General features: G+C 66.4%; 55 protein-coding genes, 1 tRNA gene and 1 pseudogene (1 of these 57 cut by a window edge). 13 read left to right on the top strand and 44 right to left on the bottom strand.

Annotation, left to right across the window (positions count from 1 at the left end):
- The 7 genes from K2L43_RS11930 to K2L43_RS11900 all read right to left on the bottom strand — a co-directional run.
- Nucleotides 1-227, bottom strand: partial view of a citrate synthase gene (locus K2L43_RS11930; RefSeq protein WP_220637624.1) — the 5' end (the start) only. The gene continues 1084 nt to the left of window position 1, outside the view; only the first 227 of its 1311 coding nucleotides appear in the window; it begins with the start codon at nucleotides 225-227; its stop codon lies beyond the left edge, outside the window.
- Between the two features lie 42 nt (nucleotides 228-269).
- The gene (locus K2L43_RS11925; protein ID WP_047350435.1) at nucleotides 270-542 is read right to left on the bottom strand and encodes a succinate dehydrogenase assembly factor 2; all 273 of its coding nucleotides are present in this window, start codon (nucleotides 540-542) and stop codon (nucleotides 270-272) included.
- A 5-nt stretch (nucleotides 543-547) separates the two neighbouring features.
- On the bottom strand, nucleotides 548-1252 hold the full coding sequence (locus K2L43_RS11920; protein WP_011805952.1) for a succinate dehydrogenase iron-sulfur subunit: 705 nt from the start codon (nucleotides 1250-1252) through the stop codon (nucleotides 548-550).
- A 30-nt stretch (nucleotides 1253-1282) separates the two neighbouring features.
- The gene (gene sdhA / locus K2L43_RS11915) at nucleotides 1283-3088 is read right to left on the bottom strand and encodes a succinate dehydrogenase flavoprotein subunit (protein WP_011805951.1); all 1806 of its coding nucleotides are present in this window, start codon (nucleotides 3086-3088) and stop codon (nucleotides 1283-1285) included.
- Between the two features lie 22 nt (nucleotides 3089-3110).
- Nucleotides 3111-3476 (bottom strand): succinate dehydrogenase, hydrophobic membrane anchor protein, encoded by a 366-nt coding sequence (gene sdhD, locus K2L43_RS11910; protein ID WP_015913703.1) that lies wholly within the window; start codon nucleotides 3474-3476, stop codon nucleotides 3111-3113.
- Between the two features lie 47 nt (nucleotides 3477-3523).
- Nucleotides 3524-3958 (bottom strand): succinate dehydrogenase, cytochrome b556 subunit, encoded by a 435-nt coding sequence (sdhC, locus tag K2L43_RS11905; RefSeq protein WP_220637623.1) that lies wholly within the window; start codon nucleotides 3956-3958, stop codon nucleotides 3524-3526.
- A 137-nt stretch (nucleotides 3959-4095) separates the two neighbouring features.
- The gene (locus K2L43_RS11900) at nucleotides 4096-4884 is read right to left on the bottom strand and encodes a GntR family transcriptional regulator (protein ID WP_220637622.1); all 789 of its coding nucleotides are present in this window, start codon (nucleotides 4882-4884) and stop codon (nucleotides 4096-4098) included.
- A gap of 200 nt (nucleotides 4885-5084) precedes the next feature.
- Between K2L43_RS11900 and K2L43_RS11895 the strand changes: the two genes are divergently transcribed.
- From K2L43_RS11895 to acnB, 5 genes are all read left to right on the top strand, one after another.
- Nucleotides 5085-6071, top strand: coding sequence for a malate dehydrogenase (locus K2L43_RS11895; RefSeq protein ID WP_220637621.1), 987 nt, complete (start codon nucleotides 5085-5087; stop codon nucleotides 6069-6071).
- Between the two features lie 12 nt (nucleotides 6072-6083).
- Nucleotides 6084-6860, top strand: a complete 777-nt coding sequence (gene tam, locus K2L43_RS11890; protein WP_220637620.1) for a trans-aconitate 2-methyltransferase — start codon at nucleotides 6084-6086, stop codon at nucleotides 6858-6860.
- Nucleotides 6857-7867 (top strand): CoA ester lyase, encoded by a 1011-nt coding sequence (locus K2L43_RS11885; protein ID WP_196995368.1) that lies wholly within the window; start codon nucleotides 6857-6859, stop codon nucleotides 7865-7867. The genes tam and K2L43_RS11885 overlap by 4 nt, the downstream gene beginning before the upstream one ends.
- A 59-nt stretch (nucleotides 7868-7926) precedes the next feature.
- The gene (locus K2L43_RS11880) at nucleotides 7927-8547 is read left to right on the top strand and encodes a hypothetical protein (RefSeq protein ID WP_135149776.1); all 621 of its coding nucleotides are present in this window, start codon (nucleotides 7927-7929) and stop codon (nucleotides 8545-8547) included.
- Nucleotides 8548-8661: 114 nt separating this feature from the next.
- Nucleotides 8662-11253: a bifunctional aconitate hydratase 2/2-methylisocitrate dehydratase gene (gene acnB / locus K2L43_RS11875; RefSeq protein WP_220637619.1), complete on the top strand. Its 2592-nt coding sequence runs from the start codon at nucleotides 8662-8664 to the stop codon at nucleotides 11251-11253.
- Nucleotides 11254-11473: 220 nt separating this feature from the next.
- Here the strand turns inward: acnB and K2L43_RS11870 are convergent, their stop codons facing one another.
- A complete protein-coding gene (locus K2L43_RS11870) occupies nucleotides 11474-12289 on the bottom strand; it encodes a helix-turn-helix domain-containing protein (RefSeq protein WP_220637618.1) in 816 nt (271 codons plus the stop codon).
- A 105-nt stretch (nucleotides 12290-12394) separates the two neighbouring features.
- On the opposite strand from K2L43_RS11870, the gene K2L43_RS11865 reads away from it, so the two are divergent.
- Together K2L43_RS11865 and K2L43_RS11860 are read left to right on the top strand one after the other, a co-directional pair.
- Nucleotides 12395-12826, top strand: a complete 432-nt coding sequence (locus tag K2L43_RS11865) for a hypothetical protein (protein ID WP_011805941.1) — start codon at nucleotides 12395-12397, stop codon at nucleotides 12824-12826.
- Nucleotides 12827-13037: 211 nt separating this feature from the next.
- Nucleotides 13038-14000 carry an IS110 family transposase gene (locus K2L43_RS11860; RefSeq protein WP_370632952.1) on the top strand — a complete coding sequence of 321 codons (963 nt, stop codon included), beginning with the start codon at nucleotides 13038-13040 and terminating at the stop codon, nucleotides 13998-14000.
- A 16-nt stretch (nucleotides 14001-14016) separates the two neighbouring features.
- Here the strand turns inward: K2L43_RS11860 and K2L43_RS11855 are convergent, their stop codons facing one another.
- The 12 genes and pseudogenes from K2L43_RS11855 to cyoA form a co-directional block, all read right to left on the bottom strand.
- On the bottom strand, nucleotides 14017-14901 hold the full coding sequence (locus K2L43_RS11855; RefSeq protein WP_220637617.1) for a plasmid replication/partition related protein: 885 nt from the start codon (nucleotides 14899-14901) through the stop codon (nucleotides 14017-14019).
- Nucleotides 14902-15049: 148 nt separating this feature from the next.
- Nucleotides 15050-16426 (bottom strand): tRNA 5-hydroxyuridine modification protein YegQ, encoded by a 1377-nt coding sequence (gene yegQ, locus K2L43_RS11850; protein WP_011805939.1) that lies wholly within the window; start codon nucleotides 16424-16426, stop codon nucleotides 15050-15052.
- A gap of 326 nt (nucleotides 16427-16752) precedes the next feature.
- Nucleotides 16753-16911, bottom strand: coding sequence for a hypothetical protein (locus tag K2L43_RS19090; protein WP_370632951.1), 159 nt, complete (start codon nucleotides 16909-16911; stop codon nucleotides 16753-16755).
- A 3-nt stretch (nucleotides 16912-16914) separates the two neighbouring features.
- A pseudogene (locus K2L43_RS19230) lies at nucleotides 16915-16971 on the bottom strand (hypothetical protein); the annotation flags it as partial.
- Nucleotides 16968-17396 (bottom strand): glutathione S-transferase family protein, encoded by a 429-nt coding sequence (locus K2L43_RS11845; RefSeq protein ID WP_253940022.1) that lies wholly within the window; start codon nucleotides 17394-17396, stop codon nucleotides 16968-16970. The pseudogene K2L43_RS19230 and the gene K2L43_RS11845, both read right to left, overlap by 4 nt.
- Nucleotides 17397-17507: 111 nt before the next feature.
- Entirely contained in the window at nucleotides 17508-18041 is a 534-nt protein-coding gene (locus K2L43_RS11840) for a response regulator transcription factor (RefSeq protein WP_011805937.1), read from the bottom strand.
- Nucleotides 18031-19371 (bottom strand): ATP-binding protein, encoded by a 1341-nt coding sequence (locus tag K2L43_RS11835; protein WP_220637616.1) that lies wholly within the window; start codon nucleotides 19369-19371, stop codon nucleotides 18031-18033. Before K2L43_RS11835 ends, K2L43_RS11840 begins: the two co-directional genes overlap by 11 nt.
- A complete protein-coding gene (locus tag K2L43_RS11830) occupies nucleotides 19368-20177 on the bottom strand; it encodes an SURF1 family protein (RefSeq protein ID WP_011805935.1) in 810 nt (269 codons plus the stop codon). Before K2L43_RS11830 ends, K2L43_RS11835 begins: the two co-directional genes overlap by 4 nt.
- An 11-nt stretch (nucleotides 20178-20188) precedes the next feature.
- On the bottom strand, nucleotides 20189-20608 hold the full coding sequence (gene cyoD / locus K2L43_RS11825; protein WP_103738440.1) for a cytochrome o ubiquinol oxidase subunit IV: 420 nt from the start codon (nucleotides 20606-20608) through the stop codon (nucleotides 20189-20191).
- Nucleotides 20609-21244, bottom strand: coding sequence for a cytochrome o ubiquinol oxidase subunit III (cyoC, locus tag K2L43_RS11820; protein ID WP_220637615.1), 636 nt, complete (start codon nucleotides 21242-21244; stop codon nucleotides 20609-20611). It abuts the gene before it with no gap.
- A complete protein-coding gene (gene cyoB / locus K2L43_RS11815) occupies nucleotides 21237-23243 on the bottom strand; it encodes a cytochrome o ubiquinol oxidase subunit I (protein WP_220637614.1) in 2007 nt (668 codons plus the stop codon). The genes cyoC and cyoB overlap by 8 nt, the downstream gene beginning before the upstream one ends.
- Before the next feature lie 61 nt (nucleotides 23244-23304).
- A complete protein-coding gene (cyoA, locus tag K2L43_RS11810) occupies nucleotides 23305-24354 on the bottom strand; it encodes a ubiquinol oxidase subunit II (protein ID WP_103738438.1) in 1050 nt (349 codons plus the stop codon).
- A gap of 311 nt (nucleotides 24355-24665) precedes the next feature.
- Between cyoA and K2L43_RS11805 the strand changes: the two genes are divergently transcribed.
- Complete coding sequence (locus K2L43_RS11805; RefSeq protein WP_220637613.1) at nucleotides 24666-25997, top strand: MFS transporter; 1332 nt, start codon at nucleotides 24666-24668, stop codon at nucleotides 25995-25997.
- Nucleotides 25998-26119: 122 nt separating this feature from the next.
- On the opposite strand, the gene tolA is transcribed toward K2L43_RS11805, so the two are convergent.
- The 11 genes from tolA to K2L43_RS11750 all read right to left on the bottom strand — a co-directional run bounded on the left by tolA (nucleotide 26120) and on the right by K2L43_RS11750 (nucleotide 34316).
- Nucleotides 26120-27091, bottom strand: a complete 972-nt coding sequence (gene tolA, locus K2L43_RS11800; RefSeq protein ID WP_220637612.1) for a cell envelope integrity protein TolA — start codon at nucleotides 27089-27091, stop codon at nucleotides 26120-26122.
- Between the two features lie 21 nt (nucleotides 27092-27112).
- The gene (locus K2L43_RS11795) at nucleotides 27113-27538 is read right to left on the bottom strand and encodes a biopolymer transporter ExbD (protein ID WP_220637611.1); all 426 of its coding nucleotides are present in this window, start codon (nucleotides 27536-27538) and stop codon (nucleotides 27113-27115) included.
- A gap of 179 nt (nucleotides 27539-27717) precedes the next feature.
- Entirely contained in the window at nucleotides 27718-28419 is a 702-nt protein-coding gene (gene tolQ, locus K2L43_RS11790) for a protein TolQ (RefSeq protein WP_011805927.1), read from the bottom strand.
- Nucleotides 28416-28841: a YbgC/FadM family acyl-CoA thioesterase gene (locus K2L43_RS11785; RefSeq protein WP_011805926.1), complete on the bottom strand. Its 426-nt coding sequence runs from the start codon at nucleotides 28839-28841 to the stop codon at nucleotides 28416-28418. The genes tolQ and K2L43_RS11785 overlap by 4 nt, the downstream gene beginning before the upstream one ends.
- 19 nt (nucleotides 28842-28860) lie before the next feature.
- Nucleotides 28861-30045 (bottom strand): pyridoxal phosphate-dependent aminotransferase, encoded by a 1185-nt coding sequence (locus K2L43_RS11780; protein ID WP_220637610.1) that lies wholly within the window; start codon nucleotides 30043-30045, stop codon nucleotides 28861-28863.
- 93 nt (nucleotides 30046-30138) lie between these two features.
- Nucleotides 30139-30672: a transcription antitermination factor NusB gene (gene nusB, locus K2L43_RS11775; protein ID WP_011805924.1), complete on the bottom strand. Its 534-nt coding sequence runs from the start codon at nucleotides 30670-30672 to the stop codon at nucleotides 30139-30141.
- Nucleotides 30669-31133, bottom strand: coding sequence for a 6,7-dimethyl-8-ribityllumazine synthase (ribH, locus tag K2L43_RS11770; RefSeq protein WP_011805923.1), 465 nt, complete (start codon nucleotides 31131-31133; stop codon nucleotides 30669-30671). The genes nusB and ribH overlap by 4 nt, the downstream gene beginning before the upstream one ends.
- Before the next feature lie 3 nt (nucleotides 31134-31136).
- Nucleotides 31137-32258 carry a bifunctional 3,4-dihydroxy-2-butanone-4-phosphate synthase/GTP cyclohydrolase II gene (gene ribBA, locus K2L43_RS11765; RefSeq protein WP_172207265.1) on the bottom strand — a complete coding sequence of 374 codons (1122 nt, stop codon included), beginning with the start codon at nucleotides 32256-32258 and terminating at the stop codon, nucleotides 31137-31139.
- 258 nt (nucleotides 32259-32516) lie between these two features.
- Nucleotides 32517-32810, bottom strand: a complete 294-nt coding sequence (locus tag K2L43_RS11760; protein WP_135148413.1) for a 2Fe-2S iron-sulfur cluster binding domain-containing protein — start codon at nucleotides 32808-32810, stop codon at nucleotides 32517-32519.
- Nucleotides 32811-32891: 81 nt separating this feature from the next.
- The gene (locus tag K2L43_RS11755) at nucleotides 32892-33806 is read right to left on the bottom strand and encodes an SPFH domain-containing protein (RefSeq protein ID WP_011805920.1); all 915 of its coding nucleotides are present in this window, start codon (nucleotides 33804-33806) and stop codon (nucleotides 32892-32894) included.
- Between the two features lie 78 nt (nucleotides 33807-33884).
- The gene (locus K2L43_RS11750) at nucleotides 33885-34316 is read right to left on the bottom strand and encodes an NfeD family protein (protein WP_103738433.1); all 432 of its coding nucleotides are present in this window, start codon (nucleotides 34314-34316) and stop codon (nucleotides 33885-33887) included.
- 170 nt (nucleotides 34317-34486) lie between these two features.
- On the opposite strand from K2L43_RS11750, the gene K2L43_RS11745 reads away from it, so the two are divergent.
- Entirely contained in the window at nucleotides 34487-36856 is a 2370-nt protein-coding gene (locus K2L43_RS11745) for an arginine/lysine/ornithine decarboxylase (protein WP_220637609.1), read from the top strand.
- Nucleotides 36857-36966: 110 nt separating this feature from the next.
- Here the strand turns inward: K2L43_RS11745 and K2L43_RS11740 are convergent, their stop codons facing one another.
- The 7 genes from K2L43_RS11740 to K2L43_RS11710 form a co-directional block, all read right to left on the bottom strand.
- Nucleotides 36967-37947 carry a DNA ligase gene (locus K2L43_RS11740; RefSeq protein WP_220637608.1) on the bottom strand — a complete coding sequence of 327 codons (981 nt, stop codon included), beginning with the start codon at nucleotides 37945-37947 and terminating at the stop codon, nucleotides 36967-36969.
- A 233-nt stretch (nucleotides 37948-38180) separates the two neighbouring features.
- Nucleotides 38181-38256 (bottom strand) — tRNA-Thr (locus K2L43_RS11735).
- Nucleotides 38257-38267: 11 nt separating this feature from the next.
- On the bottom strand, nucleotides 38268-39287 hold the full coding sequence (locus K2L43_RS11730; protein ID WP_015913677.1) for a class 1 fructose-bisphosphatase: 1020 nt from the start codon (nucleotides 39285-39287) through the stop codon (nucleotides 38268-38270).
- Nucleotides 39288-39298: 11 nt separating this feature from the next.
- A complete protein-coding gene (pepN, locus tag K2L43_RS11725) occupies nucleotides 39299-41998 on the bottom strand; it encodes an aminopeptidase N (protein ID WP_220638997.1) in 2700 nt (899 codons plus the stop codon).
- A gap of 48 nt (nucleotides 41999-42046) precedes the next feature.
- A protein-coding gene (gene prfB / locus K2L43_RS11720; RefSeq protein WP_103738429.1) for a peptide chain release factor 2 occupies nucleotides 42047-43151 on the bottom strand; the annotation gives its coding sequence in 2 pieces (ribosomal slippage) (nucleotides 42047-43069 and nucleotides 43071-43151; 1104 coding nt in all).
- A 187-nt stretch (nucleotides 43152-43338) separates the two neighbouring features.
- Nucleotides 43339-44346 (bottom strand): diaminopimelate dehydrogenase, encoded by a 1008-nt coding sequence (locus K2L43_RS11715; protein ID WP_220637607.1) that lies wholly within the window; start codon nucleotides 44344-44346, stop codon nucleotides 43339-43341.
- A gap of 208 nt (nucleotides 44347-44554) precedes the next feature.
- Complete coding sequence (locus tag K2L43_RS11710; RefSeq protein WP_220637606.1) at nucleotides 44555-45490, bottom strand: alpha/beta fold hydrolase; 936 nt, start codon at nucleotides 45488-45490, stop codon at nucleotides 44555-44557.
- A gap of 127 nt (nucleotides 45491-45617) precedes the next feature.
- Between K2L43_RS11710 and K2L43_RS11705 the strand changes: the two genes are divergently transcribed.
- The 3 genes from K2L43_RS11705 (at nucleotide 45618) to plsY (ending at nucleotide 47926) form a co-directional block, all read left to right on the top strand.
- Complete coding sequence (locus tag K2L43_RS11705) at nucleotides 45618-46679, top strand: aldo/keto reductase (protein ID WP_220637605.1); 1062 nt, start codon at nucleotides 45618-45620, stop codon at nucleotides 46677-46679.
- Between the two features lie 65 nt (nucleotides 46680-46744).
- The gene (gene ybaK / locus K2L43_RS11700) at nucleotides 46745-47245 is read left to right on the top strand and encodes a Cys-tRNA(Pro) deacylase (protein WP_047350456.1); all 501 of its coding nucleotides are present in this window, start codon (nucleotides 46745-46747) and stop codon (nucleotides 47243-47245) included.
- 45 nt (nucleotides 47246-47290) lie between these two features.
- Nucleotides 47291-47926 (top strand): glycerol-3-phosphate 1-O-acyltransferase PlsY, encoded by a 636-nt coding sequence (gene plsY / locus K2L43_RS11695; protein ID WP_047350457.1) that lies wholly within the window; start codon nucleotides 47291-47293, stop codon nucleotides 47924-47926.
- A 78-nt stretch (nucleotides 47927-48004) separates the two neighbouring features.
- Here plsY and K2L43_RS11690 read toward each other — a convergent pair whose 3' ends face one another.
- The 3 genes from K2L43_RS11690 to K2L43_RS11680 are packed head-to-tail and all read right to left on the bottom strand — an operon-like array spanning nucleotide 48005 to nucleotide 50175.
- Entirely contained in the window at nucleotides 48005-49006 is a 1002-nt protein-coding gene (locus K2L43_RS11690; RefSeq protein ID WP_011805908.1) for an HD-GYP domain-containing protein, read from the bottom strand.
- A gap of 22 nt (nucleotides 49007-49028) precedes the next feature.
- Nucleotides 49029-49673 carry a TIGR02281 family clan AA aspartic protease gene (locus K2L43_RS11685; RefSeq protein WP_123675611.1) on the bottom strand — a complete coding sequence of 215 codons (645 nt, stop codon included), beginning with the start codon at nucleotides 49671-49673 and terminating at the stop codon, nucleotides 49029-49031.
- A gap of 16 nt (nucleotides 49674-49689) precedes the next feature.
- Entirely contained in the window at nucleotides 49690-50175 is a 486-nt protein-coding gene (locus K2L43_RS11680; protein WP_047350459.1) for a YajQ family cyclic di-GMP-binding protein, read from the bottom strand.
- A gap of 67 nt (nucleotides 50176-50242) precedes the next feature.
- On the opposite strand from K2L43_RS11680, the gene murB reads away from it, so the two are divergent.
- Nucleotides 50243-51319, top strand: a complete 1077-nt coding sequence (murB, locus tag K2L43_RS11675; protein ID WP_015913668.1) for a UDP-N-acetylmuramate dehydrogenase — start codon at nucleotides 50243-50245, stop codon at nucleotides 51317-51319.
- Nucleotides 51320-51424: 105 nt separating this feature from the next.
- On the opposite strand, the gene K2L43_RS11670 is transcribed toward murB, so the two are convergent.
- The 3 genes from K2L43_RS11670 to sigJ form a co-directional block, all read right to left on the bottom strand.
- Nucleotides 51425-52951 carry a DASS family sodium-coupled anion symporter gene (locus tag K2L43_RS11670; protein WP_370633113.1) on the bottom strand — a complete coding sequence of 509 codons (1527 nt, stop codon included), beginning with the start codon at nucleotides 52949-52951 and terminating at the stop codon, nucleotides 51425-51427.
- A 199-nt stretch (nucleotides 52952-53150) separates the two neighbouring features.
- Nucleotides 53151-53606, bottom strand: coding sequence for a carboxymuconolactone decarboxylase family protein (locus K2L43_RS11665; RefSeq protein WP_011805903.1), 456 nt, complete (start codon nucleotides 53604-53606; stop codon nucleotides 53151-53153).
- A gap of 82 nt (nucleotides 53607-53688) precedes the next feature.
- The gene (gene sigJ, locus K2L43_RS11660) at nucleotides 53689-54552 is read right to left on the bottom strand and encodes an RNA polymerase sigma factor SigJ (RefSeq protein WP_041836039.1); all 864 of its coding nucleotides are present in this window, start codon (nucleotides 54550-54552) and stop codon (nucleotides 53689-53691) included.
- Nucleotides 54553-54628: the final 76 nt, after the last annotated feature.

Here is a 54628-nt window from a genome sequence, read left to right as displayed (position 1 = left end):
TAGCCGCGGTACAGCAGCTCGCCCTTGTCGCCGTCGATGTAGGTGATGGACGACTGGCAGGAGGCCGTGGAAAGGAAACCGGGGTCATAGGTGAACATGCCCGTTTGCGCGTACAGCTTGCGGATGTCGACCACGTCCGGGCCGATGCTGCCTTGGTACACGGGGAGTTCCACGCTCGGGCTGCCGTTGCTGAACGATAGCGTCGCTTTGTTGTCTGCCAGTTTCATTTCCAGTTTCCTTCTGTTGTTTGCCTTGCACGGGGCTGGGGCTTAAGCGCGGTTGCGCAACTGCTCCAGCACTTCCTTGACTTCGTCCTTAGCGACTTCGCCCGTGGGCTCCTTGCGGCGCAGCAGCAGGTCCAGCAGGTCGTTGTCCGACAAGTCCATCAGTAGCGTGAGTCCTCGCGCCTGACGGATCGTCAGGCAGGAGCCGTGGGTTGCGAAGAACCGCTCGAGAAACAGGTCGTTCTCCACCAGCCCGCGGCGGCAGCGCCACCGCAGGATGGCCACTTCGCGTTCGTCCAGCAGCGCTTCGTCAGCCATGGTTCTCAGATGGCACGGCGTGCCATCAATTCCTTGATCTTGCCAATCGCGCGCGTGGGGTTCAGGTGCTTGGGGCACACGTCCACGCAGTTCATGATGGTATGGCAGCGGAACAGGCGGTAGGGGTCTTCCAGGTTGTCCAGGCGCTCGCCCGTGGCCGTGTCGCGGCTGTCCGCGATGAAGCGGTAGGCTTGCAGCAGGCCGGCGGGACCCACGAACTTGTCGGGATTCCACCAGAACGAGGGGCAGCTCGTGGAGCAGCTGGCGCACAGAATGCACTCGTACAGGCCGTTGAGCTCTTCACGCTCTTCGGGCGACTGCAGACGCTCCTTGGTGGGCGACGCGTAGATGTCGCTTTGCAGGTAGGGCTTGATCGAGTGGTACTGCTTGAAGAACTGCGTCATGTCCACGATCAGGTCGCGGATCACCGGCAGGCCGGGCAGGGGCTTCAAGACGATGTCGCCCGAGAGGGTCTTCATGTTCGTCAGGCAGGCCAGGCCGTTCTTGCCGTTGATGTTCATGGCGTCGGAGCCGCACACGCCCTCGCGGCAGGAGCGGCGGAACGACAGCGTGGGATCCTGTGCCTTGAGCTTGAGCAATGCATCCAGCAGCATGCGTTCGTGGCCGTCGAGCTCGACCTCCACGGTCTGCATGTAGGGCTTGGCGTCCTTGTCCGGGTCGTAGCGGTAGATCTTGAAAGTGCGTTTCATGGGTTGTTTCTCTCGTGGGCAGCGGCTGTCTTAGAACGTGCGGACCTTCGGAGGAATGCTGTCCACCGTCAGGGGCTTCATGTTCACGGGCTTGTAGCTCAGGCTGTTGCTGGCGCTGTGCCACAGCGTGTGCTTGAGCCACTCCTTGTCATTGCGGCCCAACGGGAAGTCGGGATGGTCGGCAGGGTGCTCGTAGTCGTCCACGGTGTGTGCGCCACGGCACTCCTGGCGGGCCGCGGCCGAGGTCATCGTGGCCTGGGCGACCTCGATCAGGTTGTCCACTTCCAGCGCTTCCATGCGTGCGGTGTTCCAGACCTTGGACTTGTCCTTCAGGGTCACGGTGCCCACGCGCTCGCGGATGGCGTTGATCTTGACCACGCCTTCGTCCATGCCCTTTTGCGTGCGGAACACGCCGGCGTGCTGCTGCATGGTCTGGCGGATGTCGTTGGCCAGGTCCTGGGCGTAGACGCCGTCCTTGGATTCTTCCAACTGGTTCAGGCGCGCCAGGGTGCGGTCGCTGCCATCGGCCGGCACGGCCTTGTGCTCGCCGTAGCCCCCAACGAATTGCACGATGTGCTTGCCGGCCGACTTGCCGAACACCAGCAGGTCGAGCAGCGAGTTCGTGCCCAGGCGGTTGGCGCCGTGTACCGACACCGCGGCGCATTCGCCGACGGCGTACAGGCCATTGACCACGTTGTTCTTCTCGCCGTCCCAGGTGACCACCTGGCCGTGGATATTGGTCGGAATGCCGCCCATCTGGTAGTGGATGGTGGGCACGACGGGGATCGGTTCCTTGGTGATGTCCACGTTGGCGAAGTTGTGGCCGATCTCTTCCACAGACGGCAGGCGCTTGCGGATGGTGTCAGCGCCCAGGTGGTCGAGCTTCATCAGGATGTAGTCCTTGTTGGGACCGCAGCCACGGCCTTCCTTGATCTCCTGGTCCATCGAGCGGGACACGAAGTCGCGCGGTGCCAGGTCCTTCAAGGTGGGCGCGTAACGCTCCATGAAACGCTCGCCATTGCTGTTCAGCAGGATGGCGCCTTCGCCGCGGCAGCCTTCGGTCAGCAGCACGCCCGCGCCGGCCACGCCGGTGGGGTGGAACTGCCAGAACTCCAGGTCCTGCAGCGGGATGCCCGCGCGTGCGGCCATGCCCAGGCCGTCGCCGGTGTTGATGAAGGCGTTGGTCGATGCCGCAAAGATGCGGCCAGCGCCACCCGTGGCCAGCAGCACGGCCTTGGCGTGCAGTTCGTACAGGTCGCCGGTTTCCAGTTCCAGCGCGGTTACGCCGACCACGTCGCCCTCAGCGTCGCGGATCAGGTCCAGCGCCATCCATTCCACGAAGAAGTTGGTCTTGGATTCGACGTTCTTCTGGTACAGCGTGTGCAGCATGGCGTGGCCGGTACGGTCGGCCGCGGCGCAGGCGCGCTGCACGGGCTTCTCACCGTAGTTGGCCGTGTGGCCGCCGAAGGGGCGCTGGTAGATGGTGCCGTCGGGGTTGCGGTCGAACGGCATGCCGAAGTGTTCGAGCTCGATCACCACCTTGGGTGCTTCGCGGCACATGAACTCGACGGCGTCCTGGTCGGACAGCCAGTCGCCGCCCTTGATGGTGTCGTAGAAATGGTAGTGCCAGTTGTCTTCGCTCATGTTGCCCAGCGATGCGGACACTCCGCCTTGCGCTGCCACGGTGTGCGAGCGGGTGGGGAAGACCTTGGACAGGCAGGCCACGTTCAGGCCTGCGCGGGACAGTTCCAGCGAGGCGCGCATGCCCGAGCCGCCGGCACCGACGATGACCACGTCGAACTTGCGCTTGGTGATGTTGGCTTTGGTGTAGCTCATTGTTTTCTTTCAGTCGCGGGAATCAGAGACGCCACAGAACCTGGATGCCCCAGCCGGTGCAGGCCACCAGCCAGACGATGGTGAAGACTTGCAGTGTCAGACGCAGGCCTGCCGGCTTGATGTAGTCCATCCACACGTTGCGCACGCCTACCCAGGCGTGCCAGGCCAGCGCCACGATGACGGACAGGGTCAGAACCTTCATCCACTGGCTGGAGAAGATGCCGGCCCACAGGTCGTAGCCGATGGGGCCCTTGCTGAAGATGACGCAGGCCAGCAGCACCAGGGTGAACAAAGCCATCAAGACGGCGGTGGCGCGCTGCACCAGCCAGTCGCGCACGCCATAGTGGGCACCCACGACGGTGCGCTTGGAGCCGTAATTCACGGACATGGAAATTCCTTTTTTATGTGAGAAAGTGATCTGCGCAGGTGCGCCGATCAGTACAGGCCGAAGAGCTTGGCGCCCAGAATCGCGGTCAGGCCGAAGCTTGCGACCAGCGTGACGGCAGCAGAGCTCTTGCCAAATTCCTTCGTGACGGCGGCATGGTTCATGTCCATCAGCAGGTGGCGCAGGCCGGCGATGAAGTGGTGCAGATAGCCCCAGATCAGGCCCAGGGTCAGCAGCTTGATGAGCCAGCCAGGCGCGAAGCCCAGGCCCGCCGAGAAGGCAGAGGTGAACTTGCCGAAGGAGATTTCCGACGACACCGAGGTATCGAACATCCAGATCACCAGAGGCAGCAGCAGGAACATGATCATGCCGCTGATGCGGTGCATGCCAGAAACCAGCGCGGCCAGCGGCCACCGGTAACTGGGCAGGTCGCGAAACGCGTGGATGTTGCGGTATTCAGGCCGTTGCTTGGCAAGTTCTGTCATGGCGTGTGTGCTTTCGTGGATGTAACTGCGTTGTAATTGCGCGGATGCAAACAACCCAAAATTCTATTGCAATGCTTTACGGGAAGCTTGCGGAGACTGCGTATTTTCCCTGGTTGCATTCGTGGTCGGGCAGTGGATCAGCTCAGTTCATTGTGATAGTGATGTGTGTCAGTCCGGTACAGCCCGCGCCGTAACTCCATGGGAACATCGTTATAGGTGTAAGCGAGGCGCTCCACGCTGAGCAGTGGTGTGGCGACGGGGATATTCAGCCATTGAGCCTGCGTTTCATCGGGAAACACGGCGCGGATCTTTTCTTCGGCGCGCACCATGCGCACGCCAAAATCCAGCTCGAACATGGCATAGGTGGGTCCCTGGTAGTGGGCCATCTGCTCCGCGGTCAGGCCCTTGAAGGCCTGCCCTGGCAGCCAGATGTCCTCCAGGATGGTGGGTACGCCCACAAACGACAGGATGCGCTTGACCTGCACCACCACATCTCCGGTCCGCAGCGCCAGCGTGCGTGCGATCTCCGCACTGGCGCGCATGCGCCGGCACTCCAGGATGGTGCGCTGCGCCGGGCCTTCCACGCGGGCGTCTCCCGTGTCAGGCCGCAATTTCAGGAAGCGGTACTGCACCTGCCGCTCTGCGTGGGTGGCCACGAAGGTGCCTTTGCCCTGGCGGCGCATCACGAGGTTTTCGGCTGCCAGCTCGTCGATGGCCTTGCGCACCGTGCCCTGGCTCACGCGAAAGCGCGCAGCCAGTTCCATTTCGCTGGGGATGGCTTCACCGGGCTTCCATTCACCATGCTGCAGGCTGTGCAGGATGAGCCCCTTGATCTGCTGGTACAGGGGGCTGAATGCGGGAGTCGATGCCCCCGCACCCGCGCCTGGGGGTGTGCCTTCTGCGGTCGGAGGGGGCGAGGAGGACATGGTGGGCTGTGCCGGGGGCGGAGCATGCCGCTGAATTGAGGGCGATCATATCTTATATAAGACATAAGACAAATTGACCCTGCGCAGTAATCGGCGGTAAACTCCTGGGCTGTTCTGCGGGGCACGGGCTGCTGATGACTGGCGCTGGTGCGACCTTGCACCAACACCACCTCCCTCACACCTCTTTCTGGAGTTTTCGCATGAGCAAGAAACCCGTTCGTGTCGCCGTGACCGGCGCTGCAGGCCAAATCGGTTACGCGCTGCTGTTCCGCATCGCTTCCGGCGAAATGCTGGGCAAGGACCAGCCCGTCATCCTGCAACTGCTGGAAATTCCCGACGAGAAGGCCCAGAACGCGCTCAAGGGCGTGATCATGGAATTGGAGGACTGCGCGTTCCCGCTGTTGGCCGGCATCGAAGCCCACTCGGACCCCATGACCGCCTTCAAGGATACCGACTACGCCCTGCTGGTCGGCGCCCGTCCGCGCGGCCCCGGCATGGAGCGTGCCGACCTGCTGGCTGCCAATGCCCAGATCTTCACGGCCCAGGGCAAGGCCCTGAACGCCGTGGCCTCGCGCAACGTGAAGGTGCTGGTGGTGGGCAACCCCGCCAATACCAACGCCTACATCGCCATGAAGTCGGCCCCCGACCTGCCGGCCAAGAACTTCACGGCCATGCTGCGCCTGGATCACAACCGTGCAGCTTCCCAACTGGCGGCCAAGGGTGGCTTCAAGGTGGGCGACATCAAGAAGCTGACGGTGTGGGGCAACCATTCGCCCACGATGTACGCCGACTACCGTTTCGCCACGGTGGACGGCAAGTCCGTGAAGGACGCCATCAACGACGAGGCCTGGTACAAGGATGTGTTCCTGCCCACCGTCCGCAAGCGCGGCGCAGCCATCATCGCCGCTCGTGGCCTGTCCTCGGCTGCGTCTGCCGCCAACGCCGCCATTGACCACATGCGCGACTGGGCCCTGGGCTCCAAGGGCGAGTGGGTGACGATGGGTGTGCCCTCCAACGGCGAATACGGCATTCCCGCCGGTATCGTGTTCGGCTTTCCGGTCACCACCGAGAACGGCGAGTACAAGATCGTCGAAGGCTTGCCCATCGACGCTTTCTCGCAAGAGTGCATCGACAAGACTCTGGCCGAGCTGCAAGGTGAGCAGGACGGCGTCAAGCACCTGCTGTAATCGCGCATCTCCATGCACGACTGGGATCCCGCGCTCTACCAGCGCTTCGAGAGCGAGCACACACGCCCGGCTGTCGAGTTGCTGGCGCGGGTCTCCCATCCCGCACCCCGCCACATCGTGGACTTGGGCTGCGGGAATGGCAATTCCACGCAATTGCTGCTGGAGCGGTTCCCGCAGTCGCAACTCATCGCTCTGGACAACTCCGAAGCGATGCTGGCCAGTGCGCGCAAGCGTTTGCCCGGTGTGCCCTTCGTGCAGGCCGACATTGCCGACTGGGCGCCCACCGTGGCGCCCGATTTGATTTTTGCCAACGCCTCCCTGCAGTGGGTGGCAGGGCATGCCGGGCTGTTCGCCCGGTTGATGCGCTGCCTGGCACCCGGCGGTGTCCTGGCGGTGCAGATGCCCGACAACCTCGACCAGCCGTCGCACCAGCTCATGCGCGAGCTGGCGAGCCAGTCTGCGTGGCGTGATCAGCTGGCGCATGCCGCGGACCAGCGCGCGGCGCTGTTGTCGGTGGAGGCTTATTACGACCTTCTCGCGCCCATGGCCTGCCGGGTCGATATCTGGCACACCGCGTACCGCCATGTCATGCCTTCGGTCCAGACTATCGTTGAGTGGCTGGAGTCCACAGGCCTGAAACCCTTCCTTGATCCGCTCCCCGCCGTGTTGCGGGATGCGTATCTGCAAGCCTACACGCAGCGCATTGGCGAGGCCTATACCGAGCGCGCGGATGGCCATCGGCTGTTTGCGTTTCCCCGTTTGTTCATCGTTGCCCAGCGTGCCCCATGACCTCGTCCGCTGCCCATCCCGCTGAAGTCCTGCTGGGCGCTCAGGCGGGCGCCCATGCGATCCCCGTATGCGACCACTACAGCGGCGTGGAAGTGCGCATGCGCAAGAGCCTGCAACTGCAGCAGGAGCTGCTTGCCGAGTTTGGCCATTGCGTGTTTGACGTGACGCTCGACTGCGAGGACGGCGCGCCCGTGGGGCAGGAGCGCGAGCACGCCATGCTGGTGGCACGCCTGGCGCGCGAAGCCGGGGCCGGCGCGCGCGTGGCGGCACGTGTGCACACGGTCGACCACCCCGCCTTCGCGCAGGACATGGCCATCATCGCCGGTGAGGCGGGGCAACACCTGTGCCACATCATGCTGCCCAAGGTGGAAACCGTGGACGACGTGCTCGCAGCCGAGCGAGCGCTGGAGGCCGCAGGCGCCAGCCATCTGCCGCTGCACGCCCTTATCGAGTCTCCCGCTGCCGTGCACCGGGCCTTCGAGATCGCCGCGCACCCGCGCATCCAGAGCCTGAGCTTCGGCCTGATGGACTTCGTTTCCGCCCATGGCGGTGCGATTCCCGCCTCGGGCATGACGTCCACCGGGCAGTTCGAGCATCCGCTCGTCGTGCGTGCCAAGCTGGAGATCTCCGCCGCCTGCCATGCCAATGGCAAGGTGCCATCGCACTGCGTGGTTACTGAATTCAGCGATCCCGACGCCATGCAGGCCGCGGCCGGCAGGGCTGCGCGCCAGTTCGGCTACACGCGCATGTGGAGCATCCACCCCGCGCAGATCCGGCCCATCCTGGCGGCTTTCGCACCGGAAGGTGCGGAAATCGCGCGGGCCAGCCGCATCATTTCTGCCGCCATCCAGGCTGACTGGGCTCCCATCAGCGAGGAGGGCGTACTGCACGACCGCGCAAGCTACCGCTATTTCTGGCAGGTACTCGAGCGTGCACACCAGACCGGCCGCATGCTGCCCGCCGAGGCGCAGGGCTGGTTTGCCAAGGCTGAGACCACGTCCACCTGATACGGGTATTCTTTTCGCCCCATCTGCCTTCCATTCATTCTTTCCCCGCAGGAGTCACCATGAAGACCCTCATCGCTTCCGCATTGATACTGTTGGCGCCCGCCCTCACCACGGCGCAGACGGCGACCAAGCCCGCCGCCCCCGCCGAGGCCAAGAAGAGCAGCGCCAAGCCTGCGGCGAAGAGCACCTCCGCCAAGGCGACCAAGCCCAAGGCCGAGAAGAAGAGCGACACCGTCGCCAAGGCATCGCCCACCAGCAGCCGCACGCGCCTGCACAGCGGTGCCGTGCAGGTGGCGTCGGGCCTGGCTGCGGCCGAGGCGGCGCTCACTCCCGAAGAACTGCAGATCGCCGAGCGCGTGTACACGGGACGCATGGCGTGCGAACTGGGCGCGTTCGTGAGCATCGAGGCCGATACGCAGTCGCCCGGGCGCTTCCATGTGGAAGGCAAGGGCTTCAAGTACCACATGGCCCCGGTAGCCACCACCACCGGCGCGGTGCGCCTGGAAGACCAGCGCGCGGGTGCCGTGTGGGTGCAGATCGCCAACAAATCCATGCTCATGAACCAGAAGCAGGGCCAGCGCATGGCTGACGAATGCATGAGCCCGCAGCAGGTGGTGGTGGCCGAGGCCATCAAGAAGAACCCGCCGCAAAGCCTGCTGGACAACCCGGCCGCCAAGTAAACCTAGAGCCGCCTGCCGGCGGGGCCACGCAGTGCACGCCTGCCGTGTGCGCCAGTGTGGCCGGCCGGTTGTCGCCCCACTTTGAAAACCTAGACTATCCCGGAGAAAGAATACATGTTGAAAGCCTACCGCGACCATGTGGCCGAGCGCGCTGCATTGGGCATCCCGCCGCTGCCGCTCGATGCCAAGCAGACGGCCGAACTGATCGAGCTGATCAAGAACCCGCCCGCTGGCGAGGAGGCTTTCCTGGTGGACTTGCTGACCCACCGCGTGCCGCCGGGGGTGGACGACGCAGCCAAGGTCAAGGCGTCCTTCCTCGCGGCCGTCGCCCATGGCGACATCACGGTCGGCCTGATTTCCAAGGCCAAGGCCACCGAGCTGTTGGGCACCATGGTGGGTGGCTACAACGTGCACCCTCTGATCGAGCTGCTGGACGACGCCGAAGTCGCTTCCGTGGCTGCCGAAGCGCTGAAGAAGACGCTGCTGATGTTCGACTTCTTCAACGACGTGGCCGCCAAGGCCAAGGCCGGCAACGCCAAGGCCCAGGAGGTCATGCAGAGCTGGGCCAATGCCGAGTGGTTCACCAGCCGCCCCGAGGTCGAGAAGAAAATCACCGTCACCGTGTTCAAGGTGCCCGGCGAAACCAACACCGACGACCTGTCGCCCGCACCCGATGCCTGGAGCCGCCCCGACATTCCGCTGCACTACCTGGCCATGCTCAAGAACACGCGTCCTGACGCGGCGTTCAAGCCCGAGGAAGACGGCAAGCGCGGCCCGATGCAGTTCATCGAAGACCTGAAGAAGAAGGGCCACTTGGTTGCCTACGTCGGTGACGTGGTGGGCACCGGTTCTTCGCGCAAGTCCGCCACCAACTCCATCATCTGGGGCACGGGCGTGGACATTCCCTTCGTGCCCAACAAGCGCTTTGGTGGCGTGACGCTGGGCGGCAAGATCGCTCCCATCTTCTTCAACACACAGGAAGACTCCGGCGCTCTGCCGATCGAAGTGGACGTTTCCAAGCTGGAGATGGGCGACGTGATCGATGTGCTGCCCTACGACGGCAAGATCGTGAAGAACGGCGAGACCGTGGCCGAGTTTGCGCTCAAGTCCGACGTGTTGCTGGACGAAGTGCAGGCCGGCGGCCGCATCAACCTGATCATCGGCCGCTCGCTCACCGCCAAGGCGCGTGAGTTCCTGGGCCTGCCCGCCTCGACCGCGTTCCGCCTGCCCCAGGCACCGGCGGCGTCCAATGCCGGTTTCACGCTGGCCCAGAAGATGGTCGGCCGCGCCTGCGGCCTGCCCGAAGGCCAGGGCATCCGCCCGGGCACGTACTGTGAGCCCAAGATGACCACCGTGGGCAGCCAGGACACCACCGGCCCCATGACGCGTGACGAACTGAAGGACCTGGCCTGCCTGGGCTTCTCGGCAGATCTGGTGATGCAGTCCTTCTGCCACACCGCTGCCTACCCCAAGCCCGTGGACGTGAAGACCCACCGCGAACTGCCGGCCTTCATCAGCAACCGCGGCGGCGTGGCTCTGCGCCCCGGCGACGGCGTGATCCACAGCTGGCTCAACCGCCTGCTGCTGCCTGACACCGTGGGCACCGGCGGTGACTCGCACACCCGCTTCCCCATCGGCATTTCCTTCCCCGCAGGCTCGGGCCTCGTGGCTTTCGGCGCTGCCACCGGCGTGATGCCGCTGGACATGCCCGAGTCGGTGCTGGTGCGCTTCAAGGGTGAGATGCAGCCCGGCGTGACGCTGCGCGACCTGGTGCACGCGATCCCGCTGTACGCCATCAAGGCGGGCCTGCTGACCGTGGCCAAGGCCGGCAAGAAGAACATCTTCTCGGGCAAGATCCTCGAAATCGAGGGCCTGCCGGACCTGAAGGTGGAGCAAGCCTTCGAGCTGTCCGACGCCTCGGCCGAGCGTTCCGCCGCCGGCTGCACGATCAAGCTCAACCCCGAGCCGATCAAGGAGTACCTGCGCTCCAACATCGTGCTGATGAAGAACATGATCGCCGATGGTTACCAGGACGCGAAGACGCTGCAGCGCCGCATCGAGAAGGTGGAAGCCTGGCTCGCCAAGCCCGACCTGCTCGAAGCCGACAAGGACGCCGAATACGCCGCCGTGATCGAGATCGACCTGGCCGACATCAAGGAGCCCATCGTCTGCTGCCCGAACGATCCGGACGATGCCAAGTTCCTGTCCGAAGTGGCCGGCACCAAGATCGACGAGGCCTTCATCGGCTCGTGCATGACCAACATCGGCCACTTCCGCGCTGCGGCCAAGCTGCTGGGCGGCCAGCGCGACATTCCGGTCAAGCTGTGGGTGGCTCCGCCCACCAAGATGGACCAGAGCGAGCTGATCAAGGAAGGCCACTACGCCGCCTTCGGCACGGCTGGTGCGCGTACCGAAATGCCCGGCTGCTCGCTGTGCATGGGCAACCAGGCCCAAGTGCGTGAAGGTGCGACGGTGATCTCTACCTCCACCCGCAACTTCCCCAACCGCCTGGGCAAGAACACCAACGTGTTCCTGGGCTCGGCCGAGCTGGCCGCCATCGCCTCGCGCCTGGGCAAGCTGCCCACCAAGGAGGAATACCTCCAGGAAATGGGCGTGATCGATGCCGACAAGGCCAGCGTGTACCGCTACATGAACTTCGACCAGATCGAGGAATATGCAGAGGTCGCCAAGGGCGTGACGGCCTGATCGCCGGCTGAGGCCCGGGCCGCGGCGCGGCCCCTCCCGTCAACCCCCGCAGGGCGCATGCCTGGCGGGGGTTTTCTTTTGCTCATTAATTGATAGCTGTTGGCGCTTGCTGGTGCTGCGTTAGCGGCCATTTTCACTTAAATGCTCGCGCCGCGTGTGCCCGAGCAACGGGGGATGTCGCACGCCGAGACCGTGGTCACGACCCGGGAGACGGTGCCGTTCAGGCCGCGGCCAGCGCGCGCAGTGCGGCGGCGCTGGCGTCGTCGGCGGGGAAGAACGTTTCCAGCGCCAGCTCCTGCAGCGTCACGTCGACGGGCGAGCCGAACACCGTGGTGGTGCTCACCAGCTGGAGCGTGCCGGCCGGCGTGCGGAACTCGAACGGCATGAGCACGCCCAGGTGCTCGCCCGGCATCGGTGGGCTGGCAGGCGGCAAAGGGTAGGCCTGCAGTTCCTGCAGCAGGGCGGCCAGCACCGGGTCGTTGCTCTCGTGGATCTGCTGGCGCAACCGCTCCAGCAGGTGCGCGCGCCATTGCGCCAGGTTGGCGATGCGCGGTGCCAGGCCCTCCGGGTGCAGGCTGAGGCGCAGCACGTTCACGGGCGGCTGCAGCAGCTCGGCGTCCACGCCGGACAGCAGCAGGGGCACGATGCGGTTGGCCATGAGCAGGTTCCAGTGCCGGTCCATCGCCAGCGCCGGCCAGGGTTCGTGGCAGTCCAAAATGCGCTGCACCGCCGCGCGCGCATCGGCCATCTCGGGCGCATCGAGCGGGCGTTCGCGGTACATCGGGGCATAGCCCGCGGCCACCAGCAGCGCGTTGCGCTCGCGCAGGGGCACGTCCAGGCGATGGGCCAGGCGCAGCACCATGTCGCGGCTGGGGCTGGCGCGGCCCGTTTCCACGCAGCTCAGGTGGCGCGTAGACACCTCGGCCGCGTGTGCCAGGTCCAGTTGGCTCAAGCGCCGGCGCTGGCGCCAGTGGCGCAGGCGTTCTCCAAAAGGCGCGGGTGTCGATAGGGCGGGAGCGTGGTGCATGGCCTGCATGGTAGGGTCGGCCGCGCGGCGTGGGCATGACCTGTCAGGTCATGGACGCGCAGCCGCCGCGTGCCGACGATGCAGGCCATGTTCAACCCCTCAGGAGATCACACCATGGCCTTCATCGATGCTTTCACGTCCCCCGGCGGCCTGCGCCGCGTGCTCTGGGCCGATGCCGCCGCAGGCGCCGGCATGGCGGCGCTGCACCTGGCGGCGGCAGCGCCGCTGGCTGAATGGCTGGGCATGTCGCCCCGGTTGCTGTTGGCCAGCGGCTGGCTGCTGCTGCCTTTCGTGCTGCTGGCCGGGTCGCTGGCCCTGCGGCGCGAGGCAGCCGGCGGCGCGCTGGCGCTGCTGGTGGCGGGCAATTTCCTGTGGGTGCTGGCCAGCGCAGTGGTGCTGTGGGGTACGACGTGGGTGACCGGCGGCTGGGGCCAGGCCTATGTGGCCGTGCAGGCGGTGGCCGTGCTGGCCCTGGCGGAACTGCAGTGGATGGCGCTGCGCCGCGCACGCGTGGCGGTGCAGGGCGTGCGCGCGGCAGTCTCCTGACGGGCGCTTGTATCTTTAAACCAGACCAGCGCGGTAGAGTCTGAACGCCGTTGAGGCGGCCAGACCGGCCCGTGCAGTTTGGTAGGCGCTGGGGTGATAGAGCCCGTGACTGAGTACAGAACGCATGGCCGCCGCGCTGGTCTTCGTGAAGCCCGAACGGTTACGCGCGCCTTGATTGAGCGCGCATGCACAAGCAAGGGATCTGAAGATCATGTCTGTTACCTCAGTGACGGTGGGCATCGACGTGGCCAAGGCGCACGTGGATGTCTGTGTGCTGGGTGCCAAGAGCAGCGCCCAGCGGTTTGACAACGATGCCGAAGGCCACTCGGCGCTGGCGGCTGTCCTGCAGCCCCTGGACGTGGGTCTGGTGGTGATGGAGGCCACCGGCGGCTACGAGGCCGCGTTAGCGTGTGCCCTGCAGGCCACAGGCCTGCCCGTGGCGGTCATCAACCCGCGCCAGGCGCGCGACTTCGCCAAATCCATGGGACGCCTGGCCAAGACCGACGCGGTGGATGCGCGCACGCTGGCCGAGCTGGCAGCGGTGCTGCTGCGCCGCGACGATCTGCAGCGCTTCTTGCGCCCCCTGGCCGATGAGCGCCAGCAGTGGCTCGCGGCCCTGGTCACGCGCAGGCGCCAGTTGCTGACCATGCTCCATTCGGAGCGCCAACGGCTGCAGATCACGCCCAAGAAGCTGCACGCCAGCATCGAGGCCATCGAGGCGGCGATCAAGGCGCAGCTCGATGAGATCGAAGAGCAGATGGTCACGCATGTGCGCGAGCACTTTGGGGAGCTCGACACGCTGCTGCAGTCGGCTGCGGGAGTCGGCCCGGTGGCCAGTGCCACGATGATTGCCGAGCTGCCAGAGCTGGGCCGGCTGAACCGGCGCGAGATCGCTGCATTGGTGGGCGTGGCGCCCATGGCCAATGACTCCGGCGGCAGCAAGGGCAGGCGGCGCGTACAAGGCGGGCGCTTCGAGATCCGCCGCGTGCTGTACATGGCAACGCTCACGGCCACCCGCTACAACCCGGCCATCAAGGCCTTCTACGAGCGTCTGAAGGCCGCTGGCAAGTTGCCCAAGGTCGCCCTGGTCGCTTGCATGCGCAAGTTGCTCACCACGCTCAACGCCATGGTGCGCACTGGAAAACCTTGGGACAAGTCGCTTCATTGCGCTTGACTTCGAAGACGGTTACTCAGCCCTGCTCGGCCAGCAGGTCTTGCAGGGCCTTGACCTGTTGGCGCAGGCGCTCGTTTTCGGCCTCCAGTTCCGCCACGCGCTGCTGCAGCTTTGCGGTGTCGGAGGCGGCCGTCGATTCCGGCCCGGCGGTGCCGTCGGCCTCCGTTGCGGCGGCATCGGCCTTTGGTTTTTTCTTGCCATCGCGCACGCGCTTGGCGGCCTGCTTGAGTTCCTGCGCGCCGCCGGCCGCGGCGCTCTTTTGCTCGTCCACCGGCAGGGTGGCCACCACGGCTGCGGCGTTCAAGGACAGTTCGCCCGACTTGACGGCGGCCACCACTTCCGGCGCTGCGTTCTGGTGGATGGTCTCGATGGCCTTGACCTGGGCTGCCGTCAGGCGGGCGGCGCGGGCCAGGGCCTCGCGCGTGTCCAGCGCGTCTTCGGGCACCTTGGGCACGCTGGCCAGCGCCTGGGCGACGACCGGGTCGGTGTCACCCTCCCACGGCGCTTGTTCAGGCGCTTGGGCGGCCTCGGCCTTGGCAGCCACCACGGCGGCGGCGGCCGCGGCGCGGCGCTCGGCAATGATCTCGCGCTTGCGCAGTGCCAGCACGCCGCGCTGGAACTCCGACACGCTGCGCCGCCCCAGGTGCTGGTCGATCATCCACAGGTGCACGTCCTCCATGTTCTGAAAGCGGGTGTTCTGCACCGTCTGGAAGGGCAGGCCGTGCTTGTGGCAGATGCCGAAGCGGTTGTGGCCGTCCACGAGGATGTTGCCCCACAGCACCAGCGCGTCGCGGCAGCCCTCTGCGAGGATGCTGCGCTCCAGCGCGTCGTGCTCCTCGGGCGTGAGCGGGTCGATGTAGGCCTTGAGTTCGGGCAGGACGACGATGTCTTCAGGATTCATGGGTTCTTGGTATGGGGCGGGGCAAGAAATGGGCAAAGGCCCCGCCGGGGCCTTTGCAAAAAGAGGAGCTGCTCGCGCTTGATGGCTGGGCGTTTTGGTATCAAATCTACCTGAAACGCCCTGTGGACGGGCGCTGCCAGCTATGGTTTCAGGAAGGCTGCAGCAATCGCGCGATGAGCGCGCCTTCCACCGGGCCGTCGATCGGAATGCGCACACGCAGCGGATTGCCCGGCGCCACCTGCACGCTTTCGCCGTCCAGTTTGAACATCTGCGTGAGCTGCACCGTGCGGTTGCCGCTGGGGTGGATCACCTCCAGCGTGTCGCCCACGGCGAAGCGGTTCATGGTCTCGACCTCGGCCATGCCGTCGGCGTAGCCGCGCACCTGGCCGACAAAGTGGGCGCGCTGCAGCACGCTGTTGCCGGTCTCGTAGTTCTGGTAGTCGTTGGCCGGGCGGCGCTCCAGCAGGCCGCCGGTGTAGCCGCGGTTGGCCAGGCCTTCCAGCTCGGTGATCAGGTGCGGGTTGAACGGGCGGCCCGCCACCGCGTCGTCGATCGCGCGGCGGTACACCTGGGCGGTACGCGCCACGTAGTACAGGCTCTTGGTGCGGCCCTCGATCTTGAGCGAATCCACGCCGATCTTCACCAGGCGCTCCACATGCTCCACGGCGCGCAGGTCCTTGGAGTTCATGATGTAGGTGCCGTGCTCATCCTCCATGATGGGCATCAGTTCGCCGGGGCGGCCGATCTCCTCGATCAGGTAGACCTGGTCGGCCTTGGGGTGGCGCTGGCCGCTGCCGCAGGTGCTGGTGAACTGGCTGTCGGCTTCCTCGCGCGCCTGTTCGAAGTTGAAACCCTGCTCCATGGACGTGGCCAGCGCTTCGCCGGTGTTGGGGTCCACCGCCGCGTCGTGGGTCTTGTATTCCCAGCGGCAGGCGTTGGTGCAGGTGCCCTGGTTGGGGTCGCGCCGGTTGAAGTAGCCGCTGAGCAGGCAGCGGCCCGAGTAGGCAATGCACAGCGCGCCGTGCACGAAGACCTCGATCTCCATGTCAGGGCATTCCTGGCGGATCTTCTCGATCTCGTCCAGGCTCAGTTCGCGCGAGAGGATGATGCGCGACACGCCCGCCTTCTGCCAGAACTTCACCGTGGCGTAGTTGGTGGTGTTGGCCTGCACCGAGAGATGGATCTCGGTCTCGGGCCACTTTTCCTTGACCATCATGATCAGGCCGGGGTCGGCCATGATGAAGGCGTCGGGCTTGCACTCGATGACGGGCTCGATGTCGCGCAGGTAGGTGCGCACCTTGTCGTTGTGCGCGATCAGGTTGCTGGTGACGAAGAACTTCTTGCCCCGCGCGTGCGCCTCCTGGATGCCCTGGGCGATCTGCTCCAGGCGGAACTCGTTGTTGCGCGCACGCAGGCTGTAGCGCGGCTGGCCGGCGTAGATGGCATCGGCGCCGAAGTCGTACGCCGCACGCATCTTGTCGAGCGAGCCGGCGGGCAGCAGCAGTTCGGGGGCTTTGAGGGTCATAGCCTGTAATTTTCGCTGATGTGCGGGGTGAGGGTGGGGCGCGTGGGTAATGACCGGGATGGGGTCTTTGGGGCGGTTGCTTTGCGTTGTCGGCGGTGGCAGCTGGGAGGATTAGGAGGGGTGTGTGACGTAGGGTTGCGAGGCTGGGGCGATAGCGGACTGCTCGCTGGTGGCGGAGTTTGGCACCCAGCGGCTTGTGCCGGACGCGAATCCGACGCGACGAACCTTTGCTCAACGCCGCGTGCGCCCGGCTTTCCCTTGGATATTGGAGCCATGAACAGGTATATCCAAGACGAGGGCCTGTTCACATTCCGTGCCAACAGGCCCTAGCTTCGTGGCATCGCCTCGAGATCGCTCGGGGCGGCGGCACGGAAGGCGGGCAGCGCTTCACAGTGTTCGGCCAGTGAGATCAGCGCGGCGTGGACGGACGGTGACAGCACTTCATCCATCCGGTCCTGCATGTACCAGATCAGCGTGGTGATCATGACATCGGCATGGGTGAGTACCGCCCCGCAGGCATACGGTGTGGCAAGGCGTTTGGTCAGTTCGTCGAGACCAGCGCGTGCCTGGCCAAGGCAGCGATCCAGCCAGACGGCGCTGCGGTGTTCGGGGGGTGAAAGTGCCTCTCGTACACCACAGCCGCGACCTTTTCGAGGGTGCCTTGCGCCAGTGCCGTCATCTGGAGAACGCGCCGGCGTTGGGGGCCGGAGCGGGGGATCAGCGCCGCGTCGCCTGCCTGCTCATCGAGATGATCCAGGATGGATGCGCTGTCGATCAGCACTTCGACATCGTCGAGGACGAGGGCCGGGATGCGGGTCAGCGGGCTGATCCCCCCGATTGCTGCCGCATCGCCAAAGATGGATCGCGTATCGCGGGTGAAGGGGATGCCGTAGTGATGCAGCGCGATGGCGACACGGCGCGTGACGGGGCTGTCATATTGGCCGACGAGGATCTTGGGCAGGTCTTCCATCTCAAACAACGCGCTTCAAGCATCCTGAATGTATACGGCGACAGCCTCCCCATCAGTCGCCCTTCGTAAAGGCAGGCTCAGGCCGATGACAGCCCATGCGCGCTCAATGCGCTAAACCCGCCGCTTGTCCAGCTTGCGCGTGAGCGTGCGGCGGTGCATTCCTAGCCGCCGTGCGGCTTCGGAGATGTTGAAGCCCGTCTCGGCCAGCACTTCGTGGATGCGCTCCCACTCCAGCGTCTTGATGGAGCTGGCGCGGTTGGTCAGTTCCACGTCGGCATTGCCTTCGGTAAGGCCGAAGGCGGCCTCGATATCGTCGGTGTTCGATGGCTTGGCCAGGTAGTGGCAGGCACCCAGCTTTACGGCCTCGACGGCGGTGGCAATGCTGGCGTAGCCCGTGAGCACGACGATGAGCATGTCCGGGTTGGCCGCGTGCAATGCCCGAACGCAGGCCAGGCCTGTGGCCTCGCCCTTGAGCTTGAGGTCCACGACGGCATAGTCGGGCGTGTGCCCGGCCAGCAGTGCTTCGGCCTGTGCCAGGCTATCGGCGTGCAGCACGCGGTAGCCGCGCCGCTCGAACGAACGGGCCAGCGTGCGCGCGAAGGCCTCGTCGTCTTCCACGATGAGCAGCAAGCGTTCAGCGTCCATGGTGCGTGGGTGTCTCCTGCAACGCAATCGCGGCCAGCGGCAGCGTGATCGTGACCTGGGCGCCGCCGCCCGGAAGGTTGCGTGCCTGCACGGTGCCCCCCAGGGTGCGCGCCACGTTCATTGCCAGGAACAGGCCCAGCCCGCCGCCGGGGCGGCCCTTGCTGGACTGGTAGGGCTTGCCGAACTGCGACAGCATGGCCGGCGCGAAGCCGGGGCCATTGTCTGTGACGGTAATGCGCAGCAGGTCTTGATCACGCTCGGCCACCAGGCCGACCCGGTGGGGCGATGCGTCGCGGGCATTGTCCAACACATTGAAAACCATTTGCTGCAGCGTGACATCGGACACCATAGGGGTGTCCTGGCCGAAGCGGTTGTCATAGGTGAACTCGTCAACCGAGCGCGTGGCCTGCCACTCGCTGGCGAGTGAGTCCAGGAATTGACACACGGTGGTCTGCGCCGATGCCTCGCCGCGCGTCTCGCCGGCGGACATCAGGATGCCGCTGACGATGGTCTTGCAGCGCTGCACCTGCGCCTGCATCTCGGCCACGTCTTCCTGCAGCGCGGGGTTGGCGGCCAATGCAGTGTCACGCTTCCAGTCCCCCAGGATCACCGCCATGGTGGCCAGCGGCGTGCCTAGCTCATGGGCCGCGCCTGAAGCCAGCAGCCCCATGCGCACCACGTGCTCTTCCTCGGCGGCGCGTTGACGTATGGCGGCCAGACGCGCGTCCCGCTGGCGCAGGTTCTGGCCGATGCGGCTGATGAAGATCACCACCAGCGCCGCGTTGAGCATGAAGCACACCAGCAGGCCCAGCACGTAGGGACTGCCCAGCCCGCGCGCGAAGTCGGGCGCCAGCTGCAATGGCACGCTGTAATGCGCCAGCAGCGCAAAGCAGGCTGCGGTGATGAGCACCATGGTCCAGATGTAGGCGCTGCGCAGCAGCGCCGCGCCCAGCGCCACCTGCAGCAGGTACAGAAAGACGAATGGGTTGCGGATGCCCCCGCTCAGATATAGCTGCACGGTGAGCACGGCCACGTCCACCAACAGCGCCAGAAACAGCTCCACATTGCGCACGCCGCGGCCGGTGCGCCAGCGCACGAAGCTCACCGCGTTGTAGAGCACCAGGCAGCCCACGACCATGAGCATCTCGCGCAGGGGCAGGGGAAGTTGCAGCACGTAGTGCGCCACCTCGATGGTGAACACCTGGCCCACCACGGCGATCCAGCGCAACTGGATGAGCTGGTGCAGGTTTTTCAGCCCGGCCGCGGCATCGGCCGAGCGCGCCTTCAGGGCGGGCGGGGAGGAGGGGGTGGAGTTTGCGGATGCGGTCATCGGGAGCGCAAGGTGGCACGCAGGCGAAGCTCGTAGCGTGCCACATACGCAGCCGCTGCCGCCACCATGGCGGCCAGCCCAAACCAGGTGATGGCATACACCAGGTGGCTGTTGTGGAAGCGCACAACCGTCAGTCCCGGGCGGGGCCAGGGACCGGCGGTGGTGGAAGTCTCGGCATCCATCGGCGCTGGGGCGTTCGCGTCGGGAATGCCCGCGTCGATGAAAAACGGGGCCGCAGCGTCCAGGCCTTGGGCCTGGGCGATGGCCGCCACGTCGCGCGAATGCCAGCGCTGCGCCCCGGGGTCGTTGCGGCGCAGGAAGCCGCCTCCGGGCTCGCTCATGCGCAACAGGCCCTGCAGCTGTACGGTTTCGCCTTCCTGCATGCCGGGGCCGCCAGCGGCCCACTGGGCGCGCTGCGCCTGGGGGATGAAGCCGCGGTTGACGAGCACCTGGCCGCCGCCGTCCAGCTGCAGCGGGGTCATGACCCAGAAACCCGCGCCGAGCGCCGTGGTGGCCTGGGTCAATACGGTTTTGCTGGCCAGCCAGCGACCCTCAGCCTGCACAGGCTGGTATTCAAAGCCAGCCGCATCCACGCCAGGCCACTGCGCGCGCGCGGGCAGCGGCACGGGCGCGGCATGCAGACGCTGCTCTACGCGTTCCATCAGGGCCAGCTTCCAGGTGCGCCGCTCCACCTGCCACCAGCCGAGGGCACAGAACACAACGAACAAGGCGATGCCCGCCAGAGCGAGCACCGCCATCGTCAGGTTGGAGTGCGCGCGGGTGCGCTGCGGCTCCGGGGCGTGCATGGTCGGAGCGGTCAAGGCGCCTTCGGCTGGTGTGCCTCGCTGCCCTGGTGCTGTGCGGCCATGGGGTTGGCGTGCGCGGGCATCATGTTGGCGTTCATGTGGAACATGACCCACAACGTGCCGATGATGGTCACTGCCAGGAACACGATGGTGAAGATGGTGGACAGCATCGTCCAGCCGCCCTGGATCTTGCCGTTCATGTGCAGGAAGTACACCATGTGCACCACCACCTGGACCATGGCGAAGATGCCCAGCACCAGCACGGCGGTGGTGCGGCTCTGGATCACGTCGGCCATGACCAACCAGAATGGGATCACGGTGAGGATCACGGCGAGGATGAAGCCCTTGACGTAGTCCCCCTTGGTGACGTGCAGGTCGTCATGGTCGTGGCCATGGTCGTCGTGGCCGGCGTGAATTTCGTGTGCGCTCATTTACAGCACCCCCATCAGGTACACAAAGGTGAAGACGCCGATCCAGACCACGTCCAGGAAGTGCCAAAACATGGACAGGCAGTTCAGGCGGCGCTTGTTTTCATGGATCAGGCCGTGCTTGCTGATCTGAATCATCAATGTCACCAGCCAGATCAGGCCGAAGGTCACGTGCAGTCCGTGCGTGCCCACCAGCGTGAAGAAGGCCGACAGGAACGCGCTGCGCTGGGGTGTCGCGCCCTGGTGGATCAGGTGTGCGAACTCATACAGCTCCACGCCCAGGAAGGCCAGGCCCAGCAGGCCGGTGACGGCCAGCCAAGCCAGCGTGCCGCGCGCGTTGCCCGCCTGCTTTTGCAGCATGGCAAAGCCGAAGGTGATGGACGACGTCAGCAGGAAGGCCGTGTTGATGGCCACCAGCTTCAGGTCGAACAGCTCGGCGCCCGTGGGGCCCGCGGCGTAGCTGCGACCCAGCACGCCGTACGTGGCGAACAGCGCTGCGAAGATGAGACAGTCGCTCATCAGGTAGAGCCAGAAGCCCAGGGACGTGCCGTTCTCGGGGTGGGGCTCATGCGCGAGGTGGTACTCGCGCGGTGCCAGGGCGGCGGTGCCGCCCGCTTGGAGGGTGTGCGTATTAGACATGGGCTGCGGCAAGCTGCTTGGTGCGTGCGTCTTCCGTGGCGGCCACTTCGGCTGCCGGAATGTAGTAGTCACGCTTGTAGTTGAAGGTATGGATGATCGAGGCCAGCACGGTCGCGGCGAACGAGGCGATCGCCAGCGGCCACATGTGCCAGATCATGGCGAAACCGAACACGGTGGACAGCGCGGCGATCACCACGCCGGCGCCAGTGTTGGCGGGCATGTGGACGGGCTGGAAGCCGGTCAGCGGGCGCTTGTAGCCGTGCTTCTTCATGTCCCACCAGGCGTCGATCTCGTGCGCCACGGGCGTGAAGGCGAAGTTGTACTGCGGCGGGGGCGAGGAGGTGGCCCACTCCAGCGTGCGGCCGTCCCAGGGGTCGCCGGTCACGTCGCGCAGCTGGTCGCGCTTGAGGTAGCTCACGAACAGCTGGATGAAGAAGCAGGCGATGCCCGCCGCGATCAGGCATACGCCCACCGCGGAGATGATGAACCAGATGTGCAGCGAAGCGTCTTCCACATGGTTGACGCGGCGTGTGATGCCCATCAGGCCCAGGATGTACAGCGGCGTGAACGTGACCCAGAAGCCAGTCAACCAGAACCAGAACGATGCCTTGCCCCAGGACTCGATCAGGCGGAAACCGAAGGCCTTTGGGAACCAGAAGTTGATGGCAGCGAACACGGCGAACACCACGCCGCCGATGATCACGTTGTGGAAGTGCGCGACCAGGAACAGGCTGTTGTGCAGCACGAAGTCGGCCGGGGGCACGGCCAGCAGCACGCCAGTCATGCCGCCGATGGCGAAGGTGCACATGAAGCCCACCGTCCACAGCATGGGCACGCTGAAGCGGATGCGGCCCTTGTACATGGTGAACAGCCAGTTGAAGATCTTGGCGCCCGTCGGGATCGAGATGATCATCGTGGTGATGCCGAAGAAGGTGTTCACGCTGGCGCCCGAACCCATGGTGAAGAAGTGGTGCAGCCACACCAGGTACGACAAGATGGTGATACACACCGTGGCATACACCATGGAGGTGTAGCCAAACAGGCGCTTGCGGCTGAACGTGGCCACGATCTCTGAGAACACGCCAAAGCACGGCAGGATCAGGATGTACACCTCGGGGTGGCCCCAGATCCAGATCAGGTTCACGTACAGCATGGGGTTGCCGCCCAGGTCGTTCGTGAAGAAGTTGGTGCCCAGGTAGCGGTCCAGGCTCATCAGTACCAGCGCGGCCGTCAGCACTGGGAACGATGCCACGATCAGCGCGTTGGTGCACAGCGCGGTCCAGGTGAACACGGGCATCTTCATCAGGTTCATGCCCGGCGCGCGCATCTTGATGATGGTGACGATCAGGTTGATGCCCGACAAGGTGGTGCCCACCCCCGCAATCTGCAGGCCCCAGATGTAATAGTCCAGACCCACGCCAGGGTCCTGCGCCCCGAGGTTGGACAGCGCCAGCCAGCCGGAGGTGGAGAACTCGCCCAGGAACAGCGAGATCATCACCAGCACGGCGCCGCCGGTGGTCATCCAGAAGCTGAAGTTGTTCAGGAAGGGAAACGACACGTCGCGCGCGCCGATCTGCAGCGGCACGAGGTAGTTCATCAGGCCCGTGACGAAGGGCATGGCCACGAAGAAGATCATGATCACGCCGTGGGCCGTGAAGATCTGGTCGTAGTGGTGCGGCGGCAGGTAGCCCATGCTCTCGCCCACAGCCATGGCCTGCTGCAGGCGCATCATCACCGCGTCGGCGAAGCCGCGCAGGAACATGACCAGGCCCAGGATCATGTACATGATGCCGATCTTCTTGTGGTCGATGGAGCAGATCCAGTCGCGCCACAGCGGGCCCCACAGACGGAACTTGGTGAGGCCGGCCAGCATCACGATGCCACCCAGGACCACCGCGATGAAGGTCCACAGCACGATGGGCTCGTGCGCCATCGGGATCGAGTCCCAGGTGATGCGGCCCAACAGCCAGTGGGCTGGGGTAGTTTGTTCAGACAACATATCGAATCTCTTGGCTAATGGGCCCGGCGCCGGCTTGGCGCCCGCGTCGGGTCCGTCAAATTCACTGTTGGGTGGTGGCCTCGGGGAGGGCGGCTGCGGGTTGCAGCGCGGCCAGGATCTGTGGCGCGTTGCCGGCGGTGCATACGTCCTGTGGCAGCGTCAGACCGTTGGCTTTGACGAAGGCTTCGCCGCCGAGCGCGTCGATAGCCATCATGTCGTGCATGCACATCTGCCCGTCTTCCACGCAGCGGTTGAGCACCTTGCCGTACAAGCCCGTTTCCACGGTAGAAAAGCGCTGCACGGGGTCGCGCTGGCTGGGCTTGGCCAGTTGCAGGTAGGTGGTCTTGTCCAGGGGCTTGCCTTCGGTCTTGGCCTTGTCCACCCACTGGGCGAACTCGGCATCGCTCAGGCCGTGGAACTTGAAGGTCATGCCGGAGAAGCCGGGGCCGCTGTAGTGCGAGGCAAGGCCATGGAACACGCCGGGCTTGTTGATGATGGCGTTCAGCTCGGTCTGCATGCCAGGCATGGCGTAGATCATGCCGGCCAGGTCGGGCACGTAGAACGCGTTCATGGTGGATGTGGCGGTGAGCTTGAACAGGATCGGGCGGTCCACAGGCGCGGCCACCTCGTTCACCGTGGCAATGCCCTGCTCGGGGTAGAAGAACAGCCACTTCCAGTCCATGGCCACCACCTGCACTTCCAGCGGTTTGACGTCGGCGGCCAGCGCGCGCTGGGCGTCGATGCGGTCCAGGGGGCGGTAGGGGTCCAGCTTGTGGGTAGCGATCCAGGTCAGCGCGCCCAGGGCAATGATGATCATCAGCGGCACGCTCCAGATCACCAGCTCCAGCGAGGTGGAGTGGTGCCAGTCGGGGTCGTACTCGGCGTCGGTGTTGCCCTGGCGGTACTTCCAGGCGAACAGCAGCGTCAGCAGGATCACCGGCACGATGACGATCAGCATCAGCACCGTGGCAGTCACCACCAGGTTGCCCTGCTGGGCAGCGATATCACCCGCCGGGTTCAATACAACGGCCTTGCTGCAACCAGCCAGGCTGGCTGCGGCCAAAGCCGCGGCGAGCCAGGTGGGCCCGCGGAGTTTCTTCAGTTGGAGCATTGCTAGGCGTGTCAAAAAGCGTGCACGGCCTTGCGTCGCGCGGGCGGGCGCGGCGCTAGGTGTAAACGCGAATTACTGGACGGAGACGAATGTAATACGCCTAGCGCATTTGTCGATTGGACATTTTGTCCAGGGTCAAGCTTATGGCGTGATGGCAGGCCGTATGCGGCCTGCGGGCGCGACCATGGCGGCGCGGATGGCCGACTGGGCGTGAGGGTTTTCCCGCGCGGGACGTCAGTGTAAGCGTACTTGTTGACCGCGGGGCTTGCGTGTAGAACGGAGCTGTGTCTGCAAAGCCAAGGAGTACGGTCATGAGTAGCGGTTCCGTCGCATACCCCGTTTACGGCCCCGAGAGCGCGGCATCGCTGTCGCGCGCGCACACCGACGAAGACGTCACCCCGGGCGAGATCGCCGTGGGCGTGATCATCGGGCGCGCGTCGGAGTATTTCGACTTCTTCGTATTCGGGATCGCCTGCGTGCTGGTCTTCCCGTCGCTGTTGTTCCCCTTCATGTCGCGGCTGGACGGCACGCTCATGGCCTTTGCCATCTTTGCCATCGCCTTCATCGCCCGGCCGCTGGGCACCGCCATCTCCATGGCCGTGCAGCGGCGCTGGGGGCGCGGCACCAAGCTGACGCTGGCGCTGTTCCTGCTGGGCGGCTGTACGGTGAGCATGGCTTTCCTGCCCAGCTACCAGGTGGCGGGGCTGGCAGCCGCTGGGGCGCTGGCGGTGCTGCGCTTCGGCCAGGGGCTGGCGCTGGGCGGCTCCTGGGACGGGCTGCCGTCGCTGCTGGCGATGGCCGCACCGCCGGAGCGCCGGGGCTGGTATTCCATGGTGGGGCAACTGGGCGCGCCCGTGGGGTTTGCATTGGCCGCCGGGTTGTTCGCCTACCTGTACGGCAGCCTCTCCAGCGAAGAATTCCTGGCCTGGGGCTGGCGCTACCCGTTCTGCGTGGCCTTTGCGATCAACGTGGTGGCGCTGTTTGCGCGGCTGCGCCTGGTGGTGGGGCAGTCCTATGCCGAATTGCTGCAAGAGAAGGAACTGGAGCCCGTGGGCGTGGCCCGCGTGATGCGCGAAGAGGGGAGCAATGTGGTGCTGGGCGCCTTTGCGGCACTGGCCAGCTTCGCACTCTTTCACGTGGTGACGGTGTTCCCGCTGTCGTGGTTCGCCCTGTTCTCCGACCGCTCCATGGCCGAGGTGCTGTGCGTGCAGATCGCCGGCGCATTCCTGGCCATCGGCGCGGTGGTGGTGTCGGGGCGGTTGGCCGACCGCATGGGCCGGCGCAACCTGCTGGGCTCCATGGCCGTGCTGATTGGCCTGTTCAGCCTGGCCACGCCCTGGCTGCTGGGCGGTGGCGCGGTGGGCGGCACGGTGTTCCTGCTGCTGGGCTTCGTGCTGCTGGGCCTGTCGTACGGCCAGGCATCGGGCACGGTGACGGCCAACTTCTCCACCCAGCACCGCTACACCGGGGCGGCACTGTCGTCCGACCTGGCCTGGCTGATCGGCGCGGCCTTCGCGCCGTTGGTGGCCTTGGGGCTGTCGGCACGTTTCGGGCTGGGGGCGGTGACGCTGTATCTGCTGTCGGGCGTGGTCTGCACACTCGGCGCGTTGCGTATCAATCGCCTCATCGAGCAGCGCAGCTGAGTTCGATTGGCTGTCGGTTGTTATCGAAAATGATAGCTGCCGGCGCTTGACTCAAATAGGTTTCACGGTGTTTTCAATTTGAAACCATTGAGGGACAAGCGCAGGCAGCTCTCTTTTTTGCTTCAGTCGCGCGGGCGGAAGCCGATCACCAGGGACGACGGCACGCGGCCGTCCACGTCGCGCGGCAGGGTTTCCGTGCGGTGCAGCGCACGAATCACCGCGTCGTCCCACGCCTTGTTGCCGCTGGACTGGGTGATGCGCGCGCCGACGATGGTGCCGTCCGGAGCGGCGCGCACCTCGACCTCGGCGCGCGGGTTGCCCGAGATGGTGTCGGGATAGACGATGTTGGGGCGCACCTTGGCGGCCACCTTGCCACCGTAGCTGCCCGAGGGGCCGGAGCTGCGCTGCGCGGTGCCCGTGGCGGTCTCGCCGCCCGTCGCGCCTGCCAGCCCCTGCATGCGGCGCAGGTTCTCCTGGCGGCGCGCCTCGGCCTCTTTGGCTTCACGGGCTTCCTCGGCCTTGCGGCGCTTGTCCTCGGCCAGCTTCTTCTGTTTGTCCTGCTCGGCCTTGGCGGCCTTCTCCTTCTCGGCCTTTTCGCGTTCGGCTTTCTCGCGCTCGGCCTTCTGCTGCGCCAGTAGGCGTTCCTTCTTTTCCTGCTCCAGCCGCTCGCGGCGCTCTTCTTCCTTGCGCTCGCGTTCGCGCTTCTCGCGCTCCAGTTGCTGTTCGCGCTTTTTCTTTTCTTCTTCCAGGCGCTTCTTCTGCTGCTGCAGGGCGATGTCGGCCTCGCGCGTGTCGGCTTGCTCCGGACGCGGTGGTGGCGGTGGAGGCGGCGGTGCGGGCGCGGGCTCAGGTGCGGGGGTAGGGGCCGGAGCAGGGGGTGGGGGCGCCTCCACGGCGCGCGGCGCCGCTTGCTGGGGGACGGCGGACCAGAGTTCGGCCTCCACCGCCGGTTGGTCGGAACTGCTCTTCCAGTTCACGCCCCAGGTCAGCGCGCCAATCAGCGCGGCATGGGCGAGTACCGCCAGGGCGATGGCCCGCATGCGTCCGGGCGGGCGGGGCGGGGCAAACTGGTCGCGGTCGTTCGTGGCGTGCATTAGATCGTGTGAAAGTTCTCGTCAGCCGCCGCTCTTCACCGCCAGGGCGACGCGTGCCACGCCCGCCTGTTGCAGCGCAGACATGGCCTTCATCACCGCGTCGTACGACACGTTCTTGTCGGCGCTGATGAGCACGGGTGTGTCCTCTGGCTGGTCCTTGAGCCAGTTCTTGGCGGTGGCGCCCAGGCTTTGCAGCGGCACGGTGCGTTCGTTGCCGTCGGCCTTGAAGCGGATGCTGCCGTCCTTGTCGACGATGACGTCCGCGCGCGTCTTGGGCACCTTGGCGCCTTTGCCCACGGAAGGCACGTTCACCGAACTGGGCGTGAGCATGGGCGCGGTCACCATGAAGATGATGAGCAGCACCAGCATCACGTCGATGAACGGCACCATGTTGATTTCGTTCATGGAGCGGCGGCGGGTGCCGCTGCGTGAGGCCATGGCAGGCATTTCAGTTCTCCATTGCGCTGAGCAGTGCGCGCTGTGGATAAAACGGACGTGTCCGATGCCAGCAGACGCCGCGCAAGGGCCGTCCCGCCGCGCTGAGCAATCGATCCCCTTTCCCGCAGTGCGTAGCGCTGCGAGAGAAGGGGGAAGCCGCGCAGCGGCTCAGGGGGATGTCCTTCATCTCAATGCCCCGAGGGGGACGCGGGGTGTGCGCCCAGGTTGCGCTGCAGGATGTTGGAGAACTCCTCGATGAAGGTCTCCTGGTGCGTCGCCACGCGGTCGATGTCGCGTGCGAAGCGGTTGTACGCAATCACGGCGGGAATGGCGGCGAACAGGCCGATGGCGGTGGCCACCAGCGCTTCGGCGATGCCGGGCGCCACCGTGGCGAGCGTTACCTGCTCCATGCCGGCGAAACCGGTAAAGGCGTGCATGATCCCCCACACGGTGCCGAACAGGCCCACATAGGGCGACACCGAGGCCACCGAGCCGAGGAACGAGAGGCTGGACTCGATCACGTCCATCTCGCGCTGGAAGCTCGCGCGCATGGCGCGGCGCGCGCCGTCCAGCAGTGTGCCGGGGTCGCTGATGCGGCGTTCCCGCAGCTTTTGGTATTCGCGCATGCCGCTGGCGAAGATGCGCTCCATCGGGCCCGCGCTCTTTGCGTTGTGCGTGGCGCTGGCGTACAGGTCATTCAGGCTGGTGCCCGACCAGAAGTCGCGCTCGAAGTCTTCGTTCAGGGCCTTCACGCGCTTGAGTGCGAACAGCTTGCGGAAGATGGCGGCCCAGCTGGCCACGGAAACCGCGAGCAGCAGCAGCATCACCAGCTGCACCACCCAGCTGGCATTGAGCACCAGGCTCAAGATGGACATGTCTTGGGAATTCATGATGAGGAGAGTCGTTCCAAAAGGGACCCCGGAATGCGTGCAGGGCGCATGGTGGCGGCATCCACCCAGCCAATGCGGATGGTGCCTTCGCACAGCAGTGCGGGGGGAGAGTCGGGGATCATCTGCTCTGGTTTCAAGAGCGCCTGCTGCTCGATTGTGAGCGAAGCGCGGCCCCCTTCGCGCAGGCTGGCGGTAACAATCAGTTCATCGTCCAGGCGGGCGGGGCGCAGGTAGCGCAGGCGTGCGTCGGTTACGACAAACATGCCGCCCGTGAGTTCCCGCAATCGTTGCTGGCCCAGGTCCCGCGAGCGCAGCCACTCGGTGCGCGCGCGCTCGAAGAACTTGAGATAGTTGGCATAGAACACGATGCCGCCGGCATCGGTGTCTTCCCAGTAAATGCGAACGGGCCACTCGAAAGCCATGCTGGCACGCCTGGAGGGGTCAGCCGATCAGGCGCTGCAGGCGCGCCACCGCTTCCTGCAACTGCGCCATGGAGTTGGCCGTGGAAAAGCGCACGAAGCGTTGGGTGTCGGCCGTGCCGAAGTCGCGCCCCGGCGTGATGGCCAGGTGGGCACGGCGCATCAGCTCGTAGGCGAAGTCCCAGCTGCCGGCGACGCCCAGGCGCTCGGCGGCCTGCGTGCAGTCGGCCCAGGCGTAGAAGGCGCCATCGGGCTGCACCGGCACCGTGAGGCCCAGTGCATCGAGTGCGGGGATGAAGTAGTCTCGCCGCGCCTTGAACTCTGCGCGGCGGCGTTCGTACTCGGCGATGCTGTCCGGCTCGAAGCAGGCCAGCGCCGCATGCTGCGACACCGTGCTGGCGCAGATGAACAGGTTCTGTGCCAGACGCTCCACCACGGGCACCATGGCCTCGGGCACCACCATCCAGCCCAGGCGCCAGCCGGTCATGTTGAAGTACTTGCTGAAGCTGTTGATGCTGATGATGTCCTCGCCCAGCGCCAGCGCCGTCTGGCCGAAGGCGTCGTCATACGACAGGCCGAGGTAGATCTCGTCGATGATCGTGAGCCCACCCTTGCCGCGCACCACATCGTGGATGCGGCGCAGTTCGTCCGGCGCAATCGAGGTGCCCGTGGGGTTGGAGGGCGATGCCAGCAGCACGCCGCGTGTCTTGGTACCCCATGCGGCCTCGACCTTGGCGGCGCTGAGCTGGAAGCGCTCCTCGGCCGTGGTGGGGATCAGCACCGCTTTGCCTTCCGCCGCGCTCACGAAGTGGCGGTTGCAGGGGTAGCTGGGGTCGGGCATCAGGACCTCGTCGCCCGCGTCGATCAGCGCCAGGCAGGCCAGCTGCAGCGCGGCCGATGCGCCGGCCGTGACCACGATGCGCCGCGCCGGCACATCGACGCCAAAGCGCTCGGCATACCAGCCGCTGATGCGCTCGCGCAGCGCCTCCAGGCCCAGGGCGTTGGTGTACTGCGTGACCCCACTGCGCACCGCGCGGTCGGCCGCCTCCACCACCAGCGGGGGCGCGGTGAAGTCGGGCTCGCCGATGTTCAGGAAGATCATCGGCTCGCGGGTGCCGGCGACCTCGCGCGCCAGGGCCTGGGCGGCCTTGGCCACTTCCATCACGTAAAAGGGTTCGATGCGCTCGGCGCGGGTGGAAAACTTCATGGCGATGCAACGTGCAGGCACCCGCCGGCTGAGGCCAGCGGCGGGTGCGCTGAGGGAACGAACAATGCGAAGCGGCGCAAGAGGGCGGGGCCTTCAGCCGCGGGCGGCGGCCTTGTCGGCCGCGACCTCGGTGGCGCGCAATTGCGGCGCCAGGCCGTTGAGCACGCCGTTGACGTACTTGTGGCCGTCGGTGCCGCCGAACTCCTTGGCCAGCTCGATGCACTCGTTGATGACCACGCGCCAGGGCACGTCCTGGCAATGTTGGAATTCGTACACGCCGATCCACATCACCGCATGCTCGATGGGCGAGATCTCGCTCATCTTGCGGTCCAGCTGCGGTGCGATCAGCTCGTCCATGTACTGGGCGGTGGTGATGCAGCCGTGCAGGAGCGCGTCGTAGTGCGCAGCGTCGGCCTTGTGAAAGCCCGACAGGTCGCGCGTGAACACGTCGATGGCGGTGGCGTCGTTGCCTCCTACCAGGTGCTGGTAGAGCGCCTGCAGGGCGAACTCGCGCGCGCGGCTGCGGCCCGACTTGGAGCCGGCCTTGCGCGCGCCCGTGCCGGTGGTGCCGGTGCGCGGCTGGCGCGGCGGCCGCGCGGATGGCGTGGGGTGGGTGGAATCGGTCACGACAGCTCCTCCAGCAAGTTGGCCATTTCCACGGCCACGCGGGCCGCGTCCACGCCCTTTTCGGTCTGGCGGGCAAGGGCCTGTTCCAGGTTCTCGGTGGTGATGATGGCGTTGGCGATCGGCACCTGGTAGTCCAGTGCCAGGCGTGTCACGCCCGCGCCGGACTCGTTGGCCACCAGCTCGAAGTGGTAGGTCTCGCCGCGGATGATGCAGCCCAGCGCGATCAGCGCATCGTACTCGTCGCGCTCGGCCATGGCCTGCAGCGCCACGGGCACTTCCAGCGCGCCGGGCACCAGCACGTGGCGGATGTGCTTTTCCTGCACGCCCAGGCGCAGCAGCTCTGCACGGCAGGCCGCGGCGAGGGTGTTGGTGATGTTCTCGTTGAAGCGGGCCTGCACGATGCCGATGTGCAGCTTCTTGCCATCGAGCTTGTCTGCGGTTCCTTTGTCTGCGCCAAACATGTCTTATTCCTTGGGGATGTAGCCGGTGATTTCGAGTCCGTAGCCCACCATGCTGGGCATGCGGCGCGGCTGGCCCATGAGCTGCATCTTGGCCACGCCCACTTCGCGCAGGATCTGGGCGCCCACGCCGTAGGTGCGCAGGTCCATGCGACCGCGCTCGGGCGCCTGGGCGGCGCGGGCCGTGCCTTCGAACTGCTCCAGCAGTTGCTCGGCACTCTCGCCGCAGTTCAGCAGCACGGCCACGCCCTGGCCGTGGAGGTGGATGTATTGCAGGCTGGCGTCCAGGCTCCACGAGTGCATGCCGCGGCCCACTTCCAGCAGGTCCAGCACCGACAAGGGCTCGTGCACGCGCACGGGCACGCTCTCTGCGGCGTCCCACTGGCCCTTGACCAGGGCCAGGTGCACGGCCTGGCTCGGCTCGTCGCGGAAGGCGTGCATCGTGAACTCGCCGAACGCCGTGGTGATCTGGCGCGAAGCCACTTTGTGCACCAGCGACTCGGTGCGGCTGCGGTATTCGATCAGGTCGGCGATCGTGCCGATCTTGATGCCGTGCTCGGCCGCGAACAGCTGCAGGTCCGGCAGGCGGGCCATGGTGCCGTCGTCCTTCATCACCTCGCAGATCACGGAGGAGGGGCTGCAGCCGGCCATGGCGGCCAGGTCGCAGCCGGCCTCGGTGTGGCCGGCGCGCATGAGCACGCCGCCATCCACCGCCTGCAGCGGGAAGATGTGGCCGGGCTGCACCAGGTCGGCAGCCTGGGCGTTGGCGGCCACGGCGGCCTGCACGGTGCGCGCGCGGTCGGCAGCGCTGATGCCGGTGGTCACGCCCTCGGCCGCCTCGATGGAGACGGTGAAGGCGGTGCCCATCTTGGTGCCGTTGCGCGCCACCATGGGCGGCAGGCGCAGGCGCTCGCAGCGTTCGCGCGTGAGGGTCAGGCAGATCAGGCCGCGGCCGAAGCGCGCCATGAAGTTGATGGCCTCGGGCGTGACATGGTCCGCGGCGATCACGAGGTCGCCTTCGTTCTCGCGGTCTTCCTCATCGACGAGGATCACGATGCGGCCGGCGCGCAACTCGGCCACGATGTCCTGGACGGGCGAGATGGGCGCGGGCGTGAGGGGGGTGGTCATGCAGGGCTTTCGGATGGGCCATGCGGGCCGGGGCGGTATGCGTTCCCCGGCGGGCGGGCAACGGGCGTGCCCCCAAAGAACGGCGATGCGGCCCCTGCCGCACGGAGGAGGGACGCGCGGTCCCGAAGCGGCCAATTCTAGTCGCGCCGCCGGGCCGTTGTCCGCGCGCCGCCGCGGTAAGTCTGCCGCAGGTGGGGGCAAGCGGGCCGCAGGTTGCGCTGTCTCAACCGTACCGGTGCGCGGAGCGCGGCACAGGGCTCAGATGGCGGGGGCCTCCAGCTTCACGTCGCCCACGGGATAGGCCACGCAGGGCAGCACGCAGCCCTCGGCCTTTTCTTCTGCCGTCAGGCCCGGCCAGTCGATGGCGTAGCGCACCTCGCCCTCCGCCAGCACGCCGATGCAGGTGCGGCAGGTGCCGTTGCGGCAGGAGCTGGGCCAGTCGATACCGCCTTGCTCCAGCGACAGCAGCAGCGGCTGCTCGGGCCAGGCATCGCACTGGGTGCCGTCGTCGCCCACGCGGGCCGTGAAGAAGGGGGCTACGGGGGAATTCATGCGAAGTTCTAAGCGAAAAGTGGCTCCAGCGCTTGTGGGGCGAGCGCTGGTAGCTATAAAAAGAAGAGTGAAAGCGTTGGGTCAGCTGCGCTGCTGCGTCTGGATCATCTTCATGGCCGAGCTGACGAGTGCGGATACCTCGGTCATGTTGCTGGGCACGATGAGCGTGGTGGTGGCGTCCGCGGCCACCTTGCCATACGCCTCCACGGCCTTTTCGGCGACCTTGAGTTGCACGGCCTGCTCGCCGCCCGGCTGGCGGATGGCGGCGGCAATGCGCTCGATGGCCTGGGCGGTGGCGTCGGCCACGGCGGTGATGGCGGCGGCCTCGCCCTGGGCGTTGTTGATGGCGGCTTGCTTTTCGCCCTCGGAGCGGGCGATGAAGGCCTCACGCTCGCCGGTGGCGATGTTGATCTGTTCCTGGCGGCGGCCTTCCGAAGCGGCAATCAACGCGCGCTTTTCACGCTCGGCGGTGATCTGGGCCTGCATGGCGCGCAGGATCTCGGCGGGTGGCGTCAGGTCCTTGATCTCGTAGCGCAGCACCTTCACGCCCCAATTCAGCGCCGCTTCGTCGATGGCCTGCACCACCTGGGCGTTGATCATGTCGCGCTCTTCGAACGTCTTGTCCAGCTCCAGCTTGCCGATCACGCTGCGCAGCGTGGTCTGGGCCAGCTGCGAGATGGCGGTGATGTAGTTGGACGAACCGTAGCTGGCGCGCATGGGGTCGGTCACCTGAAAGTACAGGATGCCGTCCACCTGCAGTTGGGTGTTGTCCTTGGTGATGCAGACCTGGCTGGGCACGTCCAGGGGGATTTCCTTCAGGCTGTGCTTGTAGGCGATGCGGTCGACGAAGGGGATGATGAACTTCGGCCCCGGCGTGAGCGTGCCGGCGTACTTGCCCAGGCGCTCCTTCACCCAGGCATGCTGCTGCGGCACGATCTTGACGGCGCGCGCGATGAAGATCACCGCGATGACGAAGAGGATGATGGCGATTTCCATGAGGTTTTTCTTTCTGTGCCGCGTGCGGCGGTGAAGGGCAGGGCGGATGGTAGCGAGGCCGCCCCCGGTTCCGGATGACTACAGCGGATCCACCAGCAGGCGGTTGCCCACCAGTTCGGCCACGCGGTGCGGGCCAGTGGCGGGCGTGATGCCCGGGCGGTGGATGGCGGTCCAGCTCGCGCCGCGGTACTTCACGACGGCCGTGCCGTCGGGCTGCCAGGCGTCGATGAACACCGTCTCGCCCACGTCCAGGTTCACGCTGCGGTCGGCCCGCGCGGACGGCTCGCCCGGCCGGCTGCGGCGCCTGACGTAGGCCCCCAGCACGGTGCCGGCCCCGACCAGTGCGCTCACCAGGATCTGCGCCGTGTTGCCCAGGCCCGCGTGGGCCGCGAGTGCGCCGGCCGCCAGGCCCACGGCCAGCATCAGCAGGTAAAAGGTGCCGGTGAGCAGCTCGGCCACCACGGCCACCCCGGCCATGAGCCACCAGAGCGTCGATGCGTCCAGATTCATGTGTGTTTTCTCCTTCCCTCTCTGTCGGGTGCGCGCTGGCGGGCGGCGCGGTGTTGTTTCCAGGTCGATGGATTCTGGGCGAAATGCTGCGGTGTTCATAGGGATAGCACGCATATTCCTTACACTGCGCGCCTCTTTCGTTTTTTTGGCCCGGTCATCGGAGGCAGCGCATGAAATTTCGCTTTCCCATCGTCATCATCGACGAGGACTATCGTTCAGAGAACACCTCCGGCCTGGGGATCCGGGCGCTGGCGCAGGCCATCGAGGCGGAAGGGTTCGAGGTCCTGGGCGTGACCAGCTACGGCGACCTGTCGCAGTTCGCCCAGCAGCAAAGCCGCGCCAGCGCGTTCATCCTGTCGATCGACGACGAGGAATTCACGCTGGGCACGGGCCAGGATCCCATCGTGCACAGCCTGCGCGCCTTCATCGAAGAGGTACGCCGCAAGAACGCCGACGTGCCGATCTACGTGCACGGCGAGACCAAGACCGCGCGCCACCTGCCCAACGACATCCTGCGCGAGCTGCACGGCTTCATCCACATGTTCGAGGACACGCCCGAGTTCGTGGCCAAGCACATCATCCGCGAGGCCAAGAGCTACCTGGAGGGCGTGCAGCCGCCATTCTTCAAGGCGCTGCTGGATTACGCGGAAGACGGCTCCTACAGCTGGCACTGCCCGGGCCACTCGGGCGGCGTGGCGTTCCTCAAGAGCCCCGTGGGCCAGATGTACCACCAGTTCTATGGTGAGAACATGCTGCGCGCGGACGTCTGCAATGCCGTGGAAGAACTGGGCCAGCTGCTGGACCACAACGGCGCCATCGGCGAGAGCGAGCGCAACGCCGCGCGCATCTTCAACGCCGACCACTGCTTCTTCGTGACCAACGGCACGTCCACGTCCAACAAGATGGTGTGGCACCACACCGTGGCGCCGGGCGACGTGGTGGTGGTGGACCGCAACTGCCACAAGTCCATCCTGCACAGCATCATCATGACCGGGGCGATCCCCGTGTTCCTGAAACCCACGCGCAACCACTTCGGCATCATCGGGCCCATTCCGCAAAGCGAATTCGAGCCCGCGACCATCCAGGCGAAGATCAAGGCCAACCCGCTGCTCAAGGGCGTGGACCCCAAGAAGGTCAAGCCGCGCGTGCTGACCCTCACGCAGTCGACCTACGACGGCGTGCTCTACAACACCGAGACCATCAAGGGCATGCTCGACGGCTACGTCGAGAACCTGCACTTCGACGAGGCCTGGTTGCCGCACGCGGCCTTCCACCCGTTCTACGGCAGCTACCACGCCATGGGCAAGAAGCGCGCGCGGCCCAAGCAGTCGGTGGTGTACGCCACGCAGTCCATCCACAAGCTGCTGGCCGGCATCAGCCAGGCCAGCCATGTGCTGGTGCAGGACAGCCAAACGACCAAGCTGGACCGTCACCTGTTCAACGAGGCGTACCTGATGCACACCTCGACCAGCCCGCAGTACAGCATCATCGCCAGCTGCGACGTGGCTGCGGCCATGATGGAGCCGCCCGGCGGCACCGCCCTGGTGGAGGAAAGCCTGGTCGAAGCGCTGGACTTTCGCCGCGCCATGCGCAAGGTGGAGGGCGAGTTCGGCAAGGACGACTGGTGGTTCAAGGTCTGGGGCCCCGACAAGCTCGCCGACGAGGGTGTGGGCCGCGCAGACGACTGGATCATCCGCGGCGACGCCAAGGGCAAGAAGAACGGCCCGAGCAAGTGGCATGGCTTCGGCGCGCTGGCCGACGGCTTCAACATGCTGGACCCGATCAAGTCCACCATCGTCACGCCCGGCCTGAACCTGGACGGTAAGTTCGACAAGACCGGCATTCCGGCCAGCATCGTCACCAAATACCTGTCCGAGCACGGCGTGGTGGTGGAGAAGACGGGCCTGTACTCGTTTTTCATCATGTTCACCATCGGCATCACCAAGGGCCGCTGGAATACGCTGCTGGCCGCGCTGCAGCAGTTCAAGGACGACTACGAGAAAAACCAGCCCATGTGGCGCATCCTTCCCGAGTTCTGCCAGCAGCATAAGCGCTACGAGCGCATGGGCCTGAAGGATCTCTGCCAGCATGTGCACCAGCTGTACGCCAAGTACGACATCGCCCGCCTGACGACCGAGATGTACCTCTCGGACCTCACGCCGGCCATGAAGCCCAGCGACGCCTATGCCCACATCGCGCAGCGCAAGACCGAGCGCGTGGAGATCGACCACCTGGAAGGCCGCATCACCACCAGCCTGATCACGCCGTACCCGCCGGGCATTCCGCTGCTGATTCCCGGCGAGGTGTTCAACAAGAAGATCGTGGACTACCTCAAGTTCTCGCGCGAGTTCTCCAAGCTCTGCCCGGGCTTCGAGACCGACATCCACGGCCTTGTGGAGATCGAGGACGACAACGGCAACGTGCGTTATTACGCCGACTGCGTGGCGCAGGGCACGGGCGGCAGCCGCAAGCCCCGCGCCAACGACCCTGAGTCGCTGGTGCAGGTGGGCAGCGACGGCCCGTTTGGCCGCACCATCTGAAGTGCCGGCAGCGCCTCTCGCAGGAGGGGCGGGCTAAAAAGGGGCGGGCGACCGCCCCTTTTGCTTTTGTTTTGATAGCTGGCAGCGCCTGCTGGGTGTGTGCTAGAGCCTCATTTACCTCTGTTTCTTGCTGGGCCGGGCTCCAGACTGGCCTGCCCGCCGGCAGCGGCTGCGTTGGCCGCGGAGGGCGCGTGGGCGCGCACTCGCCAGAAGCGCGCAAACCGCGGCAAGCCGCTTGCGTGGGTGCCGTTGAAGCGGTAGGTCACCACGGTGCCCACCGGCGGTGGATTGCGCCGCACCGCATCCGGCAGGCCGCTGCCCAAGCGCAGGCGCCGGCCGTCGGGCAGCGCCACCAGCAGCGCGCCGGTCTGGCCCGCGTATTTACCGCGTCCGGGCACGTGCCCTACCACCACGGCTTCCGCGTCCTCGAAGGTCTTGAGCTTGAGCAGATCATCGCTGCGCCCGCCACGGTAGGGCGCGTCGTCTCGGCGCAGCATCAGTCCCTCGGCGCCGGCCTTCTCCAGCCGGTGCAACTGCGTCATCAGTTCCGTGTGGCTGGACACCCGCCACTGCGCGGCAGGCTGGACCCACGGCTGGTCCAGATGGGCCACGGTGCGGCGCAGCAGGGGCAGGCGTTCGCCGAAACCGCCCGGCGCGCGCGGCAGGTCGAACACCATGTACCGCAGCGCGCGCCACCGGGCATCGTCGGGCGTGGCCTGCGCCACGGCCGCCTGCGCGGCGGCAAACTGGCCGCGGCCGGCCCACAGTTCGCCATCCATCGGTACCGGCGGCCAGCCGGCGGTGAACCACGCTGGCGCCCGGATGGGCAGGCCCTGCCGGCTGATCAGTTGCTGACCGGTCCAGAGGGCGCGTACACCGTCGTATTTTTCGCTCACCCAATAGTCCGCGACCATCATGCCCGGGTGGTAATGCTGCGCCAGCGTGGGCGAGTGCGCCGCCGGGTCCGCGGAGGAGGGCGACTCCAGGGCAGCAGCCGGCTGCGCGTTTGCTGCTACTACACAAGCAGCTACGGCCAGTAGCCAGGCCCAGCGTCGGAGGGCCAACAGTGCGAAGTGCGTCGCAAGGAGCATGGCAGGGTCCGGATTCAGGAACTCTGGATTGTCGGCGATGCAAAAAATATAGCGGTCAGCGCTTGCTGGATGCTCGCTAGAGGTCGAAGGGGTCTTTAAGTCGGCTTTGCGCTGCGGAGGGTGAATGGCAGAGAAGCCGCAACGGATGGTCCAACTCTCCGAGAGCGGCGGACTTCCCATGCACTCCGCCAAAGCAAAAGCCCCTGACTCTTGCAAATCAGGGGCTTTCATTGTGGTGCCGGAGACATGAATCGAACACGCGACCTTCTCATTACGAATGAGCTGCTCTACCGACTGAGCTACTCCGGCGAAGACTCAAATTATATACCGGAGTGGTAACTTGTCACGCGATCGACCTCATTCTTTGAGCCCAGGATCACGCTCACGCGTTCGTGCAACTGGGCGGGCTGGATGTCCAGGATGCGCTGGCGGCCGTTGGTGGCGGCGCCGCCGGCCTGCTCGACCAGCCAGCCCATGGGGTTGGCCTCATACATCAGGCGCAGCTTGCCGGGCTTGTTTGGCTCGCGCTTGTCCCAGGGGTACATGAAGATGCCGCCGCGCATCAGGATGCGGTGCACGTCGGCGACCATGCTGGCGATCCAGCGCATGTTGAAGTCCTTGCCGCGCGGGCCTTCCTTGCCCTGCAGGCATTCGTCGATGTAGCGGCGCACGGGCGCATCCCAGTGGCGCATGTTGCTCATGTTGATCGCGAATTCCTTGGTGTCTTCGGGAATACGGATGTTCTCGCGCGTGAGCACGAAGGAGCCCTGTTCGCGGTCCAGCGTGAACATGGCCACGCCGTCGCCCACGGTGAGTACCAGCGTGGTCTGCGGACCATAGATGCAGTAGCCCGCGGCGACCTGCTGGTGGCCGGGTTGCAAGAAGTCGGCTTCGGTGACGGGTTCGTCGGTGGTGGGATCGTCATGGTGCTTGTGCAGCACCGAGAAGATGGTGCCAATGCTGACGTTGACGTCGATGTTGGACGAACCGTCCAGGGGGTCGAACATCAGCAGGTACTCGCCCTGGGGAAAGCGGTTGGGCACCACATAGATCCCATCCATTTCCTCGGACGCCATCGCAGCCAGATGCCCGCCCCATTCGTTGGCTTCGATCAACACCTCGTTGGCAATGATGTCCAGCTTCTTTTGAACCTCACCCTGAACGTTCTCGGTTCCGGCGGTGCCCATCACGTCGCCGAGATCGCCCTTGTTCACGGCGAAGCTGATGCGCTTGCAGGCGCGCGCAACCACCTCCACCAGCAGGCGCAGCTGCGGGGGGATGCGGCCATGGACGCGCTGCTGCTCGACAAGGTAGCGGGTGAGGCTGATACGTTCGGTCATGGAGGCCTTTCTTAATCGGCAAGGGCGCGGGTGACGACTTCGCGCACGTCGTTGGAGAGGTCGGACTTGGCGGCCACGCGGGAGATGGCTTCGTGGGCGGCCGTGCGGTAAGGCTCGGCGAGCTTCTTCCAGCGGTCCAGCGCACGCGCCAGGCGGGCGGCCACCTGGGGGTTGAGACTGTCCAGCTCCAGCACGCGGTCGGCCCAGAAGACGTAGCCGGCGGCGTCGGTGCGGTGAAAGCCCCCGGGGTTGCCATTGCAGTAACTGAAGATCACGCTGCGCGCGCGGTTGGGGTTCTTGAGCTGGAAGTCCGGGTGCTTCATGAGCTGGCGCACGGCGGGCAGCACGTCGCCGCCACGGTCCGGGGCGCTGGCCTGCAGGGCGAACCACTTGTCGATGACCAGCGCGTCGTCCCTGAAGAGCTGATGGAAGCGTGCCAGCGCGGGCTTGGCAAGCTCGTGGCCGCTGCTGACCAGGGCGGACAGCGCGTTGAAGCGGTCCGTCATGTTGCCTGCGTCCTTGAAGCGCTGGTAGGTCTTGCCGGGCCAGACCGTGTCGCCAATTTGTCGCGCGGCCAGGCACAGCATGGACAGCGCCGTGCCGGCCAGGGCACGCCGGGCGCTGCTGGCGACGTCGGGACGGTAGGCTCCAGTGGCGTGGTGCGTTTCCCAGGCCCAGATCCAGTCCTCGCGTAGCGCGGTAGCCAGCTCCATGCGCAGCGCTTCGCGTACGGCGTGCACGCGCTGCGGATCGACCACGTCGAGCTGCTCGGCGATGTAGCTCTCCGATGGCAGCGTGAGCACCAGGTCCTTGAAGGCAGCGTCCAACTGCGGATGGCGCAGCACGTCGCGCATGGCCTGCACGACCCGGGGATTCAAGAGATTTTGGCCTCCAGCGCTTGCCAGGTCAGCGCTGGCAGCTATTGCATTGATAGCAATGCGCAGCAGCAGGCGCTGGCCGGCCTCCCAGCGGTTGAACGCGTCGGTGTCGTGGGCCAGCAGCGTGAGCAGCTGCGCGTCCGTGTAGTCACATTCCAGAATCACCGGCGCGCTGAAGCCGCGCAGCAGCGAGGGCACGGGTTCGCTCGCCACGTTGACGAAGGTGAGCGTCATGGTGGACTCGGTCAGCACCACGGTGCGGTCGGGCGCGCCGGGTGCGGCCTCGCCCTGCAGTTGCAGCGGCAGCGGTGTGCCGTCCGCACCGACGAGGCCCAGCGCGACGGGGATCACGAAGGGCAGCTTTTCCGGCTGGCCCGGGGTGGGGGGGCAGCTTTGAGAGAGCGTGAGCGTGTAAGTCTGCGCGGCTGCGTCGTAGCTTCCCGCGGCCTTGACGCGCGGTGTGCCTGCCTGCGAATACCAGCGCTTGAACTGGTCCAGGCGCTCGCTCAGTTCGCTGCCAGGGTTGGCGTCGGCAATCGCCTGGGCGAAGTCGTCGCAGGTCACGGCCTGGCCGTCATGGCGTTCGAAGTAGAGCTTCATGCCGTGCGCGAAGCCTTCGCGGCCCACGAGGTTGTGCTGCATGCGCACCACCTCGGCACCCTTTTCGTAGATGGTGACGGTGTAGAAGTTGTTGATCTCGACGTAGCTGTCAGGCCGCACGGGGTGGGCCATGGGGCCGGCGTCTTCGGGGAACTGCACGGTGCGCAGCACGCGCACGTCCTCGATGCGCTTGACGGCGCGCGCGGACGGGCTGCCCGCCATGTCCATGCTGAATTCCTGGTCGCGAAAGACGGTGAGGCCTTCCTTGAGCGACAGCTGGAACCAGTCGCGGCAGGTGACGCGGTTGCCTGTCCAGTTGTGGAAGTACTCGTGGCCCACCACGGACTCGATGTTGGCGAAGTCCACGTCCGTCGCCGTGGCCTGGCTGGCCAGAACGTACTTCGTGTTGAAGATGTTCAGGCCCTTGTTTTCCATGGCGCCCATGTTGAAGTCGCTGGTGGCGACGATCATGAAGCGGTCCAGGTCCAGGCTCAGGCCGAAGCGCGCCTCGTCCCACGCGATGCTGGCCATGAGGGAGTTCATGGCGTGCTCGGTCTTCTCCAGGTCGCCCGGGCGCACGTACACCTGCAGCAGATGCTCGCGCCCCGCGCGGCTCTTGATCTTCTGCTCGCGCGCGACCAGCTTGCCGGCCACCAGGGCGAACAGGTAGCTGGGCTTCTTGTGCGGGTCCACCCACTTGGCGAAGTGGCGGCCGTCTTCCAGCTCGCCGCTTTCCACCAGGTTGCCGTTGGACAGCAGCACGGGGTAGTCGGCCTTGCTGGCGCGCAGCAGCACGCTGTAGCTGGCCATGACGTCGGGGCGGTCCAGGAAGTAGGTGATGCGCCGAAAGCCCTCGGCCTCGCACTGCGTGAAGAAGGTGCCCTGGCTCACGTACAGGCCCGACAGCTGGGTGTTCTTGGCGGGCGCGCAGGTGGTGAAAATCTCCAGCTCGAAGGGCTCGGTGCCCTCGGGCAGGTTTTCCAGCACCAGCTGGCCGCCGTCCAGCTTGAACGAGGTGCCGGCGCCGTTGACCATCACGCGCGCCAGGTTCAGCTCGTCGCCATCCAGGCGCAACGGCTGCGCGGGTACGTCGGCATTGCGGCGCACGCGCAGGCGGCTCAGCACGCGGGTCTTGGCCGGGTCCAGGTCAAAGGTGAGATCCACCGTGTCGATCCAGTACGCGGGGGCCGCGTAGTCGGCACGGTGGATGGCGATGGCTTGTCCTTCTCTCATCATGGCGATGGGCTTTCCAATCTGTGCGGGCGCGTTTGCACGCCCTGTTTAGACACCCTGCTTGAGCGAGGCTTCGATGAACACGTCCAGGTCGCCGTCCAGCACCTTCTGCGTGGCGGAGACTTCGACGTTGGTGCGCAGGTCCTTGATGCGGCTGTTGTCCAGCACGTAGCTGCGGATCTGGTGGCCCCAGCCCACGTCGGTCTTGGTGTCTTCCAGCTTCTGCTGCTCTTCCATGCGCTTGCGCATTTCGAAGTCATACAGGCGCGAGCGCAGGCGCTGCCAGGCCACGTCGCGGTTGCTGTGCTGGCTGCGGCCATCCTGGCACTGCACCACGATCCCCGTGGGAATGTGTGTCAGACGGACGGCCGAATCGGTCTTGTTGATGTGCTGGCCGCCCGCGCCCGAGGCACGGTAGGTGTCGGTGCGCACGTCGGACGGGTTGATGTTGATCTCGATGGAGTCATCGATCTCGGGGTAGACGAACAGCGAGGCGAACGATGTGTGGCGCCCGCCCGACGAGTCGAACGGCGACTTGCGCACCAGGCGGTGCACGCCGGTCTCGGTGCGCAGCAGGCCGTAGGCGTACTCGCCCTCGATCTTGATCGTGGCGCTCTTGATGCCGGCCACGTCGCCCGGAGTTTCTTCTTCCACCGTGGCCTTGAAGCCCTTGCGCTCGGCGTACTTCAGGTACTGGCGCAGCAGCATGCTGGCCCAGTCGCAGGCCTCGGTGCCGCCGGCGCCGGCCTGGATGTCCACGAAGCAGTTCAGCGGGTCGGCCTCATTGCTGAACATGCGGCGGAATTCCAGCTCCTCGATGAGCGGGCGCAGCTTCTCGGCCTCGGCCTCGATGGTCGTCAGGCCCGCCTCGTCGCCTTCTTCCTTGCTCATTTCGTAGAGCTCGACGTTGTCGGCCAGCTCGGTGGTGAGCTTTTGCAGCGTCAGCACCACGGCGTCGAGCGACTTCTTTTCCTTGCCGAGCTCCTGGGCCTTCTTGGGGTCGTTCCAGACAGCCGGGTCTTCTAGCGATGCGTTGACGGTGCGCAGGCGTTCGAACTTGGCATCGTAGTCAAAGATACCTCCGTAGCTCTTGGGTCCGCTCGGTCAGGTCTTCGAGGGTGGTGCCGATGAGGTTGATGCGTTCTGCTTCCATGGTGCGGGTGTCCTGGTGGTGTCTTGTGAATAACGCGCGATTTTCTCATGGCGGGCTGATGCCCCCGCTAACGCACGCTGCAGCGCCGGGAACCGGCTGGGGTTATATGTGATTGCTATTTTTGCGATAGCTACCTGCGCTTGATGGGCGGGCGCTAGAGGCTGTTTTGGCCTGATGCCCGCGGGGCTTACAGGAACTGCTCGTGCAGTTCCGCCGCACCCTTGGCCGACAGCAGGGCGGGCGCCACGTCCAGCACGGTCTTGCAACCGAACTGACCCGCCGCGTGCATGCGGTGCACCGCGCGTGCATAGGCCACCAGCACGCTGGCGGTGAACTCGGGGTTGCTGTCCAGCTGCAGTCGGTATTCGATGACTTGCTTGCTGGGCGCCGAGGTGTTGCCGCTGCGGATCACGAACCCGCCGTGCGGCATGGCGCCATGGTCGCGCGCCAGTTCCTCGGCGCTGATGAACTGCACCGTGGTGTCGTACTGGTCAAAGTAGTGCGGCATGCCGACGATGGCCCGGCGCACCGCGTCAGCGTCGGCACCGTCCTGCAGCACCACGAAGCACTCGCGCCGGTGCTTCTCGCGCGTGGACAGCTCGGGCCGCACGCCGCTGCGCACCTTGTCCACTGCCTCGGGCACGGGGATGGTGTACTGCACGCCACCCGCCACGCCGGGCACGCGGCGCACCGCGTCGGAGTGGCCCTGGCTCAGGCCCTTGCCCCAAAAAGTGTAGGTGGCCCCGTCGGGCAGCAGGGCCTCGCCCATCACGCGGTTGATGGAGAACAGGCCCGGGTCCCAGCCGGCCGAGATCAGTGCGGTGGTCTGGCCGGTCTGGGCCGCGGCGTCCACGGCGGCGAAATGCCCGGGGATGCGCGCATGGGTGTCGAAGCTGTCCACCAGGTTGAAATGCGCGGCCAGCTCGGGGCTTTGCCAGGGCAGGTCGTCCTTGGAACCACCGCACAGCACCAGCACGTCGATAGCGCCCTTGTGGCGCAACAGGCTGTCCATGCCGTGCACCGGAACGCTTGCGCCCAGCGGCTGGAGCTGCGCGGGGTCGCGGCGCGTGAAGATGCCGGCGATCGCCATGTCGGGGTTCTTGGCGATTGCGGCCTCGACGCCGCGCCCCAGATTGCCGTAGCCGACGATGCCGATGCGGGTGGCGGGAGGGTGGGCGTCGCGGTTCTGGTCCATGCGGGGGGGCTACCTTTCGAGGGTTGACAACAAAGCGGCAAAGCGCGGTTGCCCGATTGTCGGCCACGGGCGGCAGCGCCTGCCACGACACCGCGCTGCGCGGCGGGGATATCTGCAGTGGGGCCGCCGCGTGGGCAGCGGCCACGCCCGTTGCATGACGCTCAGGCGAGCGTGGGCAGCGCGAGCGCCGCGTGCGCAAGGCGTCGACTCAGGCTGCGGGCGCCGGCCCGGCCACGAACGCCTCGATCAGCGCCGCCACGGCCTGCGGCTGGTCGTGGTGCAGCATGTGGCCTGCGTCCTCGACCACAGCGTGCCGCACGTCGCGTACCTGGGTCAGGCGCTGGTGGTATTCCTGCAGCGTGTAGCGGCCCTTCCACCACTGGCCCAGGCTGTCGTCGCTGGCATGCACCGAGAGCACCGGCGCAGTGATGGCCTGGTACAGCGCCAGCACCTCGTCCACCCGGTACAGCTGCGGGTTCACGATCTTGTGCGCCGCATCGCCTTGGATGTGCCAGCGGCCCTCGGCATCTTGCGCCGCCCAATGGCGGGCGAGCCATGCGGCCTTGTCCGAGGGCAGGCGCGGGTTGGTCTTCATCAGCCGCAGGGCCACGCCGTCGGCGCTGTCGTAGTGCTTCAGGGCCAGGTCGCCGCGCTCGAACTGGCGGATCTCGTCCATCCACTGCGCCAGCCGCTGGGGGGCCTGCGCCGGCTGGGTGGCGGGCAGGCCGAAGCCCTCCAGGTTCACCAGGCGGCGGATGCGCGATGGCCGCGCGCCGGCATACAGCATGGCCACGTTGCCGCCCATGCTGTGGCCCACCAGGTCCACCGGCTGCTCGCCGGCATAGTGGTCCAGCAGCTGGTCCAGGTCGGCCAGGTAGTCCACGAAGTGGTAGCTGTCGCTCGGTGCGGGCGTGCGCGTGTGGCCGAAGCCGCGCCAGTCCGGCGCGATGATCTGGCGGCCCGCGGCAAAGGCGGCGCTGAACGCGTCCACCACGAACTGGTAGGACGCGCCCACGTCCATCCAGCCATGCAGCAGCACGAGGGGCGGCGCATCGGCGGGGCGCTCGCCCCAGACCCGCACGTGGTAGTGCAGCGTGCGAACGGGAACGGTCTCGGTGCGGCAAGGGCGTTGGGCTTGGTACATGGGTGGATTATTTCGCGGTGAACCGTCCGCGGCGCGTCGTGGCGGCGACAACGCGGCGGAGTGGGTGCGGCCTGCGCGATGTGACGCGAATCCGTAAACTCGGGCGCAACTGTGTTTCGGAGCCTGCATGCATACCCTTCCCCTTGGCCACAGCGACCTGCACGTCACGCCGATCTGCCTGGGCACCATGACCTTTGGCGAACAAGTGGCGGAGCCGGCGGCGCACGCCATCCTCGACCGCGCGCTGGAGCGCGGCGTGAACTTCTTCGACACGGCCGAGATGTATGCCGTGCCCGCGCGCGAGGCCACCTGTGGCGCCACCGAATCCATCATCGGCCGCTGGTTCGCCAGCCGCCCGGGCACGCGCGGCAAGGTGGTGCTGGCCACCAAGGTGGCGGGCCCGTCGCGCGGCATGCCGTGGATCCGCAAGGGCCAGGGCATGACGGCGGCGGACATCGTCGCCTCGTGTGAGGGCAGCCTGCGCCGGCTGCAGACCGACGTGATCGACCTGTACCAGATCCACTGGCCCGAGCGGCACGTGCCCGCGTTCGGCACGCTGTACTACGACCCTTCCAAGGAAGTCAGCACCACGCCCATCCACGACCAGTTGGAGGCACTGGCCGGCCTGGTGCGTGCGGGCAAGGTGCGCTATGTCGGCCTGTCCAATGAGACGCCCTACGGCGTGCACGAGTTCGTGCGCCTGGCGGAGCAGCACGGGCTGCCGCGCGTGGCGTCGGTCCAGAACCCGTACTGCCTGCTCAACCGCAGCTGGGAAAACGCCATGGACGAGACGTGCCACCGCCTGGGCGTGTCGCTGCTTGCGTATTCGCCGCTGGCGTTCGGCCTGCTCACTGGCAAGTTCGACCAGTACGCGCCCACCGACGCGGGTGCGCCGCAACAGGCGCGCATCGCGCGCTATGAGTCGGTGCGCAAGCAGCGCTGGGGCCGTCCCGAGGCGCTGGCTGCGGCGCGCCGCTACAACCAGCTCGCGCGTGACCACGGCCTGTCGCCCACGCAGATGGCGCTGGCCTTCTGCTACCACCAATGGCGCGTGAGCAGCACCATCATCGGCGTGACATCCCTTGCGCAACTGGACGAAGACCTGGATGCGTGGGACACGCGCCTGTCGCCCGAACTGCTGGCTGCCATCGATGCGGTGCGCTGGGAGATGCGCGATCCGGCGCAATGAGTTTTAGATCGAATCGGCCTGTAACGCTTGACTGGTAAGCGCGGGCAGCTATTGTTTTTGAGTTTATGGCCAAGAAGGACAAGACCGCCCACGTGAGCGAAACCCCTGCCACGCAACTGCTGCGCGCGCACAAGGTCGCCTTCACGGAGCACCCGTACGACTACGTGGAGCATGGCGGCACCGAGGAGTCGGCGCGCCAACTGGGATTGGACGAACACGTGGTGGTCAAGACGCTGGTGATGCAGGACCAGGACGCCAAGCCGTTGATCGTGCTCATGCACGGCGACTGCAAGGTGTCCACCAAGAACCTTGCGCGCCAGATCGGCGCCAAGAGCGTGGAGCCCTGCAAGCCCGAGGTGGCCAACCGCCACAGCGGCTACCTGGTGGGCGGCACTTCGCCGTTCGGCACGCGCAAGCAGATGCCGGTGTTCATCGAGGAGAGCATCCTGCAGCTGCCGCGCATCGCCATCAACGGCGGGCGCCGCGGCTTTCTGGTGCAGTTGGACCCGCAGGTCTGCGTGCAACTGCTGGGTGCGCGGCCGGTGCAGTGCGCGCTGGCAGAATAGGGCGGTTTTGCTTTTGTCATTCACCTTCCCTGAGCGCCCCTTGTCGTGAGCACTGTCCTTCTGCCCCTTGCCGCTGCCGTGGCCGCCTACCTGCTGGGCTCCCTGTCGTTTGCCGTCATCGTCAGCCGCGTGATGGGGCTGTCCGACCCGCGCACCTACGGCAGCAAGAACCCCGGCGCCACCAACGTGCTGCGCTCGGGCTCCAAGGCGGCGGCGGCCGTCACGCTGCTGTTCGATGCGCTCAAGGGCTGGCTGCCCGTGGTGCTGGTGCGCTGGTTCGGCGCGCCCTACGGTCTGGAGGAGGGCACCATGGCGCTGGTCGGCCTGGCGGCGTTCCTCGGCCACCTGTGGCCGGTGTTCTTCCGCTTTGAAGGCGGCAAGGGCGTGGCCACGGCGCTGGGAGTGCTCCTGGGCATCAGCGGCTGGCTGGGGCTGGCCACGCTGCTCACCTGGGTGATCATTGCGTTCTTCTTCCGCTACTCGTCGCTGGCCTCGCTGGTGGCCGCGGTGTTCGCGCCGTTCTTCTACGTGCTGGGCGGTGGCGTGGCCTGGTACACCGATGCGCGCGTGGGCATGGCCATCGCCGTGATGTCGGGCCTGCTGGCCTGGCGCCACAAGGAAAACATCCAACGCCTGCTGCAGGGCAAGGAATCGCGCCTGGGCTCCAAGAAGAAAGCCTAAAAGCCGGATACGCGCCTGTCCGCACCCGGCAGGCGGCGCGCAGTGCCGTGTGTTTCCTGATGCGGCAGGCCCGGTTTTTCAGCGGGACAGGGTCTGTGTGCGCTGGGCCGCATAAAGCCCCAGGCGCACCATGGTGCGGTTGTGCAGTTCCACCGTCACCGCCGACCGCGCCAGCGCCGACTGGATGCGCGGCTGTCCGCGCACCGTGTGGTAGAGCGCGGGCGAGGCCAGCGGCTCGCCCTTGGCATCCAGCACGCTGGCCACCAGCGGGAAGTTCGCCCGCTCGCTGCGGCGCAGCACGACGGCCGTCTCGCCATTGTCCAGGCGCACGAACGTGCCCGGCGGGCACAGGCCCACGGTGCGCACCAGCATGAGGCTGGCTTCGTCGCGCGCGTCGCTGTCTTGACCCACGATGGCGCGTACCGAGTCGGTGGCGCTGCGGCCGGCGCGGGACTTGCGCGGGCTGATCAGGGCCGCGTAGCGGTCGATGGTGCTCAGGATGCGCGTGAGCCGCTCCCGAACGGGCAGGCTCGCCAGGGGCACGGCCGCGTCGGACGAGGGCGCATGGTGCGTCGCCACGATCTCCAGCCACAGGTCGTTGGTGACCTGCAGATCTTCCAGCATGTCCAGTCCAAGCCGAGGGTGGCTGGCCACGACCTGCTGCTGCTCGGCCGTGAGCGGTTCGCGCTGCACGGCCAGCGCATCCTGCAGCGCCGTCATGCCGATGTTCATGGTGAACGCCGCGCGCACCAGGCTGTCGCGCTCCTGCGGCGGCAACTGCAACTCCTGCGCCAGGATGTGGCACAGCGTGCCGCACACCAGCGCATGCGATGCGCTGTAGCCCACGGTGGAGGTGGCGGCGAGCTGGAACATGAGGTACAGCGCGGCGTCGATGTCGTGCGCCACCAGGTCCTGAAGCCAGCGGTCGCACTGGCGCACCTTGGCCACGAAGTCGCGCGCCTGCCGTGGCCGCGCGAGCAGCGCCGACAGGGCGGACTCCAGGTCGGACCACTGGCCCAGCAGGTCTTCGTAGTCGCTGCCCGACGGATCGGTGCCACTGGGTTGGGGCTGTGCGGACATGGGGGCCTGAGGGTGACGCGCGTCAGCGGCGGCGTTGCAGCACCATCTCGTCGCCGCTGCGGTTCATGTGGAATTCGCGCAGGAAGCTGTTGCCCAGCAGCACATAGGGCATGGCCTCCGCGGTGACGATGGCGTCCACGCTGCGCAGTTCCACATCGCCCACCCGCACGGACTCCAGCCGCATGCGCCAGCCCTGCGCCGTGCCGTTGGCGGTGTTCATCATCACGGGCTGGCCCTGTTCGAACTTCAGGCCCATGCGCTGCGCGTCGGGCCGGCCGATGGCCACGGTGGTGGCGCCTGTGTCCACCATGTACTGCATCACGCGGCCGTTGATGAAGCCGCTGTTGATGAAATGCCCACGCGCGTCGGCCTTGAGCACGATACGCTGGCCGGCCGCGCTGCCGCCAATGCTCACGGGCGACTCGCCCAGCTGAATCGCGCGCTGCGCGCCCGCGACCTCCAGCACCACGCCGTCGCGGCCCACCGAGACCACGCGCACGCCCATGTGGGAGCCGCCCGGTGCCACGCTGCGCGGCGCGCTGCCGTCCACCACCAGCAGGGCCTTGCCGCCCAGGATGCCGGCCAGCGCCACGCTTTGCGCGTAGGCGGCGGGCAGGCCGGTGACCGCCAGCAGGGCGACGGCCAGGCGCAGGGTCAGGCGGTGCATGGGCGGCGGGCAGTCATCAGTCGCGGAAGTTGTCGAACGTGAGCGGCAGGTCGGCGATGTCCTTGCGGATCAGCGCCATGGCGGCCTGCAGGTCGTCGCGCTTGGCGCCGGTGACGCGCACCTTGTCTTCCTGGATGGCCGCCTGCAGTTTGAGCTTGCTGTCCTTGATCAGGCGCTGGATCTTCTTGGCCTGCTCGCTGTCAATGCCGTTCTTGACCTTCACCACCTGCTTGAGCTTGTCGCCGCCGATCTTCTGGGGCTTTTGCACGTCCAGGAAGCGCACGTCCACGTTGCGCTTGGTGAGCTTGTTGCGCAGGATGTCCTCGACCTGCTGCAGCTGGAAGTCGGCGTCGCCGTACAGCGTGATTTCCTTGTCTTTCAGCTCGACGGCGGCAGAGGTGCCCTTGAAGTCAAAGCGCGTGCCGATCTCCTTGGCGGTGTTCTCCACGGCGTTTTTCACTTCGACGAAGTTGGCTTCACAGACGGTATCAAAAGAAGGCATGGCATCACTCGCGGCTAACTCGGTACAAACCCGCGCCCGCTTGGGGGCGGGTGCGACAATCCGGTCGATGTTAGTCGAGAAAAATGTTCCCCTGCAGACTTACAACACCTTCGGCATCGCCGCGCGTGCGCACACCCTGGTGCGCGTGCGCTCGGCCAAGGACGTGCATGACCTGCTGGGCGACCACCGCTTGGAGCGCCAGCCGGTGTTCGTGCTGGGGGGCGGCAGCAACATCGTGCTGACCGGCGACGTCAAGCCCCTCGTGCTGAAGATGGAGATCAAGGGCCTGCGCCTGCTGGAAGAGACCGACAAGGCCTGGATCGTTGAGGCCGGCGCGGGCGAGGTCTGGCACGAGGCCGTGGCCTGGACGCTGGCCCAGGGCTACCCCGGCCTGGAGAACCTGGCGCTGATTCCCGGCACCGTGGGCGCAGCGCCCGTGCAGAACATCGGCGCCTACGGCGTGGAACTGCAGGACCGCTTTCATTCCCTGGTGGCCATCGACCTGGCCACGGGCCGCCCCTTCACGCTGGACGCAGCCCAGTGCGCCTTCGGCTACCGCGACTCGGTGTTCAAGCATGCCGCGCCCCAGGCGCCCCACGAGGGCGGGGGGCTGCACCGTGGCATGGGGCTGGCCGGGCGCGCGGTCATTACGCATGTGCGCTTTCTGCTGCGCAAGGACTGGGCGCCTGAGCTGGGCTACCTGGACCTGGAGCGCAAGCGCCAGGAGGCGGGCGTGGAGCGGCCCACGGCGCAGCAGATCTTTGACTGGGTGTGCGAGATCCGCCGTGCCAAGCTGCCCGACCCGGCCGTGATCGGCAACGCCGGCAGCTTCTTCAAGAACCCCACGGTCACGCCCGAGCAGTGCCAGGACATCATCGCGCGCGACCCGAAGATCGTGCACTACCCCATGCCCGACGGCACCATCAAGCTGGCGGCGGGCTGGCTCATCGACGCCTGCGGTTGGAAGGGCAAGACGGTGGGCAAGGCCGGCGTGTACGACAAGCAGGCGCTGGTGCTGGTCAACCGCGGCACGCCCGACGACAGCGTGACCGGCGGCGAGGTGATGACGCTGGCGCGCGCCATCCAGACCAGCGTGTACGAGCGCTTCGGCATCCGGCTGGAGCCGGAGCCGGTGGTGGTCTAGCAGCCGGTAGCTGCTAACCTTTTGATAGCTGCTACCGCTTATCAGTAAAGGGCTGCAGGCCAAAAATGCCTGTAATCGCATGGGCCACAGGCCGGCGAAGGGGCCTCAGCGCGCCGGCAGGGTCATGTAGCCCATCCAGGGCCAGTAGGTCAGCGCAAACACCACCAGCAGCGCGATGGCCACGGCGGTGAGCACCAGGCCCGTGCGCACATAGTCCTTGATGTCGAAGGTGTCGGTGCCGTAGGCCAGCATGCCCTGGGGCGAGTTCACCGGCAGGATGAAGCCGATGCTGACCACGAACTGCAGCAGCATGGTCATGCCGATGGGGTTGATGCCCGGCGTCTGCACCGCCTGCAGCACGCTGATGATGATCGGGATCATGGTGGAGGCCAGGCCTGTGGCGCTGGCAAAACCCAGGTGGATCACGATCAGGAACAGGGCCAGCAGCATGAAGATGGCAAATGCCGTGGCGTTGGCCAGGCCGAGGCTGTCCACGATCAGGCGCGCCAGCCAGGGCGCGGCCTCGGTCTTGAGCAGGGCCGCACCCATGGCGATGCCCACGGCGAACAGCAGCACCGTGCCCCAGGGAAAGCCCCTTTGCGACTCCTTCCAGCCCATCACGCCCAGGCGCGGCAGCAGCATCAGTGCGATGGCTACGATGGTGGAGGTGGTGGTGTCCACGTCGTGCAGCACGCCCTCGGTAGCCCAGAAGCCCAGCAGCACCAGCATGATGCCCAGCAGCTTCCACTGGTTGGCGGTCATGGCGCCCAGTTCTGTCAACTGGCGCTGGATGGCCTCGCGCCCACCGGCGATGTGGTCCATCTCGGGCTTGAGCATGCGCGTCATGATGAAGTACAGCGCAAAGGTCAGCACGAGGGAATACGGCGCGCCAGCCACGAACCACTCGCCCCAGGTGATGGTCTGGCCGAACTGCTTTTCAATGAAGCCGATGGCCACCATGTTCTGTGCGGCGGCCGTCTTGATGCCGATGTTCCATACGCTGGCGGTTTGCGCGGCGGTGATCACCACCAGGGCTGCGAACTTACTGCGCCGGTCCGCGCCGAAGGCAGACAGAAAGCCCAGCATGATCGGCATGAGGCAGGCCACACGTGCCGTGGCGCTGGGAACGATGAACGACAGCAGAAAGCCCACCAGGATCGCGCCCATCGCCACGTGGTTGGCGCGCGCGGGTACGTACGACAGCACCTGCAGTGCGATGCGTTTGTCCAGCTGCGTCGCCGTCATGGCCGCGGCGATGAAGCAGGCGGCCGCCACCAGCACCACGGCGCTGTTGCTGAAGCCCCCCAGGGCATAGGGCAGCGCGGCGCGCGTGCCCATCATGGCGCCTGCCGCCTCCTTGCCTGGCACGGGGCTGATGGCCAGCAGGACGATCATCAGCGCGCCGATAACGACGGCGCTCACCGCATAGTCGAGAGCTTCCGTCATCCACAGGATCACCGCGAAAGCGAGGATGGCCAGCATCATCTGCCCGGCCTGCGGCAGGCCCGGCAGGGCGGGCATGAACGCGATGGCCAGCAGCACCGCGATGGCGGCCCATAGACCTATGCGCTGCGTGAACGTGAAGCCCCCAGCAGCGGGTGCAGGAGCGGGGGGGATGAGGCCGGGGACGATGGCATGGCAGCTTCCTTTCTCTTTGTTAGGCCCCGGCCGGGCCGAGGCTCGCGGTCATTGTGCGCCGCTGTTGCCAGGCTGCTGATGACAGTTCGCGGGTCTGTGGCGGAAGCATGACATGCGTCAAGATTTTCGGGTCCTTAGGCGGCGGCGCCCCCATGCTTGCCCTGGCGCGTTGTCAGGGTTTCCGCTCGCATGCTCAGGCTGGCGTGTGGATCCCGGGCGGGGTGCGAAAGGCGACGCTGAGCCGGTTCCACCCGTTGATCGCGACGATGGCCATCGACAGCTCCACGATCTCCGCTTCGCTGAACTGCGCGCGCACCTCGTCGTACACGGCGTCGGACACCTGCGACTGCTCCAGGCGCGTGAGGGCCTCGGTCCAGGCCAGTGCGGCACATTCGCGCGCATCGAACACGCCGCTCTCGCGGCAGGCGCTGAGCAGGTGCAGCCGCCGGTCGCTTTCGCCATGCTCGCGCGCCTCGCGGGCGTGCATGTCGATGCAGAACGCGCAGCCATTGATTTGCGAGGCGCGCATCTTTACCAGCTCGTGCAACTGCACGGGTAGTTGCCCCGCATCGACGTGTTTTTGCAGGCCGTACATGGCGGCATAGCTTGCGGCGTGGCGAGGGAGGTTGATGCGGGGGGCTGAGGACATGGAAGGCCCCTTGCAGGGGGGTGAGAGAAAAGGGGTGAACGCGGCGCCGCCGCGCAGACGGTGCCGGGCGAAGCGCGCAGGCCTACAGGCCGCGCAGCTTGTCGGGGTTGAGGACGGAATACACCGCGTGGATGTGTACGCCGTCGGTCTCGAAGGCCATGACGGCGCGCACGCCGCCCGCGTCGCGCAGCAGCAGCCCGGGGCCGCCGTTGACGTCCACCGCTTCCATGGTCTGGTGGCTCAGGTAGAGGCGCCACACCGACGCGGCCAGGCGTGCGATCGCACGCGGCCCGTGCAGCAGCTTGGCGGCGGCGCGCACCTTGCCGCCGCCGTCGGCGGTCCACTGCGCATCCTCGGCGAACAGCGCCAGCAGCGCCGCATGGTCCTGCGTGCGCATGGCCTGCACGAAGCGCTCCACCAGCGCACGCGACGCCTCGGGTGTGGCCGTGAAGCGCGCCCTGCGCTGGCGCACCTGGGTGCGTGCGCGGTGCACCAGCTGGCGGCAGGCGGCCTCGCTCTTGCCCAGCATGCTCGCCACCTCGGGGTAGTCGCTGTCGAACACGTCGTGCAGCAGGAAGGCGGCGCGCTCGTCGGGCGTGAGGCGCTCCAGCACCACGAGCAGCGCCACGGACAGGTCGCTGGCCAGTTCGGCGCGTGCATCGGCGGCCGGGGCGCTGTCGCCGGGGATCCACGGTTCCGGCAGCCAGGGGCCGTCATAGGCCGTGCGTTCTATGCGCGCGGCGCGCAGCCGGTCCACGCACAGCCGGGTGACGGTGGTGATCCGCCAGGCCTCGGCCGTCTGCACGCGCTCCAGGGCCGTCGCCTGCCAACGCAGCCAGGCGTCCTGCAGCACGTCCTCGGCATCGGGGCGGCTACCCAGCATGCGGTAGGCCACGCCCGCCAGGCGTGGGCGGTGCTGCTGAAAGGCGGCGAGGTGCTGGTCCATGGCGAGTGAGGTTGTCGCGTTCATGCCCCTAAGACGTGCGGCGCATGCATTGTGTGACGGGTGCCTTGAAAAAAAT

This window comes from Diaphorobacter sp. MNS-0 (assembly GCF_019602835.1).
Classification (GTDB): domain Bacteria; phylum Pseudomonadota; class Gammaproteobacteria; order Burkholderiales; family Burkholderiaceae_C; genus Diaphorobacter; species Diaphorobacter nitroreducens.
The sequence above is the reverse complement of the archived record's forward strand: the minus strand, read 5'-3'. Positions and strand labels throughout refer to the sequence as shown.

Excerpts from the sequence above, each read along its gene's own strand:
- K2L43_RS11925 (WP_047350435.1), bottom strand. The coding sequence starts at position 542 with ATGGCTGACGAAGCGCTGCTGGACGAACGCGAAGTGGCCATCCTGCGG.
- K2L43_RS11920 (WP_011805952.1), bottom strand. The coding sequence starts at position 1,252 with ATGAAACGCACTTTCAAGATCTACCGCTACGACCCGGACAAGGACGCC.
- sdhA (WP_011805951.1), bottom strand. The coding sequence starts at position 3,088 with ATGAGCTACACCAAAGCCAACATCACCAAGCGCAAGTTCGACGTGGTC.
- sdhD (WP_015913703.1), bottom strand. The coding sequence starts at position 3,476 with ATGTCCGTGAATTACGGCTCCAAGCGCACCGTCGTGGGTGCCCACTAT.
- sdhC (WP_220637623.1), bottom strand. The coding sequence starts at position 3,958 with ATGACAGAACTTGCCAAGCAACGGCCTGAATACCGCAACATCCACGCG.
- K2L43_RS11900 (WP_220637622.1), bottom strand. The coding sequence starts at position 4,884 with ATGTCCTCCTCGCCCCCTCCGACCGCAGAAGGCACACCCCCAGGCGCG.
- K2L43_RS11895 (WP_220637621.1), top strand. The coding sequence starts at position 5,085 with ATGAGCAAGAAACCCGTTCGTGTCGCCGTGACCGGCGCTGCAGGCCAA.
- tam (WP_220637620.1), top strand. The coding sequence starts at position 6,084 with ATGCACGACTGGGATCCCGCGCTCTACCAGCGCTTCGAGAGCGAGCAC.
- K2L43_RS11885 (WP_196995368.1), top strand. The coding sequence starts at position 6,857 with ATGACCTCGTCCGCTGCCCATCCCGCTGAAGTCCTGCTGGGCGCTCAG.
- K2L43_RS11880 (WP_135149776.1), top strand. The coding sequence starts at position 7,927 with ATGAAGACCCTCATCGCTTCCGCATTGATACTGTTGGCGCCCGCCCTC.
- acnB (WP_220637619.1), top strand. The coding sequence starts at position 8,662 with ATGTTGAAAGCCTACCGCGACCATGTGGCCGAGCGCGCTGCATTGGGC.
- K2L43_RS11870 (WP_220637618.1), bottom strand. The coding sequence starts at position 12,289 with ATGCAGGCCATGCACCACGCTCCCGCCCTATCGACACCCGCGCCTTTT.
- K2L43_RS11865 (WP_011805941.1), top strand. The coding sequence starts at position 12,395 with ATGGCCTTCATCGATGCTTTCACGTCCCCCGGCGGCCTGCGCCGCGTG.
- K2L43_RS11860 (WP_370632952.1), top strand. The coding sequence starts at position 13,038 with ATGTCTGTTACCTCAGTGACGGTGGGCATCGACGTGGCCAAGGCGCAC.
- K2L43_RS11855 (WP_220637617.1), bottom strand. The coding sequence starts at position 14,901 with ATGAATCCTGAAGACATCGTCGTCCTGCCCGAACTCAAGGCCTACATC.
- yegQ (WP_011805939.1), bottom strand. The coding sequence starts at position 16,426 with ATGACCCTCAAAGCCCCCGAACTGCTGCTGCCCGCCGGCTCGCTCGAC.
- K2L43_RS19090 (WP_370632951.1), bottom strand. The coding sequence starts at position 16,911 with ATGATCACCACGCTGATCTGGTACATGCAGGACCGGATGGATGAAGTG.
- K2L43_RS11845 (WP_253940022.1), bottom strand. The coding sequence starts at position 17,396 with ATGGAAGACCTGCCCAAGATCCTCGTCGGCCAATATGACAGCCCCGTC.
- K2L43_RS11840 (WP_011805937.1), bottom strand. The coding sequence starts at position 18,041 with ATGGACGCTGAACGCTTGCTGCTCATCGTGGAAGACGACGAGGCCTTC.
- K2L43_RS11835 (WP_220637616.1), bottom strand. The coding sequence starts at position 19,371 with ATGACCGCATCCGCAAACTCCACCCCCTCCTCCCCGCCCGCCCTGAAG.
- K2L43_RS11830 (WP_011805935.1), bottom strand. The coding sequence starts at position 20,177 with ATGCACGCCCCGGAGCCGCAGCGCACCCGCGCGCACTCCAACCTGACG.
- cyoD (WP_103738440.1), bottom strand. The coding sequence starts at position 20,608 with ATGAGCGCACACGAAATTCACGCCGGCCACGACGACCATGGCCACGAC.
- cyoC (WP_220637615.1), bottom strand. The coding sequence starts at position 21,244 with ATGTCTAATACGCACACCCTCCAAGCGGGCGGCACCGCCGCCCTGGCA.
- cyoB (WP_220637614.1), bottom strand. The coding sequence starts at position 23,243 with ATGTTGTCTGAACAAACTACCCCAGCCCACTGGCTGTTGGGCCGCATC.
- cyoA (WP_103738438.1), bottom strand. The coding sequence starts at position 24,354 with ATGCTCCAACTGAAGAAACTCCGCGGGCCCACCTGGCTCGCCGCGGCT.
- K2L43_RS11805 (WP_220637613.1), top strand. The coding sequence starts at position 24,666 with ATGAGTAGCGGTTCCGTCGCATACCCCGTTTACGGCCCCGAGAGCGCG.
- tolA (WP_220637612.1), bottom strand. The coding sequence starts at position 27,091 with ATGCACGCCACGAACGACCGCGACCAGTTTGCCCCGCCCCGCCCGCCC.
- K2L43_RS11795 (WP_220637611.1), bottom strand. The coding sequence starts at position 27,538 with ATGCCTGCCATGGCCTCACGCAGCGGCACCCGCCGCCGCTCCATGAAC.
- tolQ (WP_011805927.1), bottom strand. The coding sequence starts at position 28,419 with ATGAATTCCCAAGACATGTCCATCTTGAGCCTGGTGCTCAATGCCAGC.
- K2L43_RS11785 (WP_011805926.1), bottom strand. The coding sequence starts at position 28,841 with ATGGCTTTCGAGTGGCCCGTTCGCATTTACTGGGAAGACACCGATGCC.
- K2L43_RS11780 (WP_220637610.1), bottom strand. The coding sequence starts at position 30,045 with ATGAAGTTTTCCACCCGCGCCGAGCGCATCGAACCCTTTTACGTGATG.
- ribH (WP_011805923.1), bottom strand. The coding sequence starts at position 31,133 with ATGTTTGGCGCAGACAAAGGAACCGCAGACAAGCTCGATGGCAAGAAG.
- ribBA (WP_172207265.1), bottom strand. The coding sequence starts at position 32,258 with ATGACCACCCCCCTCACGCCCGCGCCCATCTCGCCCGTCCAGGACATC.
- K2L43_RS11760 (WP_135148413.1), bottom strand. The coding sequence starts at position 32,810 with ATGAATTCCCCCGTAGCCCCCTTCTTCACGGCCCGCGTGGGCGACGAC.
- K2L43_RS11755 (WP_011805920.1), bottom strand. The coding sequence starts at position 33,806 with ATGGAAATCGCCATCATCCTCTTCGTCATCGCGGTGATCTTCATCGCG.
- K2L43_RS11750 (WP_103738433.1), bottom strand. The coding sequence starts at position 34,316 with ATGAATCTGGACGCATCGACGCTCTGGTGGCTCATGGCCGGGGTGGCC.
- K2L43_RS11745 (WP_220637609.1), top strand. The coding sequence starts at position 34,487 with ATGAAATTTCGCTTTCCCATCGTCATCATCGACGAGGACTATCGTTCA.
- K2L43_RS11740 (WP_220637608.1), bottom strand. The coding sequence starts at position 37,947 with ATGCTCCTTGCGACGCACTTCGCACTGTTGGCCCTCCGACGCTGGGCC.
- K2L43_RS11730 (WP_015913677.1), bottom strand. The coding sequence starts at position 39,287 with ATGACCGAACGTATCAGCCTCACCCGCTACCTTGTCGAGCAGCAGCGC.
- pepN (WP_220638997.1), bottom strand. The coding sequence starts at position 41,998 with ATGAGAGAAGGACAAGCCATCGCCATCCACCGTGCCGACTACGCGGCC.
- K2L43_RS11715 (WP_220637607.1), bottom strand. The coding sequence starts at position 44,346 with ATGGACCAGAACCGCGACGCCCACCCTCCCGCCACCCGCATCGGCATC.
- K2L43_RS11710 (WP_220637606.1), bottom strand. The coding sequence starts at position 45,490 with ATGTACCAAGCCCAACGCCCTTGCCGCACCGAGACCGTTCCCGTTCGC.
- K2L43_RS11705 (WP_220637605.1), top strand. The coding sequence starts at position 45,618 with ATGCATACCCTTCCCCTTGGCCACAGCGACCTGCACGTCACGCCGATC.
- ybaK (WP_047350456.1), top strand. The coding sequence starts at position 46,745 with ATGGCCAAGAAGGACAAGACCGCCCACGTGAGCGAAACCCCTGCCACG.
- K2L43_RS11690 (WP_011805908.1), bottom strand. The coding sequence starts at position 49,006 with ATGTCCGCACAGCCCCAACCCAGTGGCACCGATCCGTCGGGCAGCGAC.
- K2L43_RS11685 (WP_123675611.1), bottom strand. The coding sequence starts at position 49,673 with ATGCACCGCCTGACCCTGCGCCTGGCCGTCGCCCTGCTGGCGGTCACC.
- K2L43_RS11680 (WP_047350459.1), bottom strand. The coding sequence starts at position 50,175 with ATGCCTTCTTTTGATACCGTCTGTGAAGCCAACTTCGTCGAAGTGAAA.
- murB (WP_015913668.1), top strand. The coding sequence starts at position 50,243 with ATGTTAGTCGAGAAAAATGTTCCCCTGCAGACTTACAACACCTTCGGC.
- K2L43_RS11665 (WP_011805903.1), bottom strand. The coding sequence starts at position 53,606 with ATGTCCTCAGCCCCCCGCATCAACCTCCCTCGCCACGCCGCAAGCTAT.
- sigJ (WP_041836039.1), bottom strand. The coding sequence starts at position 54,552 with ATGGACCAGCACCTCGCCGCCTTTCAGCAGCACCGCCCACGCCTGGCG.